Here is a 53,634-nt window from a genome sequence, read left to right on the forward strand (position 1 = left end):
ACGTGTCCTTCACCATGAAGATGAAGTCGGTCATCGCCGGCGAATAGACCGCGCCGCCCGCACAAGGCCCCATGATGACCGAAATCTGCGGCACGACGCCCGAGGCCATGATGTTGCGCTGGAACACGTCGGCATAGCCGGCAAGGCTCGCCACGCCCTCCTGGATGCGGGCGCCGCCGGAATCGTTCAGCCCGATCACCGGCGCGCCGTTCTGCATCGCCATATCCATGATCTTGCAGATCTTCTGGGCGTGTGTCTCGGAAAGCGAGCCGCCGAAGACGGTGAAATCCTGGCTGAAAACATAGATCATGCGGCCGTTGATCGTGCCCCAGCCGGTCACGACGCCGTCACCCGCGGGCCGGTCGTCCTCCATGCCGAAGTCGGTGCAGCGGTGGGCGACGAACATGTCGAATTCCTCGAAGCTGCCCTCGTCGAGGAGAAGCTCGATCCGCTCGCGCGCGGTCAGCTTGCCACGGGCGTGCTGGGCGTCGATCCGGCGCTGCCCGCCGCCGGCGCGGGCGGCGGCACGGCGGGCTTCGAGTTGTTCGAGAATGTCCTTCATCGGGTCCCCCTCAAGGCGATGGCGCACCCTATCCCCTGACACCGGCCGGTCAAAGCGGATTTCCGGATATTTGCAACATTTTCGCAAGGGTGCGACAGTTAATTGCAAATGTGCAAAATTACCGGACTTCCCGCGCCGCCCGTCGCGGGCTATAGCGTCGGAAAACCGCGCGAGGCATCATGGACCGTATTCCCGTTCCCCTGGTCACGATCGGCCTGCTTCTGGCCTCAAACGTCTTCATGACCTTCGCCTGGTACGGCCATCTCAAGTTCAAGACGACGCCCCTTCTCGTCGTCATCCTCGTGAGCTGGGGTATCGCCTTCTTCGAATACCTCCTGCAGGTGCCCGCAAACCGCATCGGCCACGGGCATTTCTCCGCGGCGGAGTTGAAGACCATTCAGGAGGTCATCACGCTTGTCGTCTTCGCCGTCTTCTCGGCAACCTGGCTCGGCGAGGGGCTCGGCTGGAACCATGCGGTGGGCTTTGCGCTGATCGCGGCGGGCGCCTTCTTCGTCTTCCAGCCCTGGGCCTGAGAGGGCCCGCACAGCCGTCTGTGCGCTCCGGGCATGGACAGCCGCCACTCCGCCCGCTACGCCTCGGCCATGACCACCTCGCGCCCCGTCGCCCGCTTTCTCGACCGCTCCACAGCCCCGCACGTCGCGACGCTTGTCGCGGTCACGGGACTCTCGGCGCTGGCCATGAACATCTTCCTGCCGTCGTTGCCGGCGATGACCGACTGGTTCGCCACCGACTACCGGCTGATGCAGCTTTCCGTCTCGCTCTACCTGGGCGTCAGCGCCGGCCTGCAGATCGTCATCGGGCCGATTTCGGACCGGTTCGGGCGTCGGCCCGTCCTTCTCTGGTCCGTCGTTTTGTTCCTCATCGCGACGGCGGGTACGCTTTTCGCCCCGACTGTCGGCGTCTTCCTCGCCTTCCGCATGATGCAGGCGGTGGTCGCGGCCGGCATGGTGCTGAGCCGCGCGGTCATCCGCGACATGGTGCCGGCCAACGAGGCTGCCTCGATGATCGGCTACGTCACGATGGGCATGGCCTTCGTGCCGATGGTCGGGCCGATGATCGGGGGCATCCTCGACGGGGCTTTCGGATGGCAGGCGAACTTCCTTGCGCTCTTCGGACTCGGCGTCGCCGTCCTCTGGATGATCTGGGCCGACCTCGGCGAAACCGCGGCAGGCCATCGCACGCGCTTCGCCGACCAGATGCGCCAGTACCCCGAGCTTCTCACGTCGCGACGGTTCTGGGGCTACAGCCTCTCCGCCGCCTTTGCCTCGGGCGCGTTCTTCGCCTACCTCGGCGGCGCCCCCTTTGTCGGCAGCGAGGTCTTCCAGCTCTCTCCCGGCCGGCTCGGCCTTTACCTCGGGGCGCCGGCGGTCGGGTATGCCCTGGGCAACTACCTGGCCGGGCGCTATTCGATCCGGATCGGCATCGACAGAATGATCCTGCTGGGCACGCTGCTGACGGCAGTCTGCATGGGCCTTCTCGTGGCGCTGTCCCTCGCCGGACTCGCCGGAGCCAACACGTTCTTCGGACTCGTCGTCTCGGTCGGCCTCGGCAACGGCATGGCGCTGCCCGGCGCGAACGCGGGAATGCTTTCGGTCCGGCCGGGGCTTGCCGGCACGGCCTCGGGCCTCGGCGGCGCGATCATGATCGGCGGGGGCGCGGCGATCTCGGCCGCCGCCGGCTGGGCGCTCGGCCTCGGCGGCGGCGCCGCACCGCTCGCGGTGCTGATGTTCGCCTGTGCCGTTGCCGCCGTCGCTTCCATCCTGCTCGTCATCCGCCGCGCCCGCCGGCTCGGCCTCTGAGCGGCTCGGCACGGACCATGGCACGGGGCTTGGCAGCCGGCTTTGCAAAGACTACCCTTCGCTTCGCAAAGCTGCGGAGCCCGGGGCGATGGCCACCCAGAAACTCTACGCCGGCGCGAAGCTGCGCGAGACGCGCGCGCGGCTCGGCCTGACCCAGAAGGCCTTCGCCACCAAGCTCGGCGTCTCCCTCCCCTATCTCAACCAGATGGAGAACAACCACCGTCCGGTCTCGGCTGCCGTCGTCCTGGCGCTGGCGGGGGAATTCGGCCTCGACGTGACGGAGCTTTCGGCCGGCGATGCCGAACGGCTCGTCTCCGACATGCGCGAGGCGCTCGCGGACCCGGTCTTCGCCGACACGATGCCGCCGCTCGCCGATCTTCGTCTCGCCGCCTCGAACGCGCCGGTGCTTGCCCGCGCCTTCCTCGAACTGCACCGCGCCTACCGGCAGAACCACGAACGCCTCGCTTCGCTGGACGAGGCGCTCGGGCGCGAGGGCGGCGGAAGCCGCGCGTCGCCCTGGGAGGAGGTGCGCGACTTCTTTCACTATTGCGACAATTACCTCGACGCCGTGGACCGTGCGGCAGAGCGGTTTGCCTCCCCGGACGGGACGCTGACGGATGTGTCGAAGCCCGCGCGCGCCGCCCTTTCGGCACAGGGCATCACGCTCAGACTTTCCGACACGGAGGAGGTCCGTTCGCTTGCCGGAAAGGTGCTGACGCTCTCCACCCGCACCAGCGGGCCGACGCAGCGCTTCCAGCTACTGCACCAGGTCGCGCTCTTGACCCAGCGCGACCTGATCGAGGCGACCCTCGACCTCGCCCGCTTCCAGTCGGAAGCGGCGCGGTCCATCGCTAAGATCGGGCTTGCGAACTACTTCGCAGGCGCCGCGATGCTGCCCTACCGCGCCTTCCTGGCGGCGGCGCAGGAGACACGGCACGATCTCGAACGCCTCGCCGACCGCTTCGGTGCCTCGATCGAGCAGGTGGCGCACCGGCTCTCGACCCTGCAGCGGCCGGGGATGAAGGGCATTCCCTTCTTCTTCGTCCGCGTCGATCAGGCCGGAACGATCACCAAGCGCCATTCGGCCACGCGGCTCCAGTTCGCGCGCTTCGGCGGCGCATGCCCCTTGTGGAACGTCCATCAGGCCTTCGAGACGCCCGGACGCTTCCTGCGCCAGCTCGCCGAGACGCCCGACGGCGTTCGCTACCTTAGCCTCGCGCGCGACATCTCGAAGCCGGGGGGGTCATTCCAGGCACCCGTCCGCCGCTACGCCATCGGGCTTGGCTGCGAGGTCAGCCACGCCAGGGACCTCGTCTATGCCGACGACCTCGACGTGACCAACGCCCGCGCCTTCGAGGCGATCGGAATTTCCTGCCGCATCTGCGACCGGACGGAGTGCCACCAGCGCTCCGTCCCGCCGCTCGAACGCAAGCTCAGGGTCGATCCCAACCGGCGCGGGCTCTTGCCCTACGAGATCGGCTGAGCCTCACGCCGCCTGGATCATCCGGAAGATCTCGTCCTTCAGCGCCGCCCGCTTCTTGCGCATTTCGACTTCGGCGAACTGATCGACGGGCTCGACCCCGGACTCGGCGCGGTGCACCTGGCGGTTCAACTCGTGATATTCCTCGGCCAGCCGGGCGAAATGCGCGTTGGAGACCTTGAGCGCGTGGATCTTCGCAGCCTCGGCCGGGAACTCCTCGTGCAGTTCGTGCGGTGTATTCGACATTTCGCAGTCCTTTCTATTGTCGGCCATGTCTGGCGCAGCCGGACGCCGCATACTTTGACCTCGGTCAAACCGGAAGGGCAAAGGCGCGAACGGGACGAAAAGCGGCGTGCGCAGGATTGCCGCGGGCGTGGCGCCGTCCTATGTGCGGCTGCACGATACCTCGGGCGCACCCCATGATCCTGATCGAGAACGGCCCCGGTGGCGGGCCCGCACTTTTCGACGCCCCCGGCCGGATCATCCGGGCGGAGACGGCCGAAGAGGTTGCCCCGGCGCTCGCCGCGCTCGATGCCGCCCGCGCCGCTGGCCTCTGGGCCGCCGGGTTCCTCAGCTACGAGACGGGATATGCGCTCGAACCCCGGCTCGCCGGACTGATGCCCTCCCGGCGCTCCCTGCCGCTTCTCGCCTTCGGGCTCTACGGCAGCCCCCTCGCCGCCGGGGCCGTCCTCGCACGGGCCGGGGCCGAGGCGGCCGGGGCGCGTCTTTCGCCCGCGACGCCCGACTGGAGCGCTGCGGAACACGCGGCAGCGATGGCCCGCGTTCTCGACTACATCGGGGCCGGCGACATCTACCAGACGAACCTCACGATGCAGATGCGCGCCGCCTTTGCAGGCACGCCGCTTGGCCTCTACGGCGCCCTTCGGGCCCGCCAGCCGGTGGGACACGGCGCGCTTGTCGCCCTGCCCGACTGTCCTGTGCTCGTCTCGCGCTCCCCCGAACTCTTCTTCTCCACAAACGCGGACGGAGTGATCGAGACCCGGCCGATGAAGGGAACCGCGCCCCGCGCCTCGAACCCCGCCCACGACGCGGCGCTGCGGCTGGAGCTTCAGCAAAGCGTGAAGAACAGGGCGGAAAACCTCATGATCGTTGATCTTCTCCGCAACGACATCTCGCGCGTCTGCGCCGTCGGATCGGTACGGGTGCCCGAACTTTACACAGTGGAGAGCTATGTCACCGTGCATCAGATGGTCAGCCGCGTGACGGGCCGGCTCCGCCCCGGAACGCAGCCCTCCGCGCTTCTCCGCGCGCTCTTCCCGTGCGGCTCGGTCACCGGCGCGCCGAAGATACGGGCGATGGAGATCATCCGCGAACTGGAACCCACGCCCCGCGGCGCCTATTGCGGATCGATCGGCTGGCTCGGCCCGGACGGCAGTTCCGCCTTCAACGTGGCGATCCGCACCCTGACCCTTGCGGACGACGGAACCGCCAGCTTCGGCGTCGGCGGCGGCATCGTCGCCGATTCGACGCCCGAGGGCGAATATGAGGAAGCGCTGTGGAAAGCCCGTTTTGCCGCGCTGGGACGCGACTGATCGAGACCTTCGGCTGGGACGGGACCGCGTTCCGCCGGATCGCGGCGCACCTCGCCCGCGCCCGCGCCTCGGCGGCGGAGCTTGGCTTCGACTGGGACGAGGCCGCGGTCGACCAGGTGCTGGCGACCGTCACCGACCCCGCGCCGCTGCGCATCCGCCTGACCGTCGGCCGGGTGGGAGATGTCGAGATGACCGCCGCGCCGCTGACACCGAACCCGGCGGGATGGCGCCTGATGCGCGCGGCCGAGCGGCTTGATCCCGACGACCTGCGCCTGCGCCACAAGACGACGGAGCGCGGCCTTTACGACCGGACCCGCGCCGCCTTGCCCGAGGGGGTGGACGAGGCGGTGTTCCTCAACACCCGCGGCGAGTTCTGCGAAGGCACCATCACCAACCTCTTCTTCGATCTCGGCGAGGGGCTGATGACGCCGCCCCTGACGAGCGGGTGCCTGCCGGGGGTTCTGCGGGGCGAGCTGATCGCGTCGGGCCAGGCGCGCGAGGCGGTCCTGGCCGAGGCCGACCTGCCGCGCGCCCGGCTCTGGATGGGCAATTCGCTGCGCGGGCTGATCGGCGCCGCCTTCTAGCGCCCGGCAAGGCGGTCGATCTTGCCTTCGAGCCGGGCGAAAAGCGTCTCGAGCTGGCGCATCCTGATGTCGTCCACCTTCTCGTGCAGGCTCATGATCTCAAGCTCCGCCTTCAGGTTGACCTCGTAGTCATGCGCCGCGGCGATCCGGTCCTTCGCGGCCTGACGGTTCTGCGACATCATGATGACCGGCGCCTGAAGCGCCGCGACCATCGACAGGACGAGGTTGAGAAAGACGAAGGGATAGGGATCGGCGGGTCGGGTCAAGAGCCAGACATTCGCCACGACCCAGCCGAGGATCACCACGCCGAAGAGGACGATGAAGCTCCACGAGCCGCCGAAGGCCGCGACACGGTCCGCGACCCGGTCGCCAAAGCTCAGCTCGCCGCGAAAGGTCTCGTTGATGTTGCGCGAGATGGCCGTCCTCGCGGCGATCTGGCGCAGCACCCGCTGTTCGCGAGGCGCCAGATCGTCATAACCCTTGCTCAGGAGCCGCATCGCCAGTTCCCGTACCCGATCGTCCATCACCGCCCCCCTGCCTCGCCGTGCCGGGCGCAGCATAGACGAGCCGATGCGGGCTCAGGAAGCCACCCTCAGCGCTGCGCCGACTTCCATCTGGGCGAGACCCAGGGTTCGGAATTGGCGGGCGCGAGCATGGGCCGGCCCAGCACATGGTCGGCCGCCTTCTCGCCCACCATGATCGAGGGCGCGTTGAGGTTGCCGTTGGTGATGCGCGGGAAGATCGAACTGTCCGCGACCCTGAGGCCCTCGACCCCGATCACCCGGCAGTCCGGCCCCACCACGGCCATCGGGTCGTCACGCCGACCCATCTTCGCGGTGCCGCAGGGGTGATAGGCACTTTCGGCATGTTCGCGCAGGAAGGCGTCGATCTCGTCGTCCGTCTGCACCGTCTGGCCCGGCTGGATCTCGTGTTTCACGAAGGGGCGGAACGCCTCCTGCGCGAAGATCTCCCGCGTCAGCCGCACACACTTGCGGAACTCCGTCCAGTCGTCGGGATGGGACATATAGTTGAAGCGGATCACCGGCGCCGCCTTCGGGTCGGCCGAACGCAGCGTCACCGCGCCGCGCGACTTCGACCGCATCGGGCCGACATGGGCCTGGAAGCCGTGCCCCTCGGCCACGGCCCGGCCGTCGTAGCGCACGGCGATGGGCAGGAAGTGGTACTGGATGTCCGGGTAGTCGATGCCCTTGTCCGACCGGATGAAGGCCGCGCTTTCGAACTGGTTTGAAGCGCCCAGCCCGGTGCCGGTGAAAAGCCACTGGGCGCCGACCAGCGCCTTGCCCCAGAGGTTCCAGTATTTGTAAAGCGTAATAGGCTCTTGCGAGGCATACTGCATGTAGACTTCGAGGTGATCCTGGAGATTCGCCCCGACACCGGGACGGTCGGCCACAACGGCGACCCCATGCTCGGCCAGATGCCGCGCCGGGCCCACGCCCGAGAGCATGAGAAGCTTCGGCGTGTTGATCGAGGAGGCGGCAAGGATGACCTCGGCGCGGGCGCGGATCACCTCCACCTGCCCACCGCGTTCCACCTCCACGCCGCCCGCACGGCCATCCTCGATCACCACCCGGCGCGCGAGGGCACGGATCACCCGGCAGTTCGGCCGCTTCAGCGCGGGTTTCAGATAGGCGTTCGCCGCCGACCAGCGCCGGCCGCGCCAGATCGTCGCCTCCATCGGGCCGAAACCTTCCTGCTTCTCGCCGTTGTAATCGTCGGTCACCTCGTAGCCGGCCTGCCGGCCCGCCTCGACGAAGGCATGGAACAGCGGGTTGCGGCGTGGTCCCCGGGTGACGTGGAGCGGGCCGTTCGCGCCGCGGAACTCGCCCGCATCGCCGCCGTGCCAGGTCTCCATCCGCCGGAAGTAGGGCAGGACGTCGGCATAGGACCAGCCCGCCGCCCCGCTTTCTGCCCAGTGGTCGAAGTCCTTGGCGTGGCCGCGCACGAAAACCATGCCGTTGATCGAGGAGGACCCGCCGATGACCTTGCCGCGCGGAGTGGCGAGCGTCCGCCCGCCCAGGTGCGGCTCGGGCTCGGTCCGGAAGCCCCAGTCGTAGATTCCCATGTTCATCGGGTATGAAAGTGCGCCCGGCATCTGGATGAACGGGCCCGCGTCCGACCCGCCGTGTTCGATGACGAGAACGCTCCGCCCCGCCTCGGCGAGCCGGTAGGCCATGGCGCAGCCGGCCGAGCCGGCGCCGATGATGACGTAATCCGCCTCGGTCATGCCGCAAGCTCCCGTTCCAGACAATCGAGCACGGTCCCGGCCGCGCCGACGCTGTCCGGCGCGGCCGGCTTCAGCGCCTCGCGAATATAGACCCCGTCGATCAGCGCGCCGAGCGACCGCGCCACCGCCTCGGCCCTGAGCCCGACGAGCGGTCGCAGCGAATGGACGAGGTTCGACTGCAGCCGGCACTGATAGACGCCGAGGAGCCGCCGTGCCTCGGGCAGGGTCTGGGCGAGGACGTAGAAGTTGAGCCAGGCTCCGATCACCTCGCGGCGGAAACTCGATGTGGCAAAGCTGGCCCGCACGATGGCCTGCACCCGGCCCTTCGGGCCCTCGGCCGCCGCCAGCGCGCCCCGCACCTCAGCCCCGTAGAGGGTCAGGATGTGGCGCATCGCGGCGAGGAATATCTGCTCCTTCGAGCCGAAATAGTGGTGCGCCAGCGCCGAGGACATGCCGGCGCGCTTGGCGATCTGGCTCACCGTGACGTCGAGAGACCCGGCGCGACCGATCTCGGTGATCGTCGCCTTGACCAGCGCGGCCTTGCGAATCGGTTCCATCCCCAGCTTCGGCATCGTCCCATCCTTCCGGTTTCCCCATCGCTAGCTGACCTTTTATTGACTCGTCAATCAAGAAAAACCTTCCGCGCCGCCCCAAAGCTTCCTTTTCCAGAGGAAAATCTTGCTCTACGCTCGCACCCATCGTCCCGGGGTGAACGGCGGAGGGACAAAGATTTTCCTTGCGTCAGAGCGGGAAGTTCAAGTTTATTGACTCATCAATCAACAAAACAGGGAGCAACACGATGATCCTCTCCAACAGCCTGCGCGCGGGTCTCCTGGCTACTGCCGCGCTTCTCGTCACCGCCCCGGCCCATGCGGCCGGCTGCGACAAGATCGTCTTCTCGGACGTCGGCTGGACCGACATCACGGCGACAACCGCGGTGGCCAGCACGATCCTGCAGGCGCTCGGCTACGAGACCGAGACCAAGATCCTCTCGGTGCCGGTGACCTATACGGGGCTTGCCGAAGGCGACATCGACGTCTTCCTCGGCAACTGGATGCCGACGATGGAGGCCGACATCGCCCCCTACCGCGAGGCGGGCACGGTCGAGACGGTGCGCACAAACCTGACGGGCGCGAAGTACACGCTGGCGACCAACGAGGCGGGCGCGGCGCTGGGGATCGACGACTTTTCCAAGATCGACGCCAACAAGGACGCGCTGGAGGGCCAGATATTCGGGATCGAGCCCGGCAACGACGGCAACCGCCTGATCCTCGACATGATCGCCGCCGACACGTTCGGGCTCGGCGACTTCAAGCTCGTGGAAAGCTCCGAGCAGGGGATGCTGGCCGAGGTTGCCAAGCATGACGGCGAAGGCAAGCCCATCGTCTTCCTCGGCTGGGAACCGCACCCGATGAACGCCAACTTCAAGATGAGCTACCTGGCGGGTGGCGACGACATCTTCGGCCCGAATTTCGGCGGCGCCGAAGTGGCGACGAACGTCCGCAAGGGCTATGTGGCGGAGTGCCCGAACACCGGCAAGTTCCTTCAGAACCTCGAGTTCTCGCTCCAGTTGGAGAACGAGATCATGGGCAAGATCCTGAACGACGGCTCCGATCCGATGGAGGCGGCGAAGGAATGGCTGAAGGCCAATCCCGACGCGATGACGCCCTGGCTCGACGGCGTCACGACGAAGGATGGCGGCGACGCGATGGCGGCTGTGACCGCTGCCCTGGGCTGACGCTCGGCGGCTGAAGCGACGCGGAGAGCGGCAACGGACCCGTCTGTTGCCGCTTTCCCCATGGACCTGCTCGGGAGGGGGACGCGATGGACTGGAGCTGGCTCGAAGGCGTTTGGCTGGCCGATCACAAGATTCCGATCGGAAAGGTGTCAAAGGTTGCCTTCGACTGGATGAAGGCGAACCTCAAGCCGGTCTTCGACTTCATGTCATGGGTCATGGAGGGGCTGATCGCCGGCATCCTGTGGCTTCTGGAGACGCCGCATCCCCTGATCATCGTCGCCTTGGCGGTGGCGCTGACCTGGTATCTCCAGCGCAACTGGAAGATCTGCCTTCTGGTCTTCGTGGGCTTTCTCTTCATCCTCAACCAGGGCTACTGGAAGCCCACCATGGAGAGCCTGACGCTGATCCTCGCCTCCTGCGTGGTCTGCATGGGGCTTGGTGTGCCCATCGGCATCGCGGCCGCCCACCGGCCGAAGCTCTATGCCGCGATGCAGCCGGTCCTTGACCTGATGCAGACGCTGCCCACCTTCGTCTACCTGATCCCGGCCATCGTCTTCTTCGGGCTCGGCATGGTGCCCGGGCTGATCGCCACGGTGATCTTCGTACTGCCTGCGCCGATCCGGTTGACCCACCTCGGGGTCTCGACCACGCCGCTGGCCCTGACCGAGGCGCTGACCGCGTTCGGGGCGACGAAACGGCAGGTGCTCTTCAAGGCCGAGCTTCCCTATGCCTTCCCCCAGATCATGGCCGGGCTGAACCAGACGATCATGCTGTCGCTGTCGATGGTCGTCATTGCCGCGCTCGTCGGGGCCGACGGGCTCGGCGTTCCGGTCGTCAGGGCGCTGAACTCGGTCAATACCGCGCTCGGGTTCGAGTCCGGCTTTGTCATCGTGGTCGTGGCCATCGTGCTTGACCGGATGCTGCGGAAGGGAGCGACGCGATGACCTCCCGCAAGGCCGGACAGGCTCCCGAGATTGCCGTCGCGTTCGACAGGGTCAACATCGTCTTCGGCGACCATCCCGAACGCGCCCTGCCACTGATGGACAGGGGCCTGAGCCGCACCGAAATACAGAAGGAGACCGGGCAGGTGCTCGGCGTCCACGATTGCTCGCTGACCGTCGCCAAGGGTGAGATCCTCGTGCTGATGGGCCTGTCGGGGTCGGGCAAGTCGACGCTCCTGCGGGCGGTGAACGGGCTGAACAGGGTGTGCCGCGGGTCGGTGACGATCCATGACGGAGACTGGAACTGCGAGGTGGGTGGCGCCTCGAAGGAGGACCTCCTGCGGGTCCGCCGCGAATGCGTGGCGATGGTCTTCCAGCAATTCGGCCTCCTGCCCTGGCGGACGGTGCGGGAGAATGTCGGGCTGGGGCTGGAACTGGCGGGGATGACACCCGAAGCCATGCGCGCCAAGGTCGATGAGCAACTGAAACTCGTCGGGCTTTTCGAGCGTGCCGATGCCAAGGTCGGCGAGCTTTCAGGCGGGATGCAACAGCGCGTCGGCCTCGCCCGCGCCTTTGTCACCGATGCGCCGATCCTCTTGATGGACGAACCCTTCTCGGCACTCGATCCGCTCATCCGCACCCGGCTTCAGGACGAACTGCTTGAACTGCAGGAAAAGCTCCACCGCACGATCATCTTCGTCAGCCACGACCTCGACGAGGCGTTCAAGCTCGGCGACAGGATCGCGCTGATGGAGGGGGGGCGGATCGTCCAATGCGGCACCGCGCGGGAGATCATTGCCAACCCGGTCAGCGACTATGTGGCCGATTTCGTCAACCACATGAACCCTCTGAGCGTCTTGACCGCCCGCGATGCCGTGGAGCCGACGCCGAACGCGATCCCGACCGCGGGGACGGCGGACATCGACACGCCCATCAAGGAGGTCATGGCACGGCTCAAGGACGAGACACGGGCGCTTGAGGTCACCGACCATGGCAGGGTCGTGGGCCAGGTGTCGCGCAAGACGGTGATCGCGCGGCTCCTCGACCCGCGGGGATAACGCGCCGGCTCAGAGCTTCGCCGCATCGGGCGCGGGCGTGATCGCGCGCCGCCGGGCCTTCGCCTCGCGCCACGTCATGTAGCTGATCGCGGCGATGATCATGGCGCCGCCGAGAAGGACATAGGGATCCACCGCCTCGCCGAAGACCACCCAGCCGAGAAGCGCCGCCCAGACCAGTTGCAGGAACGTCACCGGCTGCGTGACGGTCAGGGGGGCGGCGGCGAATGCCCGCGCCATCGCATAATGGCCGAAGGTCGCGAAGGCCGCGACAAGGCCGAGCCAGGCAAGGTGTTCAAGCGTGGGCGGCACCCATGCCATCAGCGCGAGCGGCGCCAGCCCCAGCGTGACGGTGAGCGACAGCAGCGCCACGAGAGCGCCGGCCGGCAGGTCCGCCGAGAGCCGCTTGGCGATGAGGTAGGATAACCCGAAGCTCACGGCGGCGCCGAGTTGCGCGAGGTGGCCCGGCGCCACGTCGCGCAGCCCCGGCCGCAGGATCACCAGCGCGCCGAGCAGGGCGACCGCGATGGCGACGATCCGCCGCATGGCGAGCCTTTCACCGAAGATGAGTGCGGCGCCGACCGTCACGACGATCGGGTTGAGGTATCCGATGGCCGTGACTTCGGCCACGGGGATGCGCGCCATCGCGAAGAACCAGAGCGTGACCGCGACGACATGGAGCACCCCGCGCCCCAGAACGAGCCGCCAGGCGCCGGCCGGCAATCCGCGGCGCAGAATCGACAGGAGCGAGGGCATGAGGAAGACGAGGCCGTAGAGGAAGCGGATGAAGGCCGACTGCGCCGCCGGAAGGTCCGTCCCGAGATGACGCACGACGCCCGTGACGACGACGAAGGCCAGTCCCGTCGCGAGCATCCAGAGGATCCCGACGAGCGGGCGGTCTTGATCGGTCGTCGCCATGGCGCCGACAGAACGCGATCCGCCGGGCAGCCGCAAGGGGGTATCCCCCCCCCGCGGCTCATCCGAAGGCCAGCCGGGCCGCGATCGTCCACATGATGACGCCGACCACCGCGTCGAGCGCCTGCCAGGCGCGCGGCCGCGCGAAGAGCGGCGCAAGAAGCCGCGCGCCGAAGCCGAGCGCGAGGAAGAAGACGAATGAGGCCGTGGCAGCGCCCGCACCGAAGGCGGCCGACCGGCCCGGATACTGCGACGCGATGGAGCCGATCAGGACCACGGTGTCGAGCCAGACATGGGGGTTGAGCCAGGTCAGAAGCGCCAGCGTGGCGATGACCCGGGCCAGCGGCTCGCCGCCGCCCCGCGCGGCCTGAAGCGCCTCGCCGCCTGCCCATGCGGCGCGGAAGGCGCGCGCGCCATACCAGAGGAGGAAGGCCACCCCGCCCCAGCGCAGCACAGCGCCCGCCGCCGGCACGCGGTCGGCGAGGGCCCCCATGCCCGCAACCCCCGCGGCGATGAGAATGGCATCCGAGGCCGCGCAGAAGAGGCAGACCGCCAGCACGTGCTCGCGCCGGACGCCCTGCCGCAGGACGAAGGCATTCTGCGCCCCGATCGCCATGATCAGTCCGAAGGAAAGCTGGAAACCGGCAAGAAAGGGGATTGGCATTATGCGCTCCGTGACGGCGACGCGCCTTGACTAGCCCTGCGGAAAAGATCATTCCAGTTAAACTGACGAAATTCAGTTAAGTCTTGCTAATGTTCGATCCCGCCCATCTGCAGGCGCTCGCCGCCATTCTCCGGACCGGCAGCTTCGAGGCCGCTTCGGCGGCGCTGAACGTCACGCCCTCGGCGATCTCGCAGCGCATCCGCGCCCTGGAGGAACGGCTCGGCACCGCCGTCGTCATCCGCGCTGACCCGTGCCGGCCAACTCCGGCCGGCGCTCGGCTGGTGCGCCACGCCGAGGAGGTGGCGCTTCTCGAACGCACGCTCGCGGCCGATCTCGGGCAGTCGGAGGGTCGGGCGCATGTGCGCATCGCCGTCAACGCCGACAGCCTCGCGACCTGGTTCCTGCCGGCGCTCGCCGCCGTTCCGGGACTTCTCTTCGACCTCGTCATCGACGATCAGGACCATTCGGCCGAGCTGCTGCGCCGGGGTGAGGTACAGGCGGCGGTGACCGCCCATGGCGCGCCCCTTGCCGGCTGCGACACCCATCCTCTCGGTCGGCTCGCCTATGTCGCGACGGCCAGCCCCGCTTTCGTGGCGCGATGGTTTCCGGGCGGAGTGACGGCGGAGGCCCTGGCCGATGCCCCTGCCCTCACATTCAACCGCAAGGACCGGCTGCAGGCGGACTGGGTCCGCAGCCGCGCCGGACGGGCCATCGCGCTGCAGACGCACCTCATGGCGTCGAGCCACGCCTTCGTCGAGGCAGCGAGGCTCGGGATCGGCTGGGGCATGAACCCCCTTCCCCTCATCCGGGCGGAGATCGCCGCCGGCAGCCTGGTGCCGCTGGCGGAGGAGACGCTGGACGTCGCGCTCCACTGGCAGGTCACGCGACTGGCCGGGCGGGCCCTGGCGCCCCTCACGGCCTCCCTGCGAAGGGCAGCCGCGGCCGCCTTGGCCTGACCGGTGTGGCCGGTCAGAGCTGGGCGGCGATATCTTCCGGCACGTCGAAGTTCGCCGTGACGGTCTGGACGTCGTCGTCGTCCTCAAGCGTCTCGATGAGCCGCATCAGCTTCTGCGCGGTCTCGAGGTCCACGTTGGTGCGGGTCTGCGGCTTCCAGACGAGCTTGGCTTCATCGCACTCGCCGAGTTGCCGTTCCAGCGCCTCGGTCACGTCCGAAAGACCGTCGGCGGCGCAATAGATCCAGTGCCCCTCCTCGTCGGATTCCACGTCCTCCGCGCCGGCGTCGAGGGCCGCCATCATCACCGTGTCGGCGTCCCCGGCCGAGGCGAGGTAGGTGATCTCGCCCACCCGGTCGAACATGAAACTGACCGAGCCCGTGGTGCCGAGGTTGCCGCCGAACTTGGCAAAGGTGCTGCGCACGTTCGACGCGGTGCGGTTGAGGTTGTCGGTCATCGTCTCCACCATCACCGCGATGCCGTTCGGGCCATAGCCCTCGTAGCGGATCTCGGTGTAGTCGGCCGCGTCACCGCCCTGCGACTTCTTGATCGCGCGGTCGATCACATCCTTCGGCATCGACTGCGACTTGGCCGCCTTCACCGCGAGCCTGAGGCGCGGGTTCTTGTCCGGATCGGGGTCGCCCATCTTGGCCGCGACGGTGATTTCCTTCGCAAGCTTCGAGAACATCTTGGAGCGCAGCTTGTCCTGCTTGCCCTTGCGATGCTGGATGTTGGCCCATTTCGAATGGCCTGCCATGACCCTCTCCGTCCGTCCTTCCGGGTAACCGGCGTCTCTATATGTCAGGGAGCAGGGAACCTGCAAGGCTGAGCGCCGGTTGCACTTTGTCGGCGCGAAAGGTTCACTGGGGTCATGACACAGCAACAGATCATTCTCTTCGGGCTCTTCGCGCTCGTCTTTGCGGCGCTCGTCTGGGGGCGGTGGCGCTACGATCTCATTGCCTTTTCGGCCTTGTTGGCCGCTGTGGTGCTCGGGGTCGTGCCCGCCGAAGGCGCGTTCGAAGGCTTCGGCCATCCCGCGACACTCGTGGTGGCGCTTGTCCTGATCGTGTCTGCCGGTCTGACCCGCACGGGTGTCGTCATGGCGATTGCGCGGCGGCTCCTGACCACCGACCGCGCGCTGGCCGGTCACATCGCGATCATGGGGGCCGTCGGCGGACTCCTCTCGGCATTCATGAACAACGTCGCGGCGCTGGCGCTTCTGATGCCGGTCGACATGGAAACGGCCCGAAAGGCCGGCCGCGCGCCAGCCATGTCGCTCATGCCGCTTTCCTTCGCAACGATCCTTGGCGGCATGATCACGCTGATCGGGACGCCGCCGAACATCATCATCGCCTCGCTCCGCCAGGATTATCTCGGCGCGCCGTTCCAGATGTTCGATTTCGCCCCGGTGGGGAGCGTGGTCGCGGTCATCGGCATCCTGTTCGTCGCCCTGGCGGGGTGGCGGCTGATCCCCCGGCAACAGGACGCGGCCCAGGCCGCGCCACCCGCAGCCTATTTGGCCGAGCTGACCGTCGGGAAGGAATCGCGCCTTGTGGGCCAGCCGATGTCGGTCCTGTACGACGAAGCCGACCGGACCGACGCAACGGTTCTGGCCCTGATCCGCGACCGCAAACGGCGCTATGCCGTGGCGCGCGACCGGATCATCGAAGCGGGAGACGTGCTTTTGTTCGAGGCCGCCGCAGAGGCGCTCGACGAGATTCGATCGGGACTGCGACTGGACTTCGCCGACCATCGCCGCAAGACCTATCTGACTGCCGAGAAGGCAGGCTTCGACCTCGCCGAGGCGGTGGTGCCGGCGACGGCACGCATCCGGGGCAAGACGGCCGAGGCGGTCGGGCTGGCCTGGCGCCAGCGCAGCGTGCTGCTTGGCATTTCCCGTCGCGGTCAGAGGATCAGGGGGCCGGTGCGCAAGACGCGCATCCGCGCCGGGGACGTCCTGCTCTTGCTGACGCCGGCCGATACGACGGATCAGGTCATCGAATGGCTCGGTTGTCTGCCGCTTGCCGGCCGCGGCCTGTCGGTCACCAAGGAGGAACGGCTCTGGCCCGCTGTCGGCATCTTCGCCGCTGCCGTTCTGGCGGCGAGCCTGGGGCTGATCGACCTGCCCGTGGCGCTCGGGATCGTGGCCGTGGGCTACGTGGCGACCCGCGTGCTGCCGCTCGTCGAGATTTACGACCATGTCGAGTGGCCGGTCATCGTCCTGCTCGGGTCGATGATACCGCTGGGCAACGCGCTGGAAAGCTCGGGCGGCACGGACCTGATCGCGGCAGGTCTTGTACGGCTGTCGCTCGGCGCCCCGGCGTGGGTCGCGCTGCTGTTGCTGATGGTCGTGACGATGTCACTCTCGGACGTGCTCAACAACACCGCGACGGCAATCGTCGCGGGACCCGTCGGCATCTCGATGGCGCATTCGCTCGGGGCATCCCCCGACCCCTTCCTGATGGCCGTGGCGGTCGCGTCGTCCTGTGCCTTCCTCACGCCGATCGGTCACAAGAACAACATGCTGATCCTCGGCCCGGGCAGATACCGGTTCGGCGACTACTGGCCGATGGGGTTGCCGCTGGAACTGCTTGTCATCGCCACGGGACTTCCCGCGATTCTTTTCTTCTGGCCGCTCTAGCCGGGGCGCTTCAGAGTGGCCAGATCAGGGGAATGGTCAGGCTCGCCGTGCAGGCAAGCAGAAGATTGAGCGGAATGCCGACCTTCAGGTAGTCGGAAAACCTGTAGCCTCCCGGCCCGTAGACCAGCATGTTGGTCTGGTAGCCGATCGGCGTCGAGAAGGCCGCCGAGGCCGCGAACATGACGGCGACGACTAGACCGCGGGGATCAACGCCGAGCGAGTGGCCAAGCTCGATGGCCACGGGGGTGAAGATCACGCCCACCGCGTTGTTCGAGATGATCTCGGTCATCACCATCGCAAGGAGGTAGACGGCCAGCACCACGAGTTGCGGCGGCAGGTCCCGCAGGGCGGGGCTGACCCAGCCGACCAGCAGCTCAGCGGCGCCCGAATGGTCGAGCGCCGCGCCGACCGTCAGCATCGCGAAGATGAGCGCGAGAAGCCGCCCCTCGATGAAGGAAAACGCCTCGTCCGCGTCGATGCAGCGGGCGAGAAGCACGAGCGCCACCCCCACGACCGACAGCGACAGGATCGGCGCGACGCCAAGTCCTGACAGCGCGACGATTCCCGCAAGCACGCCGAAGGCGATCGGCGCCTTGGACCGTCGATAGGCCTTGACCGTGGGCTTCGTCACATCGACGAGCTCCATGTCGGCCGCGAGCCGCTGGATATCCTCGGGCGCGCCTTCCAGGAGCAGCGTATCGCCTACCACGACAACGAGGTCGTCGAGCTGGCGGCCGATGTTCTGGTTCCGGCGGTGGACGGCGAGCGTATAGACGCCGTAGCGCCGCCGCAGGCGCAATTCGCCGAGGGAACGGCCCACCATCCGACAGCCGGGAGAGATCAGCACCTCCACCGTCTCGGTCTGCACCGAGGAGAGCTTGTCGACGAGCCGGATGTCCCGGTTTTCCTGAAGGCCGAGCAGTTCCGCCATTTCGGTCCTGAGCACCACGCGGTCGCCCGCCTGCAGCACCACCGGATCGAGGTCGCGGCGCAGCGAGGCATCGCCCCTCAGGACGTCGATCACCCGGACGCCCGGCCGCTTGAAGAGGTCGACCTCGAGCACCCGCTGGCCGACGAGCTTGGAATCCTCCGGCAACGCCACCTCGGTGAAGAACTTGAGCTTCCTCCGGTCGCCGAGCATCAGGCCCATAGATTGCCGGTCAGGCAGCAGCCGACGGCCGATGGTGGCGACATAGACCAAGCCGACGAGCACCTGGATCGCGCCGAGGGGCGTGATCTCGAAGATCGTGAAGGGTTCCATGCCCTGCGTCCTCGCCACCCCGTCGACGATCAGGTTCGTCGAGGTGCCGATAAGCGTGACGGTGCCGCCGAGGATCGCCGCGTAGCTGAGCGGGATCAGGAGCTTGGAGGCCGAGAGGTTGAGCTTGCGGGCTACCGAGACCATGACCGGGATCATCACGACGACGACCGGAGTGTTGTTGAGAAACGCCGAAGCCAGCGCCACGACGCCGAAAAGGATGATCAGGGTCACCGTCGGACGGTGGTCGGCATTGGCCTCGGCCGTGTGCGTGAGCCATTCGAGCACGCCGGTCCGGACGAGCGCCCCCATGATCAGGAACATCGCCGTGATGGTCCAGGGTGCGGGGTTGGTCAGCGACTTCAACGCCTCGTCGTAGGGCAGGATGCCGAGGACGAGGAAGAGTGCCGCCCCGGCGATTGCGACGACCTCGGTCGGGAACGTCTCGCGTACGAACATGACGAACATGCCCGCGACGATGAGGAGGGTCAGGATGGCCTCGCCCTGCGGCGAGAGGGACAGGTCGATCATTCAGCGATACCACGTCTCATGCGGCGCGATCATATCGACGCGGTGCGATGTGGCAAGCGAGGCACGCGCGGACCTCGGCGCTTCGCGACCTTTCGCACAATAACCGGGCACCGCGGCGGATCGTTGCGGAAGGCTACTGCTTTTCCGGTCGGAGGCCACCTTCGACGGACCGCTCAAGGGTGGAATCACGGGGCGGACGGCGCAAGCCGCCCGCCGATCCGCACCATGTGCACCGCCCTCGCAAGGCCGCTGCGGTCGTCGGTCTCCACCAGCGTGCCGCACAGCGTCGCCTCGCCCGCCGCCGGGGTGAAACGGTCCTTCCCCATGCCGGTCACGAAACGGCGCATCGGTTCGAGCTTGTCCATCCCGATGATCGAGTTGTAGTCGCCGCACATGCCGGCGTCCGACTGGAAGGCGGTGCCTCCGGGCAGTATCTGGGCATCGGCGGTGGGCACATGGGTATGGGTGCCGATGACGAGGCTCGCACGCCCGTCGCACCAGTGGCCCATTCCCATCTTCTCGCTCGTCGCCTCGCAATGCATGTCGATGAGCGTCGCCTGCACCGCGCCCCCCAGGGGATGCGCGCGCAGCACGGCGTCCACCGCCGAGAAGGGATCGTCGAAGGGGCGCTTCATGAAGACCTGCCCGAGCGCCTGCGCGACCATTACCTTTCGCCCGCCGGCGGCCGGGAAGACGCGCGCGCCCTTGCCGGGCGCGGTCTTCGCGTAGTTCAGCGGGCGCAGGATGCGCGGCTCGGTCTCGATGAAGGACAGCATGTCCTTCTGGTCGAAGGCATGGTCGCCAAGCGTCAGGCAGTCGGCACCGGCCGCGAGGAGCGCCTTGGCATGCTCGGGCGACAGACCCGCGCCGGAGGTCGCGTTCTCGCCGTTGACCACCACGAAATCCAGCGCCCAGTCGGCACGGAGGCCCGGCAGCCGCGCCGCTACGGCCGCGCGCCCTGCCCGTCCCATGACGTCGCCGAGAAAGAGTATCCGCATGTGCCCTGCCTAGTCGCCCTGCGGCCCGAGGGCAAGCACGAGACGCGGACGGCCGGCCGCAGGGAAAGCCCGACGGGCAGGTTCCGGCGTGACCCATTCGCCTCAGTTTTGCCCCAATTGCCTGAGTCCTGCCGTATTCATTGACGCCCTGCGAAGGACAAGGCTACCCTACAAGAGGGAAGCAGAGATCGAGGTGTGCGATGACATTCCATTCCTTGCGCGCAGCAATGCTTTCAGCCGGATTTGTCATCGTCGCCGGCACCGCGTCCGCCACGACGGTGAGCTTCGACGACCTGACGCAAGACCTCGTCGACGAGCCCTATGTCGAGAACGGCGTGACGGTAAGGGCGACGGTACCGGGCGCCGCCTTGGGTGGCGGCGGTGGGTCCGTCCACCTCGACGATGCATATGCCTATACGTCCGGCGTCATCTTCACAGCCAGTTCGGTATTCGATGTCCTAAGGTTCTCGTTCACATCTCTTGGATTCAGCTTCTACGATGAAGCGCCGACGGTAACGGGAAACATCATCATCCGCGGATTCCTGAACGGTACGCAGATCGTGCGCGATCACATCACGATGTCGCCCATCTATGGAACCGTCCAGAACATCGTGCTCGACGAGGCATTCACCGGGCTAGACGCGTTCTCGATCGAAATCCTCTATCCTGAGACAGAAGCGTCGTGCGACGCTCCCTGCGGCCATATCAACCTGGACGAGGTCGTGTTCAGCGACATCCCCGTCGCCCCGGTGCCGCTCCCGGCCTCCGGACTTCTCCTCGGTGCGGGCGCCCTCGGGCTCGCGGCCTTCGCGCGGCGCCGCAAGGGCTGACCGCCCTCCCCCTGAATGTCCCGTCGTCGGGCAGGGTCACGCCCCCGGCGTGATCGCCTCGCTTTCCGTCACGATCAGGTCAAGCCGCTGGTCGGTCGGTTCGGTCGGCACCTCGGGCACCTCCTGCGCCGCGAAGGCGAAACCGATGGCCGTGACCGGCCCGCGCGCCCTCAGGCCCTCCAGCGTCCGGTCGTAGAAACCTCCGCCATAGCCGAGCCGATAGCCCCTCCGGTCGAAGGCGAGGAGCGGCACGACGAGCACCCTCGGCTCGACCCAGTCGCCCACCTCGGGAATGAGCGCGCCGAAATCGCCGGGAACCAGCCGCGCACCGGGCGTCCAGCGGCGGAACCTGAGCGCCTGCCCCGGGCCGAGGATCACCGGCACACCCACGGGCCCCGAATGCGCTGCCATCGCCGGCAGACAGTCGACTTCCGTCCGCATCGGCATGTAACCGGCGAGCGGGCAGTCAATGTAGGTGCGAAGAACATCACGCAACAGGCTGGAATCAGTTTGTTTTCGCTCAGTGAAAGCGAGTTTTCTCCGGGCGAAGGCCGCCCCCCGTGCCGCCGCCTTGATCTCCGCCAGCGTCACAGGAGCACCAGCGCCGCGAGCCCGAGAAAGGCGAAGAACCCGACCACATCGGTCACCGTCGTCACGAAGGCGCCGGACGCAAGCGCCGGGTCCACGCCCGCCTTTTCGAGCGTCACCGGCACGAGGATGCCGGCAAGCCCGGCCACCACCAGATTGACCACCATCGCGGCGGCCAGCACCGCGCCGATCGCGGCGGAGCCGAACCAGAGCCAGCCGACCGCCCCCATGACGAGTGCGAAGACGATGCCGTTGACGGCGCCGACCAGAACCTCGCGCCTGACCACCCGCCAGAGGTTCGATCCTGTCAGGTCGCGCGTCGCGATCGCCCGCACCGCGACGGTCAGCGCCTGGGTTCCCGCATTGCCGCCCATCGAGGCGACAATCGGCATCAGCACCGCAAGCGCCACGGCGCGGGCGATCACGTCCTCGAACTGGGCGATGACGAAGGACGCGACGATCGCGGTGACGAGATTCACGCCCAGCCAGAGGATGCGCTGCTTCGTCGTCTCGATCACGCTGTCCGACAGCGACCCCTCGCCGACGCCGGCGAGGCGCAGGATGTCTTCCTCGTGCTCCTCGTCAAGGACCGCCATCGCGTCGTCGATGGTGATGACGCCGACGAGCCGTTCGTTCTCGTCCACCACCGGGGCCGAGATGAGGTGATACTGGTTGAAGGCATAGGCGACGTCGCCTTCCTCGTCGAGAACGTCAATGGTGCGGAAACTGTCCTCGGTGATCGCCGATAGCGGCGTGTCGCGTTTCGAAGACAGTATCTTGCCGAGCGTGACATAGCCCACCGGGTGCCAGCGCGGATCGACGAGGATGACGTGGTAGAACTGGTCCGGCAGTTCCGGCGCGGAGCGCAGGAAGTCGATCGCCCCGCCCACTGTCCAGTGTTCGGGCGCAGTCACCACCTCGCGCTGCATGAGGCGACCGGCGGAATATTCAGGATAGGTCAGCGACTGTTCGACGGCGACCCGGTCGCTCATCTCGAGCGCGTCGAGGATGCGTTCCTGGACCGGTTCCTCGAGGTCCTCGATGAGGTCCACGACATCGTCGCTGTCAAGCTCGCGCACGGCCTCGGTCAGGACCTCGTGCGGCAGCGCCTCGATGATCTCCTCGCGAATCCCTTCGTCGAGTTCCGACAGGACGTCGCCGTCGAACCCCTTCGGCCAGAGCCCGACGAGGTCGCGCCGCTCGGCCGGGCCGATCTGTTCCAGCACGTCGGCGATGTCGGCCGGGTGCAGGGGCTCCATCAGGATGTCGATGGTCGCCCCGTCGCCCGCCTCGATCGCCACGCGGATCGACTGCACGACACGGGGGTCGAGGCCGTAGTCGTCCTCGTCCCGTTCGACGATGTCTTCCGCGTCCTCGGCCATCCCGCCCCCTTTGCCCGATTGCGGCGACCTTACCGGAAGGAGTTTCAAAGAAACAGGGGCAAAGGCCGATTTCCCCGGCGCGGACATGGGCTTAGACTGGCCCGGCAACGTGCGGCGGAAGGGCGGTGATGGCGGAATTGATCCTTGGCCAGGTCTTGCGGTTCGACGGCAACCCGATGGAAGAAGGCCCCTCCGCCGCGCGCCATTCCGCGCGCGGGGCCGTGCTGGTGGAGGACGGGCTCATCCGCGCGGTAGGGGAAGCCGACGACCTGCGACGCATGCACCCGGACGCGGCGTTGACCGATTGCGGCAACCGGCTTCTATCCGCCGGATTCGTCGATGCCCATGCGCATTATCCCCAGACCGCGATCATCGCGAGCTGGGGCAAGCGGCTGATCGACTGGCTGAACGCCTACACCTTCCCCGAGGAGATGCGGTTCGGCGACGCGGCCTACGCGTCCGGGATCGCGGCGCGCTACTTCGACCTGCTGTTCGCCCACGGCACCACGAGCGTCTGCAGCTACTGCACGATCCATCCCGAAAGCGTCGATGCCTTCTTCGCCGAGGCCCAGGCGCGCGGATTGCGCGCCTGGGCGGGCAAGACCTGCATGGACCGCAAGACCGCGCCCGAGGGCCTGCGCGACACGGCTCAGTCTTCCTATGACGACAGCCGGCGGCTTCTGGAGCGCTGGCACGGGGTCGAACGGCTGTCCTACGTCATCACCCCGCGTTTCGCGCCGACCTCCACCCCCGACCAGCTTGCCGCACTCGGCGCGCTCTGGGCCGGGAACCCCACCTGCCTGATGCAGACGCATCTGAGCGAGCAGACCGACGAGATCGCCTGGGTGAAGTCGCTCTATCCGCACGCGCGCGACTATCTCGACACCTACGAGACGCACGGGCTCCTTGGCCCCGGCGCGCTTTTCGGCCATGCGATCCACCTCGAACCGCGCGAGCGCGACCGGCTGCGCGAGGTCGATGCGAGCCTGATCCACTGTCCGACCTCCAACACCTTCATCGGCTCGGGGCTTTTCGACATGGACGGGCTCGCGAGGGGCGGCTTCCGGATCGGGATTGCGACCGACACCGGCGGCGGATCGTCCTTCTCGATGCTTAGGACGATGGCCGCGGCCTACGAGGTGGCGCAGCTCCGCCACCGGGCGCTGCACCCGTCCGAACTCTGGTGGCTGGCGACGCAAGGTTCGGCGCGCGCGCTCAGGGCCGATCACCTGATCGGCAATCTCGCGCCGCAGATGGAGGCCGACATCGTGGCCATCGACCTTGCTTCCACCCCCGCCATCGCCCAGCGCGCAGCCCGGTCGGAGGACATCTGGGAAGCGCTCTTCCCGACGATCATGATGGGCGACGACCGGGCGATCGCCGCCGTCTGGGTTGGCGGGCAGCGCATCCTTCCGCGGCCTGCCTGATCCGGCGGGGGCAATTCGCACCTGAAAAGCCGGACGTCAGGCCATGAGGCGGCGGGCGATCCGGGTCTGGTCTTCGATCAGTCGCGGCAGGTCGAGTGTGGTCAGTTGGCCGCCCCGCACGACCGGGCGGCCCTCGACAAAGAGGTCGCGGACATGGCGCGGGCCGCAGAGCAGCAACGCCGCCACCGGGTCCCAGGCGCCGGCGGCCCCGATGTCGGAGATATCCCATATGGCGATATCGGCCCGCTTGCCGAGGGCGAGCGATCCGCAGTCCGGCCGGCCGAGCACGGCGGCACCGCCGAGCGTGGCGATCTCCAGCGCCTCGCGCGCGGACATGGCGTTCGCGCCCAGCGCCACCCGTTGCAGGAGCATCGCCTGGCGGGCCTCCCCGATCAGGCTGCCCGCATCGTTCGAGGCGGAACCGTCAACGCCGAGGCCCACCGGGACGCCCTTATCGCGCATCGCCCGGAGGGGCGCTATGCCCGAGCCGAGGCGGCAGTTCGAGCAGGGGCAATGGGCGACGCCGGTGCGTGTGCGGGCGAAGAGGCCGATCTCGGCCGTGTCGAGCTTCACGCAGTGGGCGTGCCAGACATCCGGCCCGGTCCAGCCGAGGTCCTCGGCATATTGCCCCGGCCGGCAGCCGAAGTGCGCGAGCGAGAAGGCCACGTCCTCGTCGTTCTCGGCGAGGTGGGTGTGCAGCATCACCCCCTTGTCGCGGGCGAGGAGGGCGGTTTCGCGCATCAGGTCGCGGCTGACCGAGAAGGGCGAACAGGGGGCGAGGCCGACGCGGACCATGGCGCCTTCCGCCGGATCGTGGAACGCATCCACCACCCGCTCCATGTCCTTCAGGATCGCCGCCTCGTCCTCCACCAGCGCATCGGGCGGCAAGCCGCCCTTGCTCTCGCCGATCGACATGGCGCCGCGGGTGGGGTGAAAGCGAAGGCCGATCTCGGCCGCGGCGCCGATCGTGTCGTCAAGCCGGGCGCCGTTCGGGTAGAGGTAGAGGTGGTCCGACGTGAGCGTGCAGCCGGAGAGCGCGAGTTCGGCAAGGCCGGTCAGCGCCGAGACGCGCATCTCCTCCGGCCCGAAGCGAGCCCAGATCGGATAGAGCGTCTTCAGCCAGCCGAAGAGGAGCGCGTCCTGTCCGCCGGGGACGGCGCGGGTGAGCGTCTGGTAGAGGTGGTGGTGGGTGTTGACGAGGCCGGGTGTCACGACGCAGCCCGTCGCGTCAATCACCTCGCCCGTCGTGGCAAGGCCCTCGCCGATGGCGGCGATGATGCCCTCGCGGATCAGGAGATCGCCCCCCGCGATCTCGTCCCGCTCCGGGTTCATTGTGACAAGGCGCGTCGCGCCGCGGATCAGCAGTTCGGCCATGGGTTCCCCTCCCCCTTCGGTGAGCGGAACGGCCGGCGACAGAAGGGGCAAGGACTCGGCCGGCAGGGAAAGCCTAAGGGACGGCGGCGCCGCGCGCCAGACCGGTCAGCCGTTCAGAACCGCCATGGCCTCGGCGTGGATGTCGCGGTTGGCGGCGGCGAGGATCCGTCCGCCACCGGCCGCAGGGCGGCCCTGCCAATCGGTGACGATGCCGCCCGCGGCCTCGATCACGGCGATGGGCGCCTGCACGTCATAGGCCTGAAGCCCCGCCTCGATCACCAGGTCGATCTGCCCGGCGGCCACCAGCGCGTAGGCGTAACAGTCGAGCCCGTAGCGGGTGAGCCTGGCCCTTGCCTTCACCCGGTCGAAGGCCGCGCCTTCGCTGGCGGTGCCGACCTCGGGAAAGGTGGTGAAGAGGATCGCTTCGGCAAGGGGGCGCGGCGCGCGGGTCCGGAGCGGATGGCGACCCATCGGCCCCGCCACCTCCGCCACACCGAAGCCTCCGGCGAAGCGTTCGCCGATGAAGGGCTGATCGATCAGTCCGAAGAGCGGCCCGGTGGCATCCGCGACCGAAATCAGGACGCCCCACGTTGGTGTGCCCGACATGTAGCTCCGCGTTCCGTCGATCGGGTCGATGACCCAGGTGAGGCCCGACGTCCCGGGCTTCGGTCCAAACTCCTCGCCGAGGATCGCGTCGGCGGGGCGCTGCTCGGCGAGGATCGCGCGGATCCGCGTTTCGGCGGCGCGGTCGGCCACGGTGACCGGGTCGAAATGCGTGGTGAGCTTGTTGTCGGCGGCCAGACCGTCACTGCGGAAATGCGCGAGCGTTTCCTCCCGCGCCGCGTCCGCAAGCGCATGGGCGGTTTCGATCAGCGCGCGGGTTTCGGCGTCGGACAGGGGCATCACGGGGCTCCGCTTGGGACGGTCAAGCGGTAGCCCCCTGCCCCGGTACCGTCAATCCTTTCAGGCGGCGTCCGACAGGACCTTGGCCAGGTCAAAAAGCCGGCGGCGCTGCGCCTCGGGGATCGCGTAGTAGGACCTCACCAGCATCAACGCCTCCTTGTCGGCGAGGATGTCGCCGTCGATCTCCTCGACGATCTGGTTTTCCTGATCCAGGCCCTCGAAGAAGAAGCTGATCGGAACGCCGAGCGCATCGGAGATGTCCCAGAGCCGCGAGGCGGAGATCCGGTTCATGCCGGTCTCGTACTTCTGTATCTGCTGGAACTTTATTCCGACCTTGTCGGCGAGCTGCTGCTGGGTCATCCCCACCATCCAGCGCCGGTGACGGACACGCTTGCCGACATGGACGTCCACGGGATGCTTCATGACAATCTCCAATCCTCTGCTGCAACCTATCAAGCAAGTATCGTACCAAGTGAGCGATGCCTGTCGGAATTAAGAAAAAAAACTTGTTTCCGCAGGAACGCTCGACAACGGGACAGTTAAAGGCTTTAGGCCACAAAAAGCGGAAACAGTCATCCTATACGAAAATACATGTCCGTCTGCTCGCCCGAAAATTATGTCGCATATTGCATTGCATAATGCGAAAGCTTCTCGCGGAAATAGTTTGCATTCCGCAACAGGCGGGTGGCTTCTTCCGCTGGAACGCCAACATTTGCCCCGCTAGCCTGCGGAAGGAGAAGGAGGGCGGCATGCGAGCATTCGGCATCAACGGATTCGGAGAGACACCGGCACTTCGCGTGCTGCCGCGGCCAGAGCCGGGGCCAGGCGAAGTCCGGGTGAGGATCGCGGCCTGCGGACTCAACTTCGCGGATCTCCTGATGATCGAGGGCAGGTATCAGGAACGGCCCGAACCGCCGCTGACGCTCGGCATGGAGGTTGCGGGCATCGTCGATGCGCTTGGACCCGGCGTCACGGGACCACCTCCGGGGACCCGCGTCGCGGCCTTCGCCGGCACCGGCGGGCTCGCCGACTATGGCTGCTTCCCGGCGGCGCGTTGCCTGCCGATCCCGGATGCGATGCCTTTCGCCCATGCCGCCGGGTTCCAGATCGCCTACGGCACCGCCCACGTCGCGCTGGACCACCGCGCGGCGCTTCGTCCGGGCGAGACGCTTCTCGTCCTCGGGGCCGCCGGGGGCGTCGGATTGACGGCGGTCGAGGTCGGCAAGGTCCTCGGAGCGCGCGTCATCGCCTGCGCCCGCGGCGCCGACAAGCTCGAGGCCGCCCGGGCGGCAGGGGCCGATCACATCATCGACAGCGAGACCGTCGACCTCAGGGCGGAGGTCCGCGCGCTCGGCGGCGCGGACGTGGTCTACGATCCGGTGGGCGGCGCCCAGTTCGTGGCGGCGTTCCGCGCCACCAATCCTGGCGGGCGGATCATCCCCATCGGTTTTGCCAGCGGGACGGTGCCGCAGATCCCGGCGAACCACCTCCTCGTGAAGAACCTTACCGTCATCGGGCTCTACTGGGGCGGCTACCTGAAGTTCCGCCCGGAGGTCCTGACGGGAAGCCTGCAGACCCTTCTCGAGTGGTATGGCGCCGGCACGCTCCATCCGCATGTCTCCCACGAGCTGCCCATCGAGCGGGCGGCAGAGGCTCTGGAACTACTCCGCAGCCGTCAGTCGACGGGAAAGGTCGTCGTCACCCTCTGACCCGGCCTCGCCGGAAATCACCCTGAGGCAGCACCGAGCATCGCCATAGGCGCAGCGGAGCTGGGTCAGGAGCTTGTCCATCACCTCGCCCTTCTGGACGCCGGCCCGGTAGAGACAGATGTCGAGGTGGCCGAGGTCCGGCAGAGCATTGGCTCCGTCGATGACCACGGTTCCGGCCGGGATCGCCCCCTCCATCCGCGCCGAGATTGAAAGGTCCGCCGTCACCGTCGCCTCGGCCACCTGTTCCGATTCGCCGCCCACCGCCATCTCCCAGCGAACGCCCGCGCCATTCAGCGCCGCCTGGGCGATCGGGCGGAAGAAGCAACGCTCAACGAAGGCCAGCCGGAGCGGTCGCTGCTGCCAGGCGATGCCATCGGGCGCACCGATCCAGACCAGCTTGCGGGTGGCCAGCCGCTCGCCCCCCTCCCCCGGCGATGCCTCAGTCGTCAGGATGACGTCGTATTCGCCCCGCGCGAACCCCTCCTTCAGCTTCGAGGTGAAGCAGGCCACCAGGTTGACCCGGACACGCGGATACTCGGCGGCCATCGCCTTCAGAATCTTCGGAATCTCCGGATAGACGATGTCGTGCGGCACGCCGAGCCGGATCTCGCCCTCGAAGGCCGTGTCGGTCAACCGCGTCAGCGCCTCGTCGTTCAGTTCCAGCATCCGCCGCGCATAGCCGAGGAGCTGGTCGCCCTCGGGCGTCGGGGTCAGCTTGCGCTGCGCCCGGCTGAACAGTTCGACCCCGAGGCCTTCCTCCAGCCGCTTGATCTGCATCGAGACCGCGGACTGGGTGAGGTTCAGGAGACCCGCCGCGCGGGTCACGCCCCCGGCATCGGTGACAGCCACCAGAGCGCGCAGGGCGGTAAGATCGAGGTTGCGAGCCATGATCACCATCCTTGATGGACAAGACAACAATCATTCGTTTCCCATATTGATCACATCGCCGCATATTTATCAAGCCTTCTGATGGAAGGCCTTCAATTCATCACCGAAAAAAGGCATTACCATGGACCACGTCATCCCTCGGCGCCACGGGCGCCACCGCCCCGGCCTCGCCGCCCGCATCCGCGCGGCCCTCGCCTTGCGGCGCCACCGCGCCCGCCTGCGCGACCTCGGAGACCACCTCCTCGAAGACATCGGCGTCACCCGCGACGCCGCCGAGAGGGAGGCATCGCGCCCGATCTGGGACGTGCCCGCCAACTGGCGGTCGTGAAAACCCGCGCAAACCGGCGGGAAAGCCTTGAAATGACGCGACAGCTTCCCGATATTTCACTCCGGGTGCGCCGCTCTCGCGGGCGGCGCAAGGGAATGTATCTGGAGGCTTTCATGGCTGACTATCAAACCATCCGGGCCGGCCGCGTCGGTGCGCAGGCACTGCAAATCGACGAAGGCCTCAAGGCCCATATGAACAAGGTCTACGGACTCATGTCCGTCGGCATGCTGATCACCGGCGCAGCGGCCTGGGCGATCTCCGGCCTCGCGATGAGCGATGTGCCCACGCAGTACCAGATCGGCGCCGACCGCTACCTCACGGACTTCGGCTATGCGCTCTACGGCTCGCCGCTGAAGTGGCTCATCATGTTCGCGCCGCTCATCATGGTCTTCGCATTCGGCGCCGTGCTCAACCGCGTCTCGGAAGCCGGCGCTCAGGTCTACTTCTACGCCTATGCCGCGCTGATGGGACTGTCGCTCAGCTCGATCTTCCTGGTCTTCACCGGTTACTCGATCGTGCAGACCTTCCTCGTCACCGCGATCGCCTTCGCGGGCCTGTCGCTCTGGGGTTACACGACGAAGAAGGACATCTCGGCCTGGGGTTCGTTCCTCATCATGGGCGTGATCGGTCTTCTGGTCGCGTCGATCGTCAACATCTTCCTTGGCTCGCCCGCGGTGATGTTCGCGATCTCGGCGCTCGGCGTGCTGATCTTCGCCGGTCTCACGGCCTATGACACGCAGAACATCAAGAACACCTACATCGCCCATGCCCAGCACGGCGACGCGGAGTGGCTCGGCAAGGCCGCCATCATGGGCGCGCTGAACCTCTACCTCGACTTCATCAACATGTTCATGTTCCTGCTGCAGTTCCTCGGCAATCGCGAGTGACCTGAGGGTAAGGGCAGCAACCGAAGGGCCGGGGGAAACCCCGGCCCTTTTGCGTTGGCTCAGACGACCGCGCCGAAGATCTTGCCGACGACGGCCGTGACCGCCATGGCAACCGCGCCCCAGAACGTGACACGCGCCACGGCGCGCAGCACAGGCGCCCCGCCCGCCCGGGCGCCGACCGCGCCGAGCAGGGCGAGGAATATCAGCGACAGCACCGTGACCCAGAGCGTGATCGCCGCCTCCGGCACGACTGCGGCGGTGGCAAGCGGCAGCGCCGCCCCCACCGCGAAGGTCGCCGCCGACGCCATAGCGGCAACAAGCGGGCGTGCCTCGGTATGCTCGTAGATGCCGAGCTCGTCGCGCACATGGGCGGCGAGCGCGTCCTTCGCGTGAAGCGCCGCGGCCACCTCACGCGCGAGGGCGGGCGGTACGCCGCGATCCTCGTAGATCGAGGCGAGTGCATGCAGCTCCTCCTCCGGGTCGCCCGCGATTTCCGCTTGCTCGCGAGCAATGTCGGCCCGTTCGGTATCCGCCTGCGACGAGACGGAGACATATTCCCCCGCCGCCATCGAGAGCGCCCCGGCGGCAAGCCCCGCCGCCCCGGCCAGAAGCACCTCCGCCCGGCCGGACGCCGCCGCCACGCCGACGATCAGAGAGGCCGTCGAGACGATGCCGTCATTCGCGCCGAGGACCGCAGCGCGAAGCCAGCCGACCCGGGCAACGTAGTGTTCCTCTCGGTGGCGGCGTTCCATGCTGGGCTCCGGTCATTGCGATGCTGCGGACAGAAGGCGCCCGCGCCCCGCGAAGGTCAAGTGTCCCACCCGCCGGTCAGAGGTCGCGCCGCATCTCCACCGCGGGAAAGTCGATGCCGGGGGCGAGCGGCACCGTCACTGTGCCCAAGGCCGTGAATCCCATCGATTCGTAGAAGGGCACCGCGGTCCGGGTGGAGAGGCAGTGCATCCAGGCCATGCCGGCCGCCCGCGCCTCGGCCAGGGCGCGGCCGAGTACGGCACTTCCGATGCCCCGCCGGACGGCGCGGTCGTCGGTCACCATGTGGCGAACGTTCGCCCTGCCAGGCCCCACCAGACCGGACCTGCCGGGGATCGCGGCCGTCCAGCCGCCGCCGCCGAGCAACCGGCCCGCCCTGTCCTCGGCCACGTAGTAGGTGCCCGATGTCACAAGCGCCGGCTGCGCGCGGGAAATCAGCGGCAGCGCCGTCACGAGGACGGACGCCGGGTAGTCGGCCTTCAGCAGGCGCGGGTAGGCGCGCGCCAGCAGCGCGTCGATGCCGGCGATGTCGTCCCGCCCCGCGGGGCGGACACTGAAATCCATGACCGCCTCGCAAAACGAAAGGGCCGCGCGAACCGCGCGGCCCCGAACCCTGCCAGGGACAGGCGATCCTACTTGATCTTGCCTTCCTTGTATTCGACGTGCTCGCGCTTCACCGGGTCGTACTTCCGCACGACCATCTTTTCGGTCATGGTGCGGGCGTTCTTCTTGGTCACGTAGAAGTGCCCGGTGCCCGCCGTCGAGTTCAGACGGATCTTGATCGTCGTCGGCTTCGCCATCGTCGTTCTCCACTGGCCGGGCGGCTCGGGCCGCCCGCGAAATCCTTGAAGCCCGCCTTTTACTCAGCCCCCGCACGGAGTCAACCGCAAAACCGGGGCGCGCGGCGGGAAATCTGGGTGTCCCTGCCCCGTGGCGGGCCCGGCCCCTCAGGCGCCCGGCGCGGGCTTGCCCATCGCGGCGTGCAGCTTCGCCCGAACCTCGGCCGTGAGGCCGAGCGCGGTGCCGAGCTGGGCGAGGTATGCCTGTTCGGCCGGCGTATCGACGGTGATCGCCATGAGCGAGGTCGAGTAGACCTGCTCCCGCATCGCCGCGCCGGTTTCCTGCGCCAGCGCCGCCACGTCGAGCGGCGCGTCGAGCGCGGCCTCGACGAAGGCGATCTCCTCGTCGCTCGCGTCGCTGAGATGGTCCATGATCTTCGCCCGTTCCTCGGCGTCGATCTCGCCGTCGGACTTGGCCGCCATGATCATTGCGCGGATCATCAGCTTGGCATTCGCCTCGTTGATCGCCGAGGCGGGCGTGGCACCCGAGACCGCCTCCATCATGTCGCCCACGACCTTGCCGCCCGCGGCCGCAGCACTCGTCATCGAGGCGATGAGCCCGCCGAGCCCGGCCTCGGTCGCCTCGGCTGCACCGCCGAAGCGGTCGTACATCTCCCGGACGGTCTTCGATCCGCCCGGAATGCCCATCTTCTCGGCCTGCTCGCCCCACTGGTCGACGACGCCGCCCGGCTCGCCGGCCTTCTTCATCGCATCCTTCACGCCGGGCATCCCGCCCATGTCCTTGTATTTCGTGTACCCCCGCGCCGCGGCGAAGCCGATGGCGAGCGTGGCAAGCGTTCTGACGAAACTCATGGTGGAACTCCCTGACAGACTTTCTCCATCATAACGCGGCCGATGTAACAATCACGCGGTTTCGACGCCGACGGGGCACCGGATGAACCGAGGGGCGGAAATGCGCGGAGGGCCTGTAAGCCGGATTCTGTCCACCCCGGACCGTGATCCGGGGCTGGATGACCATTCCTCTCGGCCCGCCGTTACCGGCGCGCTCAAGCTGCCAACCCGGGCCTCTCGGGTCGAAGCGTCCCTGCGGGCGGTCTCCCGGACCGAGATCCGGGACCGGCCCCCGCGCGAGGCCCCTATTCGGCATTGCTCCCGGTGGGGCTTGCCTTGCCGGTCCTGTTGCCAGGCCCGCGGTGGGCTCTTACCCCACCGTTTCACCTTTTCCCGCCCTGAGACGGGTAGTCTCTTCTCTGTGGCGCTTTCCCTCGGGTTTCCCCGGCCGGGCGTTACCCGGCACCGTCGCTTCAGGGAGTCCGGACTTTCCTCGCCCCGGACGTGATCCGGGACGCGGCCATCCGGCCCTCCGCGCGAACGATGAGTTAGGCGCGCGATGGCCCGTCGTCAACCGGGAACCGCCGAGCGATGTCATCGGCCGCAGCCCGGTCCTCCGGCCCCTCCGGGCCCGTCGCCCAGGGCCGGAACCGCAGACGGAAGGCGTGGAGCAGCGTGGCCGGGGTCGCCTCGGGGTAACCGATCGCCCGGAGCGAGGCGGCAAGAGGCGCCGTGGGGTCGCCCGCCGGCCCCGGCCAGATCGCGAGGCCCGACCGGGCGAGCCGCTGCCAGTCGAAGCGCGGGCCCGGGTCGCGCTTGCGATCCGGAGCCATGTCGGAATGGCCGATCACCCGCTCGGGCGGGATCTGCCAGCGCGCCATGGTTGCGGCGAGCAGCCGTTCGAGCGCTGCCATCTGCGGTTCGGGAAAGGGTGCGTCGCCGGGGTTCTGGAGCTCGATGCCGATGGAGCGGGAGTTCACGTCCGTCACGCGCCCCCAGGCCCCCGCCCCGGCGTGCCAGGCGCGCGCCTCCTCGGGCACGAGCGCGTCGACCTCACCGGTCTCTGCGATGAGGTAATGCGCCGAAACCTCGGCGTTCGGGTCGCAGAGCCGCGCCCGCGCCTCGGCGCAACCGGGCATGGCCGTATAATGGATCACCACCAGATCGGGCCGCGCGCCGCCGCGCCGCTCACCGAAGTTCGGCGAAGGCGGCCGCGTCACCTCAGTTCTTCGCCTGCTGGAACGGCGTCGGATCCCAGTAGCAGGCGAAGCCGTCGCCGTCCGGGTCGAGGTTCTTGGGATCGCGCTTCGGCCCGCCGGAGGACAGGAACGCCTGCTGCGCAGCCTCAGGCGAGGGGTAGCGGGCGCAGGCCTTCTCGCTGCTGGAAAGCGCGATGCGAGAGCGGGGATAGACCGCCTCGCCGAGCCGGTTCGGCGCCTTCAGCGCATATTGCACGAGATCGACCGCCTTCGCCGCCTCAGGACTCCGTTCCGGGAGTTCGGTTGGCTGGACCTGCTGATAGGCCGCGCGGTTCTGGGCAATGCGGGCCTTGTCGGATTCGATCGACTCGCGCGACGAGACGGCGGTAAAATCGTTCTCGTCCGAGATGCCGGAATGGTCCGGAGAAGCCGCGGTCGCGGCGGGCGGATAATAGCCCGGCGTCTCGGCGACGGCCGCGTTCGCCGGCGGCACGCCCGCAGGCAGCGCACCGGAGGGCTGCTGCGGAGCGATGGGCGCGGCGATTGTGGCCGGGCCGATCCCGGCCTGCGCCAGTTCGGCTGCCGTGGGTGCGCCGGTCCCGGCCGGGGCAGCCGCACCGGCGTAGGCTCCGGCGGGCGCGGGAAACGGCACGGCTGGGTTCTGCACCGGGCCCTGCACCGTCTGCACCGGGGCGGATGCGGCAGCGACTCGTGCGGCCTCCGCCTCGGCGACGCGGCGCCGCTGGTAGGAGCTATAGTCCTCGAACCCGACACCCGCCGCGCGGCTGTCCGGGACCGGCGGCTGGCAGCCGGCGAGAAGCAGGACGGCAAGTCCAGAAATGACGAGCGGACGCATCGAAAACCCCTGAAGTCCCGGTCTGAGCGCGGCCCTTACCACCATTTCACCGGCTTGGAAACAAAGCCCGCCGCGCGTTCCAGCACATAGGCGTGATTCAGCAATGCCCCCTCCTCCCACGGCCGCCCGATCAGTTGCAGGCCAAGCGGCAGGCCCTGCCGGTCGAGCCCAGCGGGAACCGCGATGCCCGGCAGACCGGCGAGGTTCACCGTCACGGTGAAGACGTCGTTGAGATACATTGCGATCGGATCGGCATTCGCCATCTCGCCCAGGCCGAAGGCGGCCGACGGGGTCGCGGGCGTCAGGATCGCGTCGATGCCGTCGGCAAAGACCGTCTCGAAGTCGCGCTTGATGAGCGCGCGAACCTTGCGGGCGCGGTTGTAGTAGGCATCGTAGAACCCGGCGGAGAGCACATAGGTTCCGATCATCACCCGGCGCTGCACCTCGTGGCCAAAGCCTTCGGCGCGGGTCTTCTCGTACATCTCGGTGATGCCATCGCCCTGCGCCAGCTTCGCCCGGTGACCGTAGCGCACCCCGTCATAGCGGGCGAGGTTCGAGGACGCCTCGGCCGGCGCCACGACATAGTAAGCCGGCAGCGCGTATTTCGTGTGCGGCAACGAGATGTCGACGATCTCGGCGCCAGCGTCCCGCATCATCGCGGTGCCGTCGGCCCAAAGCTTCTCGATCTCGTCCGGCATGCCGTCCATGCGGTACTCGCGCGGGATGCCGATCTTCTTGCCGCGGATGTCGCCGGTCAATGCTGCCTCGAAGTCCGGCACCGGGATGTCGGCGCTGGTGCTGTCCTTCGGATCGTGCCCGCACATCGCCGAGAGCATGATCGCGGCATCGCGCACGTCCTTGGTCATCGGCCCGGCCTGGTCGAGCGACGAGGCGAAGGCGACGATCCCCCAGCGCGAGCAGCGGCCGTAGGTCGGCTTGATGCCGGTAATGCCCACGAAGGCCGCCGGCTGGCGGATCGAGCCGCCGGTATCGGTGCCGGTCGCGCCAAGGCAGAGGTCCGCCGCCACCGCCGCCGCCGAACCGCCCGACGATCCGCCGGGGGTGAGGGGCGCCGCATCATTGCCGCGCCGCCAGGGGTTCACGGCATTGCCGTAGCACGACGTCTCGTTGCTGCTCCCCATGGCGAACTCGTCCATGTTGAGCTTGCCGAGCATCACCGCTCCGGCGTCCTGGAGCTGCTGGCTGACGGTCGATTCATACTCCGGCCGGAAGCCATTCAGGATATTCGACGCGGCCTGGCTTGGCACGCCCCTGGTGCAGAAGAGGTCCTTGATCCCGACCGGGATGCCGCACATCGGCGGCGCATCGCCCGCCTTCAGCCGCTGGTCCGCCGCCGCCGCCCGTTCCCGCGCAATCTCGGGCGTCTTGTGGACGAAGGCATTGAGCGCGCCCGCTCCCTCGATCGCCGCAAGGCAGGCCTCGGTCAGTTCGGCCGAGGTCACTTCGCCCTTGCGCAGCGCATCCCGCGCGGCGGCAATGGTCAGTTCGTTGAGCCCGCTCATTCGACCACCTTCGGCACCGCGAAGAACCCTTCCCGCGCATCGGGCGCGTTCGACAGGATCTGCGCCTGGATATTGCCGTCCGTGACCACGTCGGCGCGTCGCTTCAGCCGCATCGGCGTGACGCTCGTCATCGGCTCCACGCCCTCCACATCGACCTCGTTCAATTGCTCCATGAAAGCCAGCACGGCCGAAAGCTCGCCCGCCAGCGCCGGCAGGTCCTCTTCCTTGACGGCGATCCGCGCCAGATGCGCCACCTTGCGCGCGGTCGAGATGTCGATCGACATGGGGCTTCACTCTTCTCTTGGATCGGGGCCTTGATCGGGGCAGGGTTTACCCGTGACAAGGCTTGCCCGCAAGGGCGCCGGCCCCCTGCGAAAGGAGCGCGCGATGAAGATCACTTGGCTCGGCCATTCCGGCTTCCGCATCGAGATCGAGGGGGCGGTGCTGCTTGTCGACCCCTGGCTCACCGGCAACCCGATGTTCCCGGCGGCGCGCCGCGCCGAGGCGATCCGCGGCGCGACCCATGTCCTCGTGACGCATGGCCACGGCGACCACGCCGGCGACGCGGTGGCGATCGCGAAGGACCTCGGCCTGCCGGTCGTCGGCATCTACGACCTGATCTCGTTCTGGGAAGGCAAGGAGTCGATCGAGGGGATCGGAATGAACAAGGGCGGCACGGTCGATCTGGCCGGCGCGAAGGTTACGATGGTGAACGCCTGCCATTCCTCCTCGCTCGGCGGCAAGGACGGGCCGATCTATGCCGGGCACGAGTCGGGCTTCATGATCGCGGGCGAAGGCCACACGATCTACGTCACCGGCGACACCACAGTGATGGCCGACATGGGCTGGATGGGCGAATACTTCGCCCCCGACATCGGCATCCTCTGCGCCGGCGGACACTACACGATGGACATGAGGATGGCGGCCTGGGCGGCGCGGAAGTACTTCGCCTTCAGGACCGTCATCCCCTGCCACTACCGCACCTTCCCGCTGCTGGCACAAAACGCGGACGACCTGAAGGCAGGCCTTCCCGGAGTGCAGGTGATCGAGCCCGAGGTGCTGGACCCGATCACCTTCTGAGGCGCCGCAAGGCGCCTCACAGCTCCCAGTAGTTCCGCGCCGGCGGCAGCGGATGGAGGCCGATGTCGCGGCGCATGCGGTCGGGCATGTCGCCTTCCCAGATGCGCGCTCGGCGGCCCGGGCGTGCGATCAACCCGGCCAGTGCCAGCGCCACCCGCACCAGTCCGTATTCCGCCACGACGGCCTGAACGGCCTCTGCGGGGCTCACGAAATCACGATTCACTTGGGCGTTCATTTTCTTCACGCGATCCGGCGGCCAGAGACCCCGGATTCCTCAATGGATGTTGACTGGAATGCCCCAAGCCGGACGAAGCGCCGGCGTCGGGATAGCTTTGATGAAAGGACGTGGCCGGTCAGTTCCGGATCATCGTCCCAACGGCACGTGCTGGTTCAGCAGCTGCGGTTGCCGGTCCAGATCATCGCCGCTCGCACCGAGCGGGCGAGGCCGGACCTTCCGCAATACGCGCCAGCACCGGAACGGAGCGTCGCGAGATCAAGATCATACATCCGGCGCCTCCTTTCCTGAGGGTGTTGGGACTGGCGCGAACATACACGAGCATTTGGGCAGACAAAGCGCGGAATTGTATCGCTCGGGCGGAAGCGATTGTATGTGTCGCCCCTGACACAATGTCGCAGGTGGGGCGCCGGCACGCTCAGTCGCGGCGGTCGCGGAAGAACTCCGTCAGCAGCGCCGCGGCCTCCGCCGCCCCGATGCCGTCGTAGACCTCGGGCGCGTGGTGGCACTGGCGGTGGGCAAAGACCCGCGCGCCGTGGGCGACACCGCCGGACTTCGGATCCTCGGCCCCGTAGTAGAGCCGGGCGATCCGGGCGAAGGAGATCGCGGCCGCGCACATCGGGCAGGGTTCAAGCGTGACATAAAGGTCGTGGCCCGGCAGCCGCTCCGATCCCGCAGCCGCGCAGGCGGCCCGGAGCGCCAGAACCTCCGCGTGGGCAGTCGGATCGCCCAGTTCCCGCGTGCGGTTCCCGGCGGCGGCGACGATGCGGCCGTCTGGCGCCGCGACGACGGCGCCCACCGGCACCTCGCCCCGCTCGCCCGCCGCGCGCGCTTCGGCGAGCGCCGCCGCCATATGGCTCGTGAACCGTCCCATGCCCCCTCTTGCCGTGCCGCCGGCCACGAAGCAAGCGCTTCCCCCGCGCGCGGAATGGCGCTAGAGGATGCGCCTCAGCCAGCCGGGGGGCGCGATCATGACCGACGAGACCGCAACGGGTGAACGGATCGCCAAGGTGATGGCCCGTGCCGGCGTCGCCTCGCGCCGGGACGCGGAAAAGATGATCGTCGCGGGGCGCGTCGCCGTGAACGGCGCGGTCGTCACGAGCCCCGCGCTTGACGTGCGGCCCGGCGACAAGGTCACGCTCGACGGCAAGCCGATCGACGCACCGCAGCCCGCGCGGCTCTGGCTTTACTACAAGCCCGTCGGCCTCGTGACCTCGGCCAGGGACGAAAAGGGCCGCCAGACCGTCTTCGACACCATGCCCGAAGGGATGCCGCGGGTGATGAGCATCGGGCGGCTCGACCTCAATTCCGAGGGCCTCCTGCTCCTGACCAATGACGGCGAGCTGAAGCGGCGGCTGGAACTGCCGTCGACAGGCTGGCTCAGGAAATACCGTGTGCGGGTGAACGGCCGCCCGAACGAGGCGACCTTCGACCCCCTGCGCCGCGGCGTCGCCATCGACGGCGAGGACCTCCAGCCTATGGAGGTGACGCTCGACAAGCAGCAGGGCGCGAATGCCTGGCTGACCGTCGGCATCCGAGAGGGGAAGAACCGCGAGGTGCGCCGGGCCATGGCCGAGGTCGGACTGACGGTGAACCGGCTGATCCGGGTCAGCTACGGTCCCTTCCGCCTGAACACCATGAAGCCCGGCGACGTGGTCGAGGTGAAGGCCCGCGTCCTGCGCGACCAGCTCGGCGCGGGCGGCGAGGAAAAGCCCCCCCAGCGCAAGCCCCGCGCCGGAGCCGCGAAGGATCCGAAGCGCGGCGGCAAGCCCGGCGTCGGGGACCGCGTCTTCAAGCCCCGGCCGCTGCGCGAGGACCGGCCCGAGGGCCACGGTGGAAACCGGTCGCGCCGCCCAGGTGCCGACACGGGCGACCGGCCGCCGCGCAGCGGCGCGCCGCGCAAGCCGCGCCCCCTGATGGGCGAGGAGACGGGCGAGCGGCCCTTCCGCGCGCGCGCCCCGCGCGCCGAAGGCGATGAGAAAAGGCCGCCGCGGAAGGCCGCCGGCGACCGCCCCTACAAGCCACGTCCGCCGCGCGAGGGCGACGAGTCAAGGCCTCCGCGGAAGGCTGCCGGCGACCGCCCCCACAAGCCACGTCCGCCGCGCGAGGGTGACGAGGCGAGGCCGCCGCGGAAGGCCGCCGGCGACCGCCCCCACAAGCCACGTCCGCCGCGCGAGGGTGACGAGGCGAGGCCGCCGCGGAAGGCCGCCGGCGACCGCCCCCACAAGCCGCGTCCGCCCCGCGAGGGTGACGAGGCGAGGCCGCCGCGGAAGTCGTTCGCGAAGGCAGCCGATGGCGACCGGGCGTTCCGGTCGCGGCCGCCGCGCCCCGACCGGGGCGAGGCTGCGACCGGCGGCCCGGACCGTCGCGAGGGCGGTAACCGCGAGGGTGGGAAGCGCGAAGGCGGCAAGCCCTTCAAGCCGCGCGGCGCTGCCGGAGGTCCGGCCCGGCCGCCACGAGCCGAGGCGCCGCGCGGCCCTCGTGGCGGCGACGACCGGCGCGGCGGCAAGCCGGGTCCGGCCCCGGGCCGCAAGCCCGGCGGAAAGCCGGGACCGAAACCCGGACCGAAGCCGCGCGGACGGGGCTGACGCCATCTGCCCCCTGCGGCGTGCTGCCGCCGCGACGTCAGGGAACCGTTTTCGGCCCTTGGACATTCCCGTTGCGCCGTGCCAGTCTGTTTCGTGTATGGTCGGGGGTAGCGGATGACGGAATCCGGGTTGCAGCGTCTTGCCTTCAACCTCCTTCTGGCGCTGACGCTTTATGTCGCGCTGACGGGTGGGGCATGAGGATCGGAGGCGCATGATGGCCGAACGGTTCGGCGGCAGGTTCAGCCCCACGCCGCAGGGCACCGACGCATCCCCTCCCCCGCACGAGGCGCCGCCAAGCCGGGCGGAGCGTCGGACGGCTTGGCTTTTCGCGGTCGCCGTCCCCTTCGCGCTCAAGGCCTTTTTCCAGGACCCGGCCGGTCTTGCCCGCTATCTCGCGGCCTTCGGCCTGCTTGTCGGGGCGGCGTGGCTCACGCGCGAGGGCGTTCGCGCGGCCGAGACCTATGCCGCCCGCCGCTCGGCCCGCCGCCCCGCCTTCCCGCGCAAGATCGCGGGCTCGGCCCTGACCGGCCTTGGCCTCTTCCTCGGCGCCTGGGGCGGGCCCGACCTGGTCGGCCCTCTCCTTCTCTGCGGCATCGGCGCGGCGCTGCACCATTTCGCTTTCGGCGCCGACCCCTTGCGCGACAAGGGCATGGCGGGACTCGACCCGTTCCAGCAGGACCGCGTGGCGCGCATCGTCGCGGAGGGCGAGGGCCACCTCGCCGAAATGCGCACGGCCGCCGAACGCACCCGCGACCGGGCGATCCTCGCCCGCGTCGAACGCTTCGCCGTCACTGCCCGCGCGCTCTTCCGCACGGTGGAGGAAGACCCCCGCGACCTGACGGCGGCGCGCCGCTGGCTCGGCGTCTATCTGATGGGCGCGCGCGACGCGACGATCAAGTTCGCCGACCTCTGGGCGCGGTCGCACGCCCCCGCCGCGCGCGCCGACTACGAGGCTTTGCTCGACGACCTCGAAACGACCTTCGCCCGCCGCACCACCGCGCTTCTGGAAGACAACCGGACCGACCTCGACATCGAGATCTCGGTCCTGCGCGACCGCCTGAAGCGCGAGGGTGTGCGTCTGGCGGACCCAGCCCCAGCCACAGTGGAGAGTGACCATGTCCAGCGTCCGTGAAGATGCCGCCCGCGCCCTGGCCGCCGTCGAGGAAGTGACCGCCGTCGTGCTTCCGGAACCCGCGGCCGAGGTGATACCGCTCGAGAAGGCGCCCGCGCCCCTGGCCGAGGCGATCCGCAGGCGCATCGCCGAACTCGACATGACCGACACCGGCTCGATCGTGAACTTCGGCTCGGCCGCGCAGGGAGAGTTGCAGCAGATCAGCCAGGCGATGCTGGCCGACGTGCGCAACAAGGACGTGGGCCCGGCGGGTGACTCGTTGCGCGAGATCGTCACCACGATCCGCGGCTTCTCGGTCTCGGAGCTTGACGTGCGGCGCAAACTGTCATGGTGGGAACGGCTTCTGGGCCGCACCGCGCCCTTCGCGAATTTCCTCGCACGGTTCGAACAGGTCCAGGGCCAGATCGACAAGATTACCGGCGACCTTCTCGGCCACGAACACAAATTGCTCAAGGACATCAAGTCCCTGGACGTGCTTTATGACAAGACGCTGAACTTCTACGACGAACTTGCCCTCTACATCGCGGCAGGCGAGGCGAAACTGGCGGAACTGGATGCGACCGACATACCGGCAAAGGCCGCGGCAGTTGACGCCGCGCCGGAGGAGGGCAAGGTGATGGCGGCACAGGAGCTGCGCGACCTCCGTTCCGCGCGCGATGACCTCGAACGGCGCGTGCACGACCTGAAGCTGACGCGACAGGTCACAATGCAGTCGCTGCCCTCGATCCGGCTGGTGCAGGAAAACGACAAGAGCCTGGTGACGAAGATCAACTCCACCCTCGTCAACACCGTGCCGCTCTGGGAAACCCAGCTTGCGCAGGCAGTCACCATCCAGCGGTCGTCCGAGGCGGCCTCGGCCGTGCGCGAGGCCAATGACCTTACCAACGAGCTTCTCACCGCGAACGCGAAGAACCTCCGGCAAGCCAATGAAATCGTTCGGACCGAGATGGAGCGGGGCGTGTTCGACATCGAGGCGGTCAAGACCGCCAATGCGGAACTCATCGGCACCATCGAGGATTCCTTGCGCATCGCCGACGAGGGCAAGCGCAAGCGCGCGGCGGCCGAGGCGGAACTGAAGAAGATGGAGGCCGACCTGCGCGAGACGCTCGCCGCCGCGAAGGCGCGGACGACCGGCACCGGCACCACCCTCGGGACCAGCGTCTGAGATCATGCACCCCGCCTTGCGGTTCCTGTTGCCCCCCCTCCTTCTCGCGGTCCTCGCCGGGTGCGAACCGGTGGCCCTTGGCCCTGCCGCGCGGGCCCCGCCGCGCGCGGTGGCCCCGCGGGACCCCGCCGGCGCCGCGCCCCGCGGGGCGACCGAGGCGGCCCGGGCCTACTATGCCCGGGTCGAGGCGAACTACCTCGCACAGGACCTCCTGCGCACCGACGGCGGCGGCGCCGACACACCCTTTGGCGCCCGCGATCTTGCGGAGAACTTCATCCGCATCGCCTTCTACGACGAATTTGCCGAACGCGGCGGGCGGCTCGTTGCGGCGTCCTCGGAAAACCGTCTGCACCGTTGGGAGGAACCGGTGCGCGTCGCCGTCGAGTTCGGCGCCTCCGTTCCGGCAGCCCAGCGCGCGGCGGACCGTGCGGTCGTTGCGGGCTACGTCTCACGGCTTTCCGCACTGACCGGACTGCCCATGCGGATGACGGGCTGGCGGGCGAACCATACCGTCCTCTTCCTCAACAGCGACGAGCGCTCGGCTGCGGCGACGCGGATCGCCGCGCTTGCGCCTGCGACCGGCGAGGCCGCCGTCCGCTCCGTCGTCGAGATGCCGGCCGATACCTATTGCACGGTCTTCGCGTTCACCGCGGGCAGGAGCGCGATCTATTCCCGGGCGCTGACAGTCATTCGGGGCGAATTGCCGGAGCGGCTCCGCCTCGCCTGCATCCACGAGGAGCTGGCCCAGAGCCTCGGCCTTGTGAACGACTGGCCCCGCGCCCGGCCCTCGATCTTCAACGACAATGAGGAATTCGCCCTGCTGACGCGGCAGGACGAGCTGATGCTGAAGATGCTCTACGACCCCCGGCTGAAGCCGGGGATGACCCTGGCCGAGGCGCGGCCCATCGTGGAAGCGATGGCAGCCGAACTTGTCCCGGGCGAAAGCTAGGATCAGGAGGTGACCATGGGTATTCTCGACTTTCTCACCGGCGAATTCATCGACGTCATCCACTGGGTCGATGACACGCGCGACACGATGGTCTGGCGGTTCGAGCGTGAGGGCCACGCGATCAAGTATGGCGCCAAGCTGACGGTACGCGAGGGGCAGGCGGCGGTCTTCGTCCACGAAGGCCAGATCGCCGATGTCTTCACCCCCGGTCTCTACATGCTGGAGACCAACAACATGCCGGTGCTGACGACGTTGCAGCACTGGGACCACGGCTTCCGCTCGCCCTTCAAGTCCGAGATCTACTTCGTAAATACCACCCGCTTCACCGACCAGAAGTGGGGCACGAAGAACCCGATCATCGCCCGCGATCCGGAATTCGGGCCGGTCCGGCTCAGGGCCTACGGGACCTACGTGATGCGGGTGTCCGAGCCTGCGAAGTTCCTCTCGCAGATCGTTGGAACGGATGGAGAATTCACCGCCAGCGAGATCAGCTTCCAGATCCGCAACATCATCGTGCAGGAATTCAGCCGCGTCATCGCGTCATCGGGAATCCCGGTGCTCGACATGGCGGCGAACACTGGCGATCTCGGCAAGATCGTCGCGCGCGCCATCGCGCCCGCCGTCGCGGCCTACGGGCTCGAGATCCCGGAGTTCTACGTGGAGAACATCAGCCTGCCCGAAGCCGTCGAGGCGGCGCTCGACAAGCGCACCTCGATGGGGATCGTGGGCGACCTCGGCCGCTTCATGCAGTATTCCGCGGCAGAGGCGCTCGGGCGCGGCGACGGGTCGGCCGGATCGGTCATGGGCGCGGGCGTCGGCGCCGGGATCGGCATGGCGATGGGACAGCAGTTGGGACCGTGGGGCGCCGCGCCCGCTGCGCCCGCCGCGCAGGTACCGCCGCCCCCGCCTCCGGTCGAGAAGGTCTGGCACCTAGCGCGCTCGGGCGCCGTAGAGGGGCCCTATGGCCGCGGCCATCTCGGCCGGCTCGTCCATGACGGAAGTCTCACCCGCGAAACGCTCGTCTGGGCCCCCGGCCAGGACGGCTGGAAACCGGCGGGCGAGATCGCCGAGCTCGCCCAGCTCTTCACCGTCATGCCGCCCCCGCCGCCGCCTGTTCCGCCTTCGGGTGGCTGAGTCCTGCAACCATGACGCCGGCCGAGGAGCACCGCTTTCCCTGCCCCCGCTGCGGGGCCGACCTGCGCTTCGCGCCGGGTGAGGGGCGGCTCGTCTGCGACCACTGCGGGCACAGCGAAGCGATGGCCGAGGGGTCGCGCGGCCATCAGCCGATTCCCGAGACCGACTTCCGCGCCGGCGTCGAGGCGGCGTTGCCCGACACCGAGGTCGAGGAGGCACGCTACTCGAAATGCCCCAACTGCGGGGCCGAGGTGCAGTTCGACCCCGCGGTGCATTCCACCGAATGCCCGTTCTGTGCCACCCCGGTCGTCGCCGACACCGGGGAGAGCCGGCACATCAAGCCGAAGGGCGTCGCCCCCTTCGTGCTGACCGAGACCGAAGCGCGCCGCGCGATGACGGACTGGCTCGGCTCGCTCTGGTTCGCGCCCTCGGGGCTCCGGGACTATGCCCGCAAGGGCCGCGCGCTCGGCGGGATATATGTCCCCTACTGGACCTTCGACGCCGACACGCGGTCAAGCTACGCCGGACGGCGCGGCATCGTCTATTACGAGACCCAGCGCGTGCAGGTCCGCGACGCCCAGGGCCGGGTGCATTGGCAGGACCGGCAGGTCGCGCGGGTCCGCTGGACCCCGGTCTCGGGCCGTGTCGCGCGGTTCTTCGACGATGTGCTCGTCCTCGCCGCGCGGTCCCTCCCCGAGGGTCACACCCAGGCGCTCCAGCCCTGGGACCTGACGCGGCTCCAGCCCTATGCGCCCGAATTCCTGGCGGGCTTCCGCGCCGAGGGCTACACCGTCGGGCTGGAGGAAGGCATGGCCGAGGCCCGTGCCTACATGGACCGGATGATCGAGCGCGACGTGCGCTTCGACATCGGCGGCGACCGGCAGGAAATCCACCAGATCCAGACGCAGGTCTCGGCGGTGACCTTCAAGCACATCCTCCTGCCGGTCTGGACCGCCGCCTACCGGTACCGGGGCCAAAGCTTTCGCTTCGTCGTCAACGGACAGACCGGGTCGGTTGCGGGCGAGCGGCCGTGGTCGGCGTGGAAGATCGCCGGCGCGGTGATCCTCGGGGCACTCCTGGCCGCCGCCATCGCTCTCGGCCTGCAATACGCCGACCAGCAGGGCTGGATCGACCTCCGGTCCTCTTACTGACCGGCGCCGCCGTCAGCTCTTGCCGATCGGCACCTTGCGCGACGTCGCCACCTCGGGGGCGGCGCGGGCGACCGTCAGCGTCAGCACGCCGTCCCTGAGGTCGGCGCTGACCTTGCCCTGGTCGGCGTCGGCCGGAAGACGGAACGACCGGCTGAAGCTGCCGAACTGGCGCTCGCTGAAATACCAGGTGTCGCCCTTCTCTTCGCGGCTCTCCTTCTTCTCGCCCTTCACCGTCACCATGCCCTCGTTGACGGTTACCTCGATGTCCTTCTCCTCCACGCCGGGGAGTTCGATGGCGATCCGGTAGGTCTTGTCGTCGGAGGAGGCCTCGGAGGCCGGTGCCAGCCATTCGGACAGGCGCGCGCCGAAGTGGCGGAAGGGTTCGTAGAACGACGGCCAGAAGGCGCTTGCGGGGGTTTTCTCGACCATGAAGATTCTCCTGCGATAAGGTTGCGGGAATGTCAGGGAAGATGCCGTGGGCCGCCCGAGTCGTCCCTGACGCGCATCAATGCGCGCTTGCCCGTTGCGGGGCGGACCCCGCTCGGCTATGGCGGTGCCGTTTACGCTAACGGAGGGGCGGGATGATCCTGAGCTGCGGCGAGGCGCTGATCGACATGCTGCCCCGAAGGACGGAGGGGGGCGAGGACGCCTTCGCCCCCTACCCCGGCGGCGCCGTCTTCAACACCGCAATCGCGCTCGGCCGGCTCGGCGCGCCCTCGGGCTTTCTCTCCGGCGTCTCGACCGACCTCTTCGGGCAGTTGCTGACGGCCGCGCTGGCGGCCTCGGGCGTCGATACCGCATTTCTCGTCCGATCCGCCCGCCCCACCACGCTCGCCTTCGTCACGCTGAGGGACGGGCAGGCGAGCTATGCCTTCTACGACGAGAACACGGCCGGCCGGATGATCCGGCCCGGCGATCTGCCCACCCTGCCGGAAACGGTCGAGGCGCTCTTTTTCGGCGGCATCAGCCTGATGGTGGAGCCGGGCGGCGCGACCTATCAGGCGCTGATGGAGCGCGAGGCGGGGTCGGGCCGCGTGATGATGCTCGATCCGAACATCCGGCCCTCGTTCATCGCCGACGAGGCAGCCTACCGCGCCCGGATCGGCCGCATGATCGCACTTTCCGACATCGTGAAGCTCTCGGACGAGGATTTGCGCTGGCTGGTCGGCGGCCACGGGATTGCCGCCGGGGCCGAGGCGTTGCTGGCGAAGGGGCCGAAAGCGGTCTTCGTGACCGAGGGCGCAGCCGGGGCGCACGCCTTCACCGCGGCACATTCCATCTTCGTACCGGCGCGGCGGGTGGAGGTGGCCGACACCGTCGGCGCAGGCGATACCTTCAACGCGGGCGTCCTCGCGGCGCTGCGCGCGGCCGGCGTGCTGACCAAGGCGGGTATCGCCGCACTCCCGGAGGACGCGCTTCGCGCCGCCCTCTCGCTTGGCACCCGGGCGGCGGCCGTCACCGTTTCGCGCGCGGGCGCGAACCCGCCCTGGGCAAGGGATCTGGCCTGATGCGCGCGCTGGTCCAAAGGGTGCGCGAGGCACGGGTGACCGTCGCGGGCCGCGAGACCGGCGCGATCGGCGAGGGACTCCTCATCCTCGTATGCGCCATGCAGGGCGATGGCGAAGCCGCGGCAGACGCGCTCGCCCGCAAGATCGCGCGGCTGAGAATCTTCCGCGACGCGGACGGCAAGATGAACCGCGCGCTCCTCGATACCGGCGGCGCTGCGCTCGTGGTCAGCCAGTTCACGCTCGCCGCAGACACCTCGCGCGGCAACCGTCCGGGCTTTTCCACTGCCGCGCCGCCGGCCGAGGGCGAGCGGCTCTACCGGCATTTCTCCGACCGCCTCCGGTCGGAGGGCATTCGCGTGGAGAATGGCGAATTCGGCGCGGACATGGACGTGGCGCTCGTGAACCAGGGGCCGGTGACGATCTGGCTCGACACCGACGGCTGAGGCCGCTCACCGGCAGGGTGCCGCGACCTGCAACACCCAGCGCGGGCCGCCCCCCTGCCCCGGCTCGGGCGCCGCGACGCCGATGCCCATGACCGCGACGCCCTTCAGCGCCATGATCTTGCGGTGCCCGGGTGACTCGAGCCATTGGCGGAACACCTGCACACCCTGGCCGTAGCCCATCGCGATGTTTTCCCCGACAAGCCGCGCGCTGCAGCCGGCCTTTCGCATCCGCGTCTTGGCGCTGCCGCCGAGGCTGTGGCTGAACTCGTTTCGCGCGACCATGGCGCAGGCGTGGTCGCCCGCCGCCCGCGTCAGCTGCGGCGCGATGGCGAGCGGACGCAGACCCTGTTCGCCACGGAAGCGGTTGATCGCGGCGGCGAGCGCCTCGACCTCGGCCGCGTTGCCGGCCGGACGGCCGCAGCCGGCGGCCTCGGCGGACCCTGCCGCAACGGCGGCGCCAAGGACAAGGGCAGCAATTAGCGATTTCATTCGGCCTGCTCCCGCGACGACTGGCTGCGCCGCAGACTGCCGGAGGGGCGAGCCGCGATCAACCCTGGGGGGTCATCGACTTGCGCTGGCGGTTGCGCTCCAGCCCGAGGCGCCCCTCGCGCCAGATGATCAGTATGCCCGCGACGACGACGAGCGCCGCGCCGCCGAGCACCGCGAGCCCCGGCGCCTCGCCGAAGACGAAGTAGCCGACGCCGAGCGCCATGAGCATGGAGGCATACTCGAAGGGCGCGATGACGGAGGCATCCGCGTGACGGTAGGAGGAGGTCAGCAGCACCTGACCGATGCCGCCGAGCAGCCCGGCCGTCACCAGCATTGCCGCCGCCTCCGCATCCGGCATGGCCCAGCCGAAGGGCAGCGTCACGAGCGACAGGAGTGCCGAGTTGACCGAGAAATAGAAGACGATGGCCGAGGTCTTCTCCTCGGTCACGAGCTTGCGCACGAAGACCTGCGCGAGCGCAGAGAAGACGGCGCCGACGAGGACCACGATGGCGCCCAGCGCCTCCTCGGCGCCGATCTGGCCCGCCCGGAGCGCGGTCAGCCTCGGCGAGAGAACGATGAGCACGCCGGCAAGGCCGAGCGCGACCGAGAAGATGCGGAAGGCGCGCACCGTCTCGCCGAGGAACATCGCCGCGAAGACGACGGTGAGGAGCGGCGCGGCATAGCCGATCGCCGTCACCTCGGGCAGCGGCAGGAGGCCGAGGCCGGCGAAGCCGAACCCCATCGCCGCCGTCCCCATCAACCCGCGCCAGAAATGGCCCAAGGGGTTTGTGGTGACCAGCCCCGCCCGGAGGCCGCGGGACGCGATCAGCCAGACAAGGATCACCGGCACCGCGAAGGCCGAGCGGAAGAACACCGCCTGGCCCGGCGGCACCGCGTCGGAGGCGGCCTTGATCAGGCTCGCCATGGCCATGAACACCGCCACCGAGGCGAGTTTCAGGAGAATGCCGCGCAAGGGGTTCATCTGCCCGTTCCTTCCCGGCACAGGAAAGGCGGAAAGCGCCTGTCACTGCAAGGCGAAAGCGTCAGTCCGGCCGCACCCGAGCCCCGGTCTTGTCGGCGAAGGCGGCCAGCCGTCCCCGCGCCTCGGTCTGGGTGTTGACGATGCCCGCCACCATGGACTCGGCATAGGCCGCATCCAGCGCCGACATGTTCTGCATGTGGCTGATGGCCGAACAGACGGCGAAGTTGGCGAGCGGCGTGTTGGCCGCGACCGCGCGGGCGATCTCCATGGCCCTGGCCTCGCTGTCCTCCACGAGATACTGGCAGAGGCCGACCGAGACCGCCTCCGCGCCCTTGTAGATGCGACCCGTCAGCATCATGTCGATCATCCGCGCCTTGCCGACGAGGTCCGCGACCCGGATCGTGGCGCCACCGCCGGTGAAAAGACCCCTCTGGCCTTCCGGCAGCGCGAAGTAGGTGCTGGCGTCCGCCACCCGGATGTGGACGGCCGAGGCAAGCTCCAGCCCGCCGCCCACGACCGCGCCTTTCAGCGCGGCGATGATCGGCACTCCGGAATACTCCATCTTGTTGAAAGCCTCGTGCCAGCGCAGGCAGAGCTGCATGAATTCGGCCGGCGTGCGATCGGCGTTGAGATGCTCGACAAGGTCCAGCCCGGCGCAGAAGTGATCGCCCGCGGCGCGCAGGACGACGGCGCGCACACCCGCCCGGGGAATCGCCGAAAAAAGTGCGATCAGTTCCTCCACGGTCACCGCATTCAGCGCGTTGCGCTTGTCGGCGCGGTTCAGCGTGACGGTCGCGATACCGTCCGCGTCCAAGGCCACGCCGAGGTTGGTCAGCGGCAGATCGTCGATGGCCGTCATGAACTTCTCCTCCGTTCGGTCCCAGGATGGCTGCGGCGGCGAAGGACCGCCACCGCGCCGGCCTCGCCGAGGTGACCCCTCGGTCACCCTGGCACCCGCGGCCTCAGAGCCCTTTCGAGCGGTAGCTCTTCGCCACCCGGTCGATGGCCACGATATAGGCCGCCATCCGGAGGTCGGTGACATCCTGCCGGCCGTTCCATATCTGGCTGATCGACTGGTAGGCGCCCCGCATCGTGTCGTCGAGACCCGAGCGGACGAGTTCCAGTTCGTCCGCGCCGCGAAGATAGCGGCTCTTGAAGTCGGGAGAGAGCGTCCAGCCGAGGCCCTTGTCGGAAGAAAGCCGTTCGAGTTCGTCCACAAGAAGCTGGTGGCGCGCCTCCTCCTGCCGGCGCTCCATCCGGCCGAAGCGGATGTGGCTGAGGTTCTTCACCCACTCGAAATAGGAGACGGTGACACCGCCGGCATTGGCGAAAAGGTCCGGGATGATCACCGCGCCGCGGGTCCTGAGGATGTCGTCCGCGCCGGCAGTGATCGGCCCGTTCGCGGCCTCGATGATGAGCGGCGCCTTGATCCTTGCCGCGTTGCCGAGGTGGATCACGCCCTCCATCGCCGCCGGGACGAGGATGTCGCAGTCCTCCTCGAGAAGCAGCGCGCCGTCGGCGACATAGGTGCCCTCGGGACAACCCTTCACCCCGCCATGACGGATCAGCCAGTCGCGCACGGCCTGCACGTTCATCCCGTTGGGATTGTGCAGCGCACCGTCGCGCTCGATGATGCCGACGATCCGCGCCCCGTCCTCGGTCGAGAGGAACTCCGCCGCGTGATAGCCGACGTTGCCGAGGCCCTGCACGATCACCCGCTTGCCGTCGATCGTGCCCTTGAGCCCGGCCCGCGCCATGTCGTGCGGGTGGCGGAAGAACTCGCGCAGCGCGAACTGCACGCCGCGCCCGGTCGCCTCCACCCTGCCGGCGATGCCGCCGGAATTGATCGGCTTGCCGGTCACGCAGGCGGCGCCGTTGATGTCGGTGGTGTTCATCCGCTGGTACTGGTCGACAATCCAGGCCATCTCGCGCTCGCCTGTGCCCATGTCGGGTGCGGGCACGTTCTGCGCGGGGCTGATGAGATCGCGTTTGATCAGCTCGTAGGCAAAGCGCCGGGTGATCATCTCCAGTTCGAACTCGTCCCATTCGCGGGGGTCGATCCGCAAGCCCCCCTTCGATCCGCCGAAGGGGGTCTCGACCAGGGCGCACTTGTAGGTCATCAGCGCGGCGAGCGCCTCCACCTCGTCCTGGTTCACGCTCATGGCATAGCGGATACCGCCCTTCACCGGTTCCATGTGCTCGGAATGGACCGACCTGTAGCCGGTGAAGGTATGGATGCCGCCCCGCAGGCGCACGCCGAACCGAACCGTGTAGGTGGAGTTGCAGACCCGGATCTTCTCCTCCAGGCCCGGCGAAAGGTCCATCACCGCGACCGCGCGGTTGAACATGAGATCGACGGACTGACGGAAACTCGGTTCCCCGTTGGCGGCCATGCTTACCTCCCTGGCTGGCATTCCCGGCGCGGGCCGGGGGCGCGCCGTCACCTCGGCCAAGGTCCGCGCGCGTTCTGCCCACTTGGTAAGCAGCGCCCGCCGGAAAGGCAAGCGAACCGGCAGCCACCCGGCCCGGCCCGTGGCAGAGCGAGAATCATCCGCGGTCGATTGTCCGGGCTCTCGCAACGATCTGCGGACCTTGGGCGGAAAGACGCGCAACCGCGACCAATGGTGGGCAGGCAGACACCTCTGCCGCAATTTCGCCTCATCTGCGACCGAACTTTTGCCCTAACTCGTAACGACAACGAGTGCCGTGCGCGGTGCATTCCGGGATTGCGTTCCGGGTGCCGTCCTGGGGAGAGGTTGAACGAAGATGATGATTGCCCCAAAGTCCGTTTCCGTGGCCAAGGCCGCGCCAGCCGCCGCAGGGCGGGCCACTGATGCCCTTCGCCGTTTCCGGCGCGAAGAGGACGGCTCGCTGATCATATTCGGGCTCTTCGCCTTCGTGATGATGCTGCTGCTCGCCGGGGTGGCGCTCGACCTGATGCGCTTCGAGGAGCGCCGCACGACGCTGCAGAATACCATCGACCGCGCCTCGCTGGCCGCTGCCGACCTCCAGCAATCGCTCGATCCGAAGGAAGTGGTGAAGGATTACTTCCTGAAGGCCGGGCTGAAACCGCCGGCCGATGACGATATAATCGTCACCGAGGGCACGCTCACCGACTACCGCAAGGTGGAAATCTCGGTCTCCGAGGAAATGCCGACCTGGTTCATGGCGCTCGTCGGCGTCAAGACGCTGTCTACACCCGCTTCCTCGACCGCCGAGGAAAGCGTGGGCCAGATCGAGATCTCGCTCATCCTTGACGTCTCGGGCTCGATGAACTCCAACAGCCGGCTGACGAACCTGAAGCCCGCCGCGAAAAGCTTCGTCGACCAGATCTTCGACTCCGCCGAGGAAGACAAGGTCTCGATCTCGATCATTCCCTACGCCACGCAGGTCTCGATCAGCGACGACCTCGCGAGCTACTTCAACATCACCAACGAGCACACGAACTCGACCTGCATCGAGTTCGACGTTTCGAAGGGCGATTTCGACACGACGGCCGTCTCGATCGGCGGCGCGCGCGTCTATCAGCGCAACGGCCACTTCGACCCGTTCAACAAGACCACGCCGGTGACCGGAAACAGCAGCGCGCTGCCGAATTGCCCGGTGGAAGCGGAGCGGCACATCCTGCCCTTCTCGGGCGACCGCGACCAGTTGAAAACCTTCATCGACAACCTGACGGCAGAGGGAAACACCTCGATCGACATCGGCATGAAATGGGGCTCGGCGCTGCTCGACCCGTCGATGCAGCCGGTCGTGGACGGGATGATCGCTGACGGCGATCTGCCCGGCGCCTTTTCCGAACGGCCCTATGCCTTCGACGACACCGAGGCGCTGAAGATCATCGTGCTGATGACCGACGGCGCCAACACGACCGAATACCGGCTGCGCAACAATACCACGTCGACCCCCTATTACGACGAAGGCCAGAGCCTTTTGGTGCGCAACCCCTATTACCGGACGAACGGCTCGTCCTCCGACGACTGGTCGCGAAATCAGTATTCGCTCTGGGACGCTTCGAAGAACAAGTACTACATCTTCGCCCTGAACGCCTGGCGGACGGAACCCTGGGGTGACAAGTCGGGCGATACCGGCTGGACCGGATCGCCGTCGTCGGTGCCGATGACCTGGCAGCAGGTCTGGGGCGACATGTCGATCTACTGGTTCTCCGACGAGCTGATCTACCGCGCCTATGGCAGCAGCTCGACCCGAAACCAGTGGCGCCCCGCCTCGGTCACGAACCCGAAGGCCAACACCTACATCGCCAGCGCCAAGGACGGTATGACACGTGACGTCTGCGACGCGGCCAAGGCCAACGGCATCCGCATCTACACCATCGCCTTCGAAGCGCCGACACAGGGCCAGAACCTGCTCGAATCGTGCCAGAACGCCGGCTACTACGCGGTGGAGGGCCTCGACATCAACGACGCGTTCGCGGGCATCGTGAACTCCATCAACAAGCTGAGGCTGACGCACTGACATGGCCTGGCTCATGAACAGACTGCGGGCCCGCTGCGCCCGCCTGGCGCGGGAAGAGGACGGAACGGCGA

Annotated in this window: 57 protein-coding genes and 1 other RNA gene (1 of these 58 only partly in view); 26 read left to right on the plus strand and 32 right to left on the minus strand. The window is 68.1% G+C overall.

What is annotated here, in order from left to right:
- Positions 1-562 (minus strand): carboxyl transferase domain-containing protein (locus ACMUOO_RS01840; protein WP_413854804.1); only part of this gene is annotated, 562 nt, incomplete at its 3' end.
- A gap of 179 nt (positions 563-741) precedes the next feature.
- Between ACMUOO_RS01840 and ACMUOO_RS01845 the strand changes: the two genes are divergently transcribed.
- The 3 genes from ACMUOO_RS01845 (at position 742) to ACMUOO_RS01855 (ending at position 3,865) form a co-directional block, all read left to right on the plus strand.
- Positions 742-1,095 (plus strand): DMT family protein, encoded by a 354-nt coding sequence (locus tag ACMUOO_RS01845; protein WP_301919036.1) that lies wholly within the window; start codon positions 742-744, stop codon positions 1,093-1,095.
- 33 nt (positions 1,096-1,128) lie between these two features.
- Positions 1,129-2,382 (plus strand): multidrug effflux MFS transporter, encoded by a 1,254-nt coding sequence (locus tag ACMUOO_RS01850; protein WP_301919037.1) that lies wholly within the window; start codon positions 1,129-1,131, stop codon positions 2,380-2,382.
- An 88-nt stretch (positions 2,383-2,470) separates the two neighbouring features.
- Positions 2,471-3,865: a helix-turn-helix domain-containing protein gene (locus ACMUOO_RS01855; protein ID WP_301919038.1), complete on the plus strand. Its 1,395-nt coding sequence runs from the start codon at positions 2,471-2,473 to the stop codon at positions 3,863-3,865.
- A gap of 3 nt (positions 3,866-3,868) precedes the next feature.
- Here the strand turns inward: ACMUOO_RS01855 and ACMUOO_RS01860 are convergent, their stop codons facing one another.
- Positions 3,869-4,108, minus strand: a complete 240-nt coding sequence (locus tag ACMUOO_RS01860) for a YdcH family protein (RefSeq protein WP_301919039.1) — start codon at positions 4,106-4,108, stop codon at positions 3,869-3,871.
- A gap of 173 nt (positions 4,109-4,281) precedes the next feature.
- Between ACMUOO_RS01860 and ACMUOO_RS01865 the strand changes: the two genes are divergently transcribed.
- Entirely contained in the window at positions 4,282-5,415 is a 1,134-nt protein-coding gene (locus ACMUOO_RS01865; RefSeq protein WP_301919040.1) for an aminodeoxychorismate synthase component I, read from the plus strand.
- The gene (locus tag ACMUOO_RS01870) at positions 5,379-5,999 is read left to right on the plus strand and encodes an aminotransferase class IV family protein (RefSeq protein ID WP_301919041.1); all 621 of its coding nucleotides are present in this window, start codon (positions 5,379-5,381) and stop codon (positions 5,997-5,999) included. The genes ACMUOO_RS01865 and ACMUOO_RS01870 overlap by 37 nt, the downstream gene beginning before the upstream one ends.
- Here the strand turns inward: ACMUOO_RS01870 and ACMUOO_RS01875 are convergent.
- The 3 genes from ACMUOO_RS01875 to betI form a co-directional block, all read right to left on the minus strand.
- Positions 5,996-6,523 (minus strand): DUF1003 domain-containing protein, encoded by a 528-nt coding sequence (locus tag ACMUOO_RS01875; RefSeq protein ID WP_301919042.1) that lies wholly within the window; start codon positions 6,521-6,523, stop codon positions 5,996-5,998. The genes ACMUOO_RS01870 and ACMUOO_RS01875 overlap by 4 nt on opposite strands.
- 68 nt (positions 6,524-6,591) lie before the next feature.
- The gene (gene betA, locus ACMUOO_RS01880) at positions 6,592-8,244 is read right to left on the minus strand and encodes a choline dehydrogenase (RefSeq protein WP_301919043.1); all 1,653 of its coding nucleotides are present in this window, start codon (positions 8,242-8,244) and stop codon (positions 6,592-6,594) included.
- Complete coding sequence (gene betI, locus ACMUOO_RS01885) at positions 8,241-8,816, minus strand: choline-responsive transcriptional repressor BetI (protein WP_301919044.1); 576 nt, start codon at positions 8,814-8,816, stop codon at positions 8,241-8,243. The genes betA and betI overlap by 4 nt, the downstream gene beginning before the upstream one ends.
- 227 nt (positions 8,817-9,043) lie before the next feature.
- Here betI and choX point away from each other — a divergent pair, with 227 nt between their 5' ends.
- The 3 genes from choX (at position 9,044) to choV (ending at position 11,981) form a co-directional block, all read left to right on the plus strand.
- Entirely contained in the window at positions 9,044-9,982 is a 939-nt protein-coding gene (gene choX, locus ACMUOO_RS01890; protein ID WP_301919045.1) for a choline ABC transporter substrate-binding protein, read from the plus strand.
- A gap of 86 nt (positions 9,983-10,068) precedes the next feature.
- Positions 10,069-10,926 (plus strand): choline ABC transporter permease subunit, encoded by an 858-nt coding sequence (choW, locus tag ACMUOO_RS01895; protein ID WP_301919046.1) that lies wholly within the window; start codon positions 10,069-10,071, stop codon positions 10,924-10,926.
- On the plus strand, positions 10,923-11,981 hold the full coding sequence (choV, locus tag ACMUOO_RS01900; RefSeq protein ID WP_301919047.1) for a choline ABC transporter ATP-binding protein: 1,059 nt from the start codon (positions 10,923-10,925) through the stop codon (positions 11,979-11,981). Before choW ends, choV begins: the two co-directional genes overlap by 4 nt.
- A 9-nt stretch (positions 11,982-11,990) precedes the next feature.
- Here choV and ACMUOO_RS01905 read toward each other — a convergent pair whose 3' ends face one another.
- On the minus strand, positions 11,991-12,896 hold the full coding sequence (locus tag ACMUOO_RS01905; RefSeq protein WP_301919048.1) for a DMT family transporter: 906 nt from the start codon (positions 12,894-12,896) through the stop codon (positions 11,991-11,993).
- A gap of 58 nt (positions 12,897-12,954) precedes the next feature.
- Positions 12,955-13,557, minus strand: coding sequence for a LysE/ArgO family amino acid transporter (locus ACMUOO_RS01910; RefSeq protein ID WP_301919049.1), 603 nt, complete (start codon positions 13,555-13,557; stop codon positions 12,955-12,957).
- Positions 13,558-13,646: 89 nt separating this feature from the next.
- Between ACMUOO_RS01910 and ACMUOO_RS01915 the strand changes: the two genes are divergently transcribed.
- Positions 13,647-14,513: a LysR family transcriptional regulator ArgP gene (locus tag ACMUOO_RS01915; RefSeq protein ID WP_301919050.1), complete on the plus strand. Its 867-nt coding sequence runs from the start codon at positions 13,647-13,649 to the stop codon at positions 14,511-14,513.
- Between the two features lie 13 nt (positions 14,514-14,526).
- Here ACMUOO_RS01915 and ACMUOO_RS01920 read toward each other — a convergent pair whose 3' ends face one another.
- Positions 14,527-15,267 carry a YebC/PmpR family DNA-binding transcriptional regulator gene (locus ACMUOO_RS01920; RefSeq protein ID WP_301919051.1) on the minus strand — a complete coding sequence of 247 codons (741 nt, stop codon included), beginning with the start codon at positions 15,265-15,267 and terminating at the stop codon, positions 14,527-14,529.
- Between the two features lie 114 nt (positions 15,268-15,381).
- Between ACMUOO_RS01920 and ACMUOO_RS01925 the strand changes: the two genes are divergently transcribed.
- On the plus strand, positions 15,382-17,151 hold the full coding sequence (locus tag ACMUOO_RS01925) for an SLC13 family permease (RefSeq protein ID WP_301919052.1): 1,770 nt from the start codon (positions 15,382-15,384) through the stop codon (positions 17,149-17,151).
- Positions 17,152-17,161: 10 nt separating this feature from the next.
- Here ACMUOO_RS01925 and ACMUOO_RS01930 read toward each other — a convergent pair whose 3' ends face one another.
- Together ACMUOO_RS01930 and ACMUOO_RS01935 are read right to left on the minus strand one after the other, a co-directional pair.
- Positions 17,162-18,940 carry an SLC13 family permease gene (locus ACMUOO_RS01930; RefSeq protein ID WP_301919053.1) on the minus strand — a complete coding sequence of 593 codons (1,779 nt, stop codon included), beginning with the start codon at positions 18,938-18,940 and terminating at the stop codon, positions 17,162-17,164.
- A gap of 185 nt (positions 18,941-19,125) precedes the next feature.
- The gene (locus ACMUOO_RS01935) at positions 19,126-19,938 is read right to left on the minus strand and encodes a YmdB family metallophosphoesterase (protein WP_301919054.1); all 813 of its coding nucleotides are present in this window, start codon (positions 19,936-19,938) and stop codon (positions 19,126-19,128) included.
- 200 nt (positions 19,939-20,138) lie between these two features.
- On the opposite strand from ACMUOO_RS01935, the gene ACMUOO_RS01940 reads away from it, so the two are divergent.
- Positions 20,139-20,768 (plus strand): VPLPA-CTERM sorting domain-containing protein, encoded by a 630-nt coding sequence (locus ACMUOO_RS01940; RefSeq protein ID WP_301919055.1) that lies wholly within the window; start codon positions 20,139-20,141, stop codon positions 20,766-20,768.
- A 36-nt stretch (positions 20,769-20,804) separates the two neighbouring features.
- On the opposite strand, the gene ACMUOO_RS01945 is transcribed toward ACMUOO_RS01940, so the two are convergent.
- Positions 20,805-21,359 carry a 5-formyltetrahydrofolate cyclo-ligase gene (locus tag ACMUOO_RS01945; protein WP_301919056.1) on the minus strand — a complete coding sequence of 185 codons (555 nt, stop codon included), beginning with the start codon at positions 21,357-21,359 and terminating at the stop codon, positions 20,805-20,807.
- Positions 21,356-22,738, minus strand: a complete 1,383-nt coding sequence (mgtE, locus tag ACMUOO_RS01950; protein ID WP_301919057.1) for a magnesium transporter — start codon at positions 22,736-22,738, stop codon at positions 21,356-21,358. The genes ACMUOO_RS01945 and mgtE overlap by 4 nt, the downstream gene beginning before the upstream one ends.
- A gap of 128 nt (positions 22,739-22,866) precedes the next feature.
- Between mgtE and guaD the strand changes: the two genes are divergently transcribed.
- Positions 22,867-24,165: a guanine deaminase gene (gene guaD / locus ACMUOO_RS01955; protein WP_301919058.1), complete on the plus strand. Its 1,299-nt coding sequence runs from the start codon at positions 22,867-22,869 to the stop codon at positions 24,163-24,165.
- A 36-nt stretch (positions 24,166-24,201) separates the two neighbouring features.
- On the opposite strand, the gene ACMUOO_RS01960 is transcribed toward guaD, so the two are convergent.
- The 3 genes from ACMUOO_RS01960 to ACMUOO_RS01970 form a co-directional block, all read right to left on the minus strand.
- Entirely contained in the window at positions 24,202-25,539 is a 1,338-nt protein-coding gene (locus tag ACMUOO_RS01960) for an 8-oxoguanine deaminase (RefSeq protein WP_301919059.1), read from the minus strand.
- Positions 25,540-25,644: 105 nt separating this feature from the next.
- Entirely contained in the window at positions 25,645-26,442 is a 798-nt protein-coding gene (locus tag ACMUOO_RS01965; RefSeq protein ID WP_301919060.1) for an inositol monophosphatase family protein, read from the minus strand.
- A gap of 60 nt (positions 26,443-26,502) precedes the next feature.
- Positions 26,503-26,865, minus strand: a complete 363-nt coding sequence (locus tag ACMUOO_RS01970; protein WP_291337383.1) for a helix-turn-helix domain-containing protein — start codon at positions 26,863-26,865, stop codon at positions 26,503-26,505.
- Between the two features lie 326 nt (positions 26,866-27,191).
- On the opposite strand from ACMUOO_RS01970, the gene ACMUOO_RS01975 reads away from it, so the two are divergent.
- Positions 27,192-28,151 carry an NADPH:quinone oxidoreductase family protein gene (locus ACMUOO_RS01975; protein WP_301919061.1) on the plus strand — a complete coding sequence of 320 codons (960 nt, stop codon included), beginning with the start codon at positions 27,192-27,194 and terminating at the stop codon, positions 28,149-28,151.
- Here ACMUOO_RS01975 and ACMUOO_RS01980 read toward each other — a convergent pair.
- Positions 28,104-29,039: a LysR family transcriptional regulator gene (locus ACMUOO_RS01980; protein WP_301919062.1), complete on the minus strand. Its 936-nt coding sequence runs from the start codon at positions 29,037-29,039 to the stop codon at positions 28,104-28,106. The two genes, ACMUOO_RS01975 and ACMUOO_RS01980, sit on opposite strands and share 48 nt — an antisense overlap.
- 121 nt (positions 29,040-29,160) lie before the next feature.
- On the opposite strand from ACMUOO_RS01980, the gene ACMUOO_RS01985 reads away from it, so the two are divergent.
- Complete coding sequence (locus ACMUOO_RS01985; protein WP_301919063.1) at positions 29,161-29,367, plus strand: DUF1127 domain-containing protein; 207 nt, start codon at positions 29,161-29,163, stop codon at positions 29,365-29,367.
- 113 nt (positions 29,368-29,480) lie between these two features.
- Positions 29,481-30,254, plus strand: a complete 774-nt coding sequence (locus tag ACMUOO_RS01990; protein ID WP_301919064.1) for a Bax inhibitor-1/YccA family protein — start codon at positions 29,481-29,483, stop codon at positions 30,252-30,254.
- Positions 30,255-30,313: 59 nt separating this feature from the next.
- On the opposite strand, the gene ACMUOO_RS01995 is transcribed toward ACMUOO_RS01990, so the two are convergent.
- The 9 genes from ACMUOO_RS01995 to gatC form a co-directional block, all read right to left on the minus strand.
- A complete protein-coding gene (locus ACMUOO_RS01995) occupies positions 30,314-31,006 on the minus strand; it encodes a VIT1/CCC1 transporter family protein (RefSeq protein ID WP_301919065.1) in 693 nt (230 codons plus the stop codon).
- Between the two features lie 76 nt (positions 31,007-31,082).
- A complete protein-coding gene (locus ACMUOO_RS02000; protein WP_301919066.1) occupies positions 31,083-31,586 on the minus strand; it encodes a GNAT family N-acetyltransferase in 504 nt (167 codons plus the stop codon).
- A gap of 68 nt (positions 31,587-31,654) precedes the next feature.
- Positions 31,655-31,822, minus strand: a complete 168-nt coding sequence (gene rpmG, locus ACMUOO_RS02005; protein WP_017928995.1) for a 50S ribosomal protein L33 — start codon at positions 31,820-31,822, stop codon at positions 31,655-31,657.
- 147 nt (positions 31,823-31,969) lie between these two features.
- A complete protein-coding gene (locus ACMUOO_RS02010) occupies positions 31,970-32,674 on the minus strand; it encodes a tellurite resistance TerB family protein (RefSeq protein ID WP_301919067.1) in 705 nt (234 codons plus the stop codon).
- A 100-nt stretch (positions 32,675-32,774) separates the two neighbouring features.
- Positions 32,775-33,189, minus strand: an RNA gene (rnpB, locus tag ACMUOO_RS02015) — RNase P RNA component class A.
- Positions 33,190-33,201: 12 nt separating this feature from the next.
- Positions 33,202-33,873, minus strand: coding sequence for an N-acetylmuramoyl-L-alanine amidase (locus ACMUOO_RS02020; RefSeq protein ID WP_301919068.1), 672 nt, complete (start codon positions 33,871-33,873; stop codon positions 33,202-33,204).
- Position 33,874: 1 nt separating this feature from the next.
- Positions 33,875-34,708 (minus strand): hypothetical protein, encoded by an 834-nt coding sequence (locus ACMUOO_RS02025; RefSeq protein WP_301919069.1) that lies wholly within the window; start codon positions 34,706-34,708, stop codon positions 33,875-33,877.
- A 35-nt stretch (positions 34,709-34,743) separates the two neighbouring features.
- Positions 34,744-36,231 carry an Asp-tRNA(Asn)/Glu-tRNA(Gln) amidotransferase subunit GatA gene (gene gatA / locus ACMUOO_RS02030; RefSeq protein ID WP_301919070.1) on the minus strand — a complete coding sequence of 496 codons (1,488 nt, stop codon included), beginning with the start codon at positions 36,229-36,231 and terminating at the stop codon, positions 34,744-34,746.
- Positions 36,228-36,515, minus strand: coding sequence for an Asp-tRNA(Asn)/Glu-tRNA(Gln) amidotransferase subunit GatC (gene gatC / locus ACMUOO_RS02035; protein WP_301919071.1), 288 nt, complete (start codon positions 36,513-36,515; stop codon positions 36,228-36,230). The genes gatA and gatC overlap by 4 nt, the downstream gene beginning before the upstream one ends.
- Before the next feature lie 103 nt (positions 36,516-36,618).
- On the opposite strand from gatC, the gene ACMUOO_RS02040 reads away from it, so the two are divergent.
- Positions 36,619-37,311, plus strand: coding sequence for a metal-dependent hydrolase (locus tag ACMUOO_RS02040; RefSeq protein ID WP_301919072.1), 693 nt, complete (start codon positions 36,619-36,621; stop codon positions 37,309-37,311).
- A 16-nt stretch (positions 37,312-37,327) separates the two neighbouring features.
- Here ACMUOO_RS02040 and ACMUOO_RS02045 read toward each other — a convergent pair whose 3' ends face one another.
- Entirely contained in the window at positions 37,328-37,534 is a 207-nt protein-coding gene (locus tag ACMUOO_RS02045) for a hypothetical protein (RefSeq protein ID WP_413854819.1), read from the minus strand.
- Between the two features lie 430 nt (positions 37,535-37,964).
- The gene (locus tag ACMUOO_RS02050; protein WP_301919074.1) at positions 37,965-38,420 is read right to left on the minus strand and encodes a nucleoside deaminase; all 456 of its coding nucleotides are present in this window, start codon (positions 38,418-38,420) and stop codon (positions 37,965-37,967) included.
- 97 nt (positions 38,421-38,517) lie between these two features.
- Between ACMUOO_RS02050 and ACMUOO_RS02055 the strand changes: the two genes are divergently transcribed.
- From ACMUOO_RS02055 to ACMUOO_RS02080, 6 genes are all read left to right on the plus strand, one after another.
- Entirely contained in the window at positions 38,518-40,134 is a 1,617-nt protein-coding gene (locus ACMUOO_RS02055; RefSeq protein ID WP_301919075.1) for a pseudouridine synthase, read from the plus strand.
- A gap of 214 nt (positions 40,135-40,348) precedes the next feature.
- On the plus strand, positions 40,349-41,266 hold the full coding sequence (locus tag ACMUOO_RS02060; protein ID WP_301919076.1) for a 5-bromo-4-chloroindolyl phosphate hydrolysis family protein: 918 nt from the start codon (positions 40,349-40,351) through the stop codon (positions 41,264-41,266).
- Positions 41,250-42,431, plus strand: coding sequence for a toxic anion resistance protein (locus ACMUOO_RS02065; protein WP_301919077.1), 1,182 nt, complete (start codon positions 41,250-41,252; stop codon positions 42,429-42,431). The genes ACMUOO_RS02060 and ACMUOO_RS02065 overlap by 17 nt, the downstream gene beginning before the upstream one ends.
- A gap of 109 nt (positions 42,432-42,540) precedes the next feature.
- Positions 42,541-43,380: a DUF2927 domain-containing protein gene (locus tag ACMUOO_RS02070; protein WP_413854822.1), complete on the plus strand. Its 840-nt coding sequence runs from the start codon at positions 42,541-42,543 to the stop codon at positions 43,378-43,380.
- Positions 43,381-43,395: 15 nt separating this feature from the next.
- Positions 43,396-44,514, plus strand: a complete 1,119-nt coding sequence (locus ACMUOO_RS02075; RefSeq protein ID WP_301919079.1) for an SPFH domain-containing protein — start codon at positions 43,396-43,398, stop codon at positions 44,512-44,514.
- An 11-nt stretch (positions 44,515-44,525) separates the two neighbouring features.
- Positions 44,526-45,665 carry a TFIIB-type zinc finger domain-containing protein gene (locus ACMUOO_RS02080; RefSeq protein ID WP_301919080.1) on the plus strand — a complete coding sequence of 380 codons (1,140 nt, stop codon included), beginning with the start codon at positions 44,526-44,528 and terminating at the stop codon, positions 45,663-45,665.
- Positions 45,666-45,677: 12 nt separating this feature from the next.
- On the opposite strand, the gene ACMUOO_RS02085 is transcribed toward ACMUOO_RS02080, so the two are convergent.
- Positions 45,678-46,094 (minus strand): Hsp20/alpha crystallin family protein, encoded by a 417-nt coding sequence (locus ACMUOO_RS02085; RefSeq protein ID WP_301919081.1) that lies wholly within the window; start codon positions 46,092-46,094, stop codon positions 45,678-45,680.
- Positions 46,095-46,246: 152 nt separating this feature from the next.
- Here ACMUOO_RS02085 and ACMUOO_RS02090 point away from each other — a divergent pair, with 152 nt between their 5' ends.
- Together ACMUOO_RS02090 and dtd are read left to right on the plus strand one after the other, a co-directional pair.
- Complete coding sequence (locus ACMUOO_RS02090; RefSeq protein WP_301919082.1) at positions 46,247-47,173, plus strand: carbohydrate kinase family protein; 927 nt, start codon at positions 46,247-46,249, stop codon at positions 47,171-47,173.
- Entirely contained in the window at positions 47,173-47,616 is a 444-nt protein-coding gene (dtd, locus tag ACMUOO_RS02095) for a D-aminoacyl-tRNA deacylase (RefSeq protein ID WP_301919083.1), read from the plus strand. Before ACMUOO_RS02090 ends, dtd begins: the two co-directional genes overlap by 1 nt.
- 6 nt (positions 47,617-47,622) lie before the next feature.
- On the opposite strand, the gene ACMUOO_RS02100 is transcribed toward dtd, so the two are convergent.
- The 4 genes from ACMUOO_RS02100 to ACMUOO_RS02115 all read right to left on the minus strand — a co-directional run bounded on the left by ACMUOO_RS02100 (position 47,623) and on the right by ACMUOO_RS02115 (position 51,480).
- On the minus strand, positions 47,623-48,105 hold the full coding sequence (locus ACMUOO_RS02100) for a CAP domain-containing protein (RefSeq protein ID WP_301919084.1): 483 nt from the start codon (positions 48,103-48,105) through the stop codon (positions 47,623-47,625).
- A gap of 58 nt (positions 48,106-48,163) precedes the next feature.
- Positions 48,164-49,087, minus strand: a complete 924-nt coding sequence (locus ACMUOO_RS02105; protein WP_301919085.1) for a DMT family transporter — start codon at positions 49,085-49,087, stop codon at positions 48,164-48,166.
- Between the two features lie 61 nt (positions 49,088-49,148).
- Positions 49,149-49,946 carry a crotonase/enoyl-CoA hydratase family protein gene (locus ACMUOO_RS02110; RefSeq protein WP_301919086.1) on the minus strand — a complete coding sequence of 266 codons (798 nt, stop codon included), beginning with the start codon at positions 49,944-49,946 and terminating at the stop codon, positions 49,149-49,151.
- 103 nt (positions 49,947-50,049) lie between these two features.
- Entirely contained in the window at positions 50,050-51,480 is a 1,431-nt protein-coding gene (locus tag ACMUOO_RS02115) for a Glu/Leu/Phe/Val family dehydrogenase (RefSeq protein ID WP_301919087.1), read from the minus strand.
- 373 nt (positions 51,481-51,853) lie between these two features.
- Between ACMUOO_RS02115 and ACMUOO_RS02120 the strand changes: the two genes are divergently transcribed.
- A complete protein-coding gene (locus ACMUOO_RS02120; protein WP_301919088.1) occupies positions 51,854-53,563 on the plus strand; it encodes a pilus assembly protein TadG-related protein in 1,710 nt (569 codons plus the stop codon).
- 13 nt (positions 53,564-53,576) lie between these two features.
- Positions 53,577-53,634: the beginning of a TadE/TadG family type IV pilus assembly protein gene (locus ACMUOO_RS02125; protein ID WP_301919089.1), read on the plus strand. Its footprint extends 485 nt past the window's final position; the window shows 58 of its 543 coding nt (coding positions 1-58); its start codon is at positions 53,577-53,579; its stop codon lies beyond the right edge, outside the window.

Origin of the sequence: Albidovulum sp., from assembly GCF_041919395.1 — a bacterium.
Lineage (GTDB): Bacteria > Pseudomonadota > Alphaproteobacteria > Rhodobacterales > Rhodobacteraceae > Albidovulum.

What these genes read in the sequence shown, in the direction of transcription:
- ACMUOO_RS01845 (WP_301919036.1), top strand. Translation starts at nt 742, where the DNA reads ATGGACCGTATTCCCGTTCCCCTGGTCACGATCGGCCTGCTTCTGGCC.
- ACMUOO_RS01850 (WP_301919037.1), top strand. Translation starts at nt 1,129, where the DNA reads ATGGACAGCCGCCACTCCGCCCGCTACGCCTCGGCCATGACCACCTCG.
- ACMUOO_RS01855 (WP_301919038.1), top strand. Translation starts at nt 2,471, where the DNA reads ATGGCCACCCAGAAACTCTACGCCGGCGCGAAGCTGCGCGAGACGCGC.
- ACMUOO_RS01860 (WP_301919039.1), bottom strand. Translation starts at nt 4,108, where the DNA reads ATGTCGAATACACCGCACGAACTGCACGAGGAGTTCCCGGCCGAGGCT.
- ACMUOO_RS01865 (WP_301919040.1), top strand. Translation starts at nt 4,282, where the DNA reads ATGATCCTGATCGAGAACGGCCCCGGTGGCGGGCCCGCACTTTTCGAC.
- ACMUOO_RS01875 (WP_301919042.1), bottom strand. Translation starts at nt 6,523, where the DNA reads ATGGACGATCGGGTACGGGAACTGGCGATGCGGCTCCTGAGCAAGGGT.
- betA (WP_301919043.1), bottom strand. Translation starts at nt 8,244, where the DNA reads ATGACCGAGGCGGATTACGTCATCATCGGCGCCGGCTCGGCCGGCTGC.
- betI (WP_301919044.1), bottom strand. Translation starts at nt 8,816, where the DNA reads ATGCCGAAGCTGGGGATGGAACCGATTCGCAAGGCCGCGCTGGTCAAG.
- choX (WP_301919045.1), top strand. Translation starts at nt 9,044, where the DNA reads ATGATCCTCTCCAACAGCCTGCGCGCGGGTCTCCTGGCTACTGCCGCG.
- choW (WP_301919046.1), top strand. Translation starts at nt 10,069, where the DNA reads ATGGACTGGAGCTGGCTCGAAGGCGTTTGGCTGGCCGATCACAAGATT.
- choV (WP_301919047.1), top strand. Translation starts at nt 10,923, where the DNA reads ATGACCTCCCGCAAGGCCGGACAGGCTCCCGAGATTGCCGTCGCGTTC.
- ACMUOO_RS01905 (WP_301919048.1), bottom strand. Translation starts at nt 12,896, where the DNA reads ATGGCGACGACCGATCAAGACCGCCCGCTCGTCGGGATCCTCTGGATG.
- ACMUOO_RS01910 (WP_301919049.1), bottom strand. Translation starts at nt 13,557, where the DNA reads ATGCCAATCCCCTTTCTTGCCGGTTTCCAGCTTTCCTTCGGACTGATC.
- ACMUOO_RS01915 (WP_301919050.1), top strand. Translation starts at nt 13,647, where the DNA reads ATGTTCGATCCCGCCCATCTGCAGGCGCTCGCCGCCATTCTCCGGACC.
- ACMUOO_RS01920 (WP_301919051.1), bottom strand. Translation starts at nt 15,267, where the DNA reads ATGGCAGGCCATTCGAAATGGGCCAACATCCAGCATCGCAAGGGCAAG.
- ACMUOO_RS01925 (WP_301919052.1), top strand. Translation starts at nt 15,382, where the DNA reads ATGACACAGCAACAGATCATTCTCTTCGGGCTCTTCGCGCTCGTCTTT.
- ACMUOO_RS01930 (WP_301919053.1), bottom strand. Translation starts at nt 18,940, where the DNA reads ATGATCGACCTGTCCCTCTCGCCGCAGGGCGAGGCCATCCTGACCCTC.
- ACMUOO_RS01935 (WP_301919054.1), bottom strand. Translation starts at nt 19,938, where the DNA reads ATGCGGATACTCTTTCTCGGCGACGTCATGGGACGGGCAGGGCGCGCG.
- ACMUOO_RS01940 (WP_301919055.1), top strand. Translation starts at nt 20,139, where the DNA reads ATGACATTCCATTCCTTGCGCGCAGCAATGCTTTCAGCCGGATTTGTC.
- mgtE (WP_301919057.1), bottom strand. Translation starts at nt 22,738, where the DNA reads ATGGCCGAGGACGCGGAAGACATCGTCGAACGGGACGAGGACGACTAC.
- guaD (WP_301919058.1), top strand. Translation starts at nt 22,867, where the DNA reads ATGGCGGAATTGATCCTTGGCCAGGTCTTGCGGTTCGACGGCAACCCG.
- ACMUOO_RS01960 (WP_301919059.1), bottom strand. Translation starts at nt 25,539, where the DNA reads ATGGCCGAACTGCTGATCCGCGGCGCGACGCGCCTTGTCACAATGAAC.
- ACMUOO_RS01965 (WP_301919060.1), bottom strand. Translation starts at nt 26,442, where the DNA reads ATGCCCCTGTCCGACGCCGAAACCCGCGCGCTGATCGAAACCGCCCAT.
- ACMUOO_RS01970 (WP_291337383.1), bottom strand. Translation starts at nt 26,865, where the DNA reads ATGAAGCATCCCGTGGACGTCCATGTCGGCAAGCGTGTCCGTCACCGG.
- ACMUOO_RS01975 (WP_301919061.1), top strand. Translation starts at nt 27,192, where the DNA reads ATGCGAGCATTCGGCATCAACGGATTCGGAGAGACACCGGCACTTCGC.
- ACMUOO_RS01980 (WP_301919062.1), bottom strand. Translation starts at nt 29,039, where the DNA reads ATGGCTCGCAACCTCGATCTTACCGCCCTGCGCGCTCTGGTGGCTGTC.
- ACMUOO_RS01985 (WP_301919063.1), top strand. Translation starts at nt 29,161, where the DNA reads ATGGACCACGTCATCCCTCGGCGCCACGGGCGCCACCGCCCCGGCCTC.
- ACMUOO_RS01990 (WP_301919064.1), top strand. Translation starts at nt 29,481, where the DNA reads ATGGCTGACTATCAAACCATCCGGGCCGGCCGCGTCGGTGCGCAGGCA.
- ACMUOO_RS01995 (WP_301919065.1), bottom strand. Translation starts at nt 31,006, where the DNA reads ATGGAACGCCGCCACCGAGAGGAACACTACGTTGCCCGGGTCGGCTGG.
- ACMUOO_RS02000 (WP_301919066.1), bottom strand. Translation starts at nt 31,586, where the DNA reads ATGGATTTCAGTGTCCGCCCCGCGGGGCGGGACGACATCGCCGGCATC.
- rpmG (WP_017928995.1), bottom strand. Translation starts at nt 31,822, where the DNA reads ATGGCGAAGCCGACGACGATCAAGATCCGTCTGAACTCGACGGCGGGC.
- ACMUOO_RS02010 (WP_301919067.1), bottom strand. Translation starts at nt 32,674, where the DNA reads ATGAGTTTCGTCAGAACGCTTGCCACGCTCGCCATCGGCTTCGCCGCG.
- ACMUOO_RS02025 (WP_301919069.1), bottom strand. Translation starts at nt 34,708, where the DNA reads ATGCGTCCGCTCGTCATTTCTGGACTTGCCGTCCTGCTTCTCGCCGGC.
- gatA (WP_301919070.1), bottom strand. Translation starts at nt 36,231, where the DNA reads ATGAGCGGGCTCAACGAACTGACCATTGCCGCCGCGCGGGATGCGCTG.
- gatC (WP_301919071.1), bottom strand. Translation starts at nt 36,515, where the DNA reads ATGTCGATCGACATCTCGACCGCGCGCAAGGTGGCGCATCTGGCGCGG.
- ACMUOO_RS02040 (WP_301919072.1), top strand. Translation starts at nt 36,619, where the DNA reads ATGAAGATCACTTGGCTCGGCCATTCCGGCTTCCGCATCGAGATCGAG.
- ACMUOO_RS02050 (WP_301919074.1), bottom strand. Translation starts at nt 38,420, where the DNA reads ATGGGACGGTTCACGAGCCATATGGCGGCGGCGCTCGCCGAAGCGCGC.
- ACMUOO_RS02055 (WP_301919075.1), top strand. Translation starts at nt 38,518, where the DNA reads ATGACCGACGAGACCGCAACGGGTGAACGGATCGCCAAGGTGATGGCC.
- ACMUOO_RS02060 (WP_301919076.1), top strand. Translation starts at nt 40,349, where the DNA reads ATGGCCGAACGGTTCGGCGGCAGGTTCAGCCCCACGCCGCAGGGCACC.
- ACMUOO_RS02065 (WP_301919077.1), top strand. Translation starts at nt 41,250, where the DNA reads ATGTCCAGCGTCCGTGAAGATGCCGCCCGCGCCCTGGCCGCCGTCGAG.
- ACMUOO_RS02075 (WP_301919079.1), top strand. Translation starts at nt 43,396, where the DNA reads ATGGGTATTCTCGACTTTCTCACCGGCGAATTCATCGACGTCATCCAC.
- ACMUOO_RS02080 (WP_301919080.1), top strand. Translation starts at nt 44,526, where the DNA reads ATGACGCCGGCCGAGGAGCACCGCTTTCCCTGCCCCCGCTGCGGGGCC.
- ACMUOO_RS02085 (WP_301919081.1), bottom strand. Translation starts at nt 46,094, where the DNA reads ATGGTCGAGAAAACCCCCGCAAGCGCCTTCTGGCCGTCGTTCTACGAA.
- ACMUOO_RS02090 (WP_301919082.1), top strand. Translation starts at nt 46,247, where the DNA reads ATGATCCTGAGCTGCGGCGAGGCGCTGATCGACATGCTGCCCCGAAGG.
- dtd (WP_301919083.1), top strand. Translation starts at nt 47,173, where the DNA reads ATGCGCGCGCTGGTCCAAAGGGTGCGCGAGGCACGGGTGACCGTCGCG.
- ACMUOO_RS02100 (WP_301919084.1), bottom strand. Translation starts at nt 48,105, where the DNA reads ATGAAATCGCTAATTGCTGCCCTTGTCCTTGGCGCCGCCGTTGCGGCA.
- ACMUOO_RS02105 (WP_301919085.1), bottom strand. Translation starts at nt 49,087, where the DNA reads ATGAACCCCTTGCGCGGCATTCTCCTGAAACTCGCCTCGGTGGCGGTG.
- ACMUOO_RS02110 (WP_301919086.1), bottom strand. Translation starts at nt 49,946, where the DNA reads ATGACGGCCATCGACGATCTGCCGCTGACCAACCTCGGCGTGGCCTTG.
- ACMUOO_RS02115 (WP_301919087.1), bottom strand. Translation starts at nt 51,480, where the DNA reads ATGGCCGCCAACGGGGAACCGAGTTTCCGTCAGTCCGTCGATCTCATG.
- ACMUOO_RS02120 (WP_301919088.1), top strand. Translation starts at nt 51,854, where the DNA reads ATGATGATTGCCCCAAAGTCCGTTTCCGTGGCCAAGGCCGCGCCAGCC.